This is a genomic window from candidate division KSB1 bacterium, from assembly GCA_034506395.1.
Taxonomy (GTDB): Bacteria; Zhuqueibacterota; Zhuqueibacteria; order Thermofontimicrobiales; family Thermofontimicrobiaceae; genus Thermofontimicrobium.
In genome coordinates, this window is sequence record JAPDPQ010000001.1 from 115,344 (window position 1) to 173,014 (window position 57,671).

Sequence of the window (57,671 nt, forward strand, 5' to 3'; positions counted from 1 at the left end):
TCTTCTTTCTCCCAGCTTGTTCGATTTGGTTTCTGAAAGCAAGCCAGATGGAATTTAAGATGAAAATGATGACCAGAATTTTGTGAATGACCCGTTTTGAAAAATGACAGGTCGCATCGACGAGGTATTTTTTCAAGGCGCTGGTCGCTGTTAATAATGGTGATTTTATTTGAGCCCATCATCATTCTTTGCGATCCATTTCAAAAAGCAACTTTTGTGATTGACCCCCGTATAACGATCCGAATTAATCAACCATAAGGAGAATTCATCCATGAAACCATCGACTTATATCTTAATCATTGCCATCGGGATCCTTACGACAGTCATCTGGATCACCTCTAGGAAATGCATGGCCAAAGATATTGAGGAAACAGTAACCAAGGACTTTACTGTCAAGCGGGGCCAATTATTTTCTCTTAGAGCAGATCTAGGATCAGTAGAAATCACAAGTTGGTCACAGAACGAATTGAAAGTGACAGTGACAAAGCGCGCTGATACAAACAGCAAGAACCGGGCAAAGGATATTTTCGAGAATTTAGAGCTGAGTTTTGATCAGGACGATGTGGGGGTCCGCGTTGTAGTGCGTTATCATGGCCCTAAGGTTTGGTGGGGTGACAGCCGCCGGCTCAGGTTACACTTTGAGGTCACCGTGCCTCGGGAGTTCAATCTGGACGTTCAAACTGGCGGCGGAAGCATTCAGGTCACTGATCTGAATGGAAAAATCGAGCTTCTCACCTCTGGGGGACCCATTATGGCAGGCAAAATCAACGGTTCGGTCCGAGCGAAAACCTCTGGCGGAAGTATAAAAATCGAACAGGCTCAGGGCCCGGTTCTCGCGAACACTTCCGGGGGCAGCATTGCTATCGGCAAGGTGACTGGATCGGTAGAAGCAAGAACTTCAGGAGGGAGTATTAGCTTGGAAGAAGTGACTGGGAGCGCCGAGGCACATACCTCAGGCGGAAGCTTAAATCTGAAAAGATTGAGCGGCAGTGCGACGGCCAGCACTTCAGGCGGCGGTATCCATGCGGAGTTCGTAGGAACAATCGATCGAGATTGCTCTCTCAGAACCTCTGGTGGAAGCATTCGTGTGTTCCTGCCGGCAAATATCTCTATCGACTTGGATGCCCATACTTCAGGCGGCCGGGTTGAATCTGATTTGCCAATCACGGTTCAGGGAGTGATCAAAAATAATTCGATTAAAGGCAAAATCAACAACGGTGGACCATTAATGACGCTGCGCACCTCGGGAGGAAACATCTCTGTCAAAGCTTTGGAACCCAAATAGCTCTCATTTAACTCCTCCTTCCGTCAACCTGGCCAACACCATTTTGGCCAGGTTGTTTTCTTTTACAGCCCTGCAAACCCTGTTATTTTGAACCAAAGGCATTAGAATGGTCAATCCTAATTTCAAAAAGGGTGCATCGTTTCCCACCGATCAGATAGCTTTCATCGGCTTTATTCTTTATGAAGAGGTGCTTATGTTATTTCAAAATAAAAAATCGATGCGTTACCAGCCGCTCATTCCCGCTGTTATCCTCTGCTCGAACTGAAATGGTATGTTCACCAAATCGTAAAGGCTCATCCGGCTCATACTTCACTGTATGTTCGTCAGGATCATACTCCGAAATCACCAGTTCGCCATCCAATCGCATCACAATAGACCGCTCATTAGCGATCCCAGACAGTGTATCATAAACTCGGGCAAGAAATTTTGGAATCCGATCCCGCAATTGCGCTTGATTTAGCGGTTGCATGATTTCAACGTAAGGTGGGACGGCATCACGAATAACAGTCACATTGCCCAAATTGGAAAGTGTGCCGCTGACGGTGGTTTGACTTCTATCGAGCTTATTGCCGCGAAACTTGGGCTTGTTTTGCTCGATTTGATAGACACCGAGTTTCTCTGGAGATGGATCATCAACCGGGTATTTCATGATCACAATACCGCCTTTTTGGAGTGGAACATCTTGTGGGAATAATTGATAGCTGGGAGTAACGATCTCGTAAGCCGAATCCAAAGGCGTTCGCCACTCTTCGATACGAAGAAACAGGTTATCATACACTGAGCCAGATCCGAAAACCAGCCGACAAAGCCCATCGTTGGATCGAATAGCGCCACCTCGTTCTGGCGTAACCGTTCGAATATCGATCTGTTCAGAATAGCTCAATTCTCGCTGCCCTAGATCCATCGCGCTCGCCTCGACCGATATTATGCCATCTTTCCTGGGAAGCAACTGGTAAACGCCGAACCATTCATTGAATCGAACTGGCCAAAGCGGAACCGACGTCCCCGACATACCCACCTGCTGAACGATCAGTTCAGGGACTGAATCGAGCCATCCATTGGTCGTTAGACGAAAACGAATGTAATCATCATAAAAATCCTTTTCAAGCTTTAACTCGGTGGCAGAAGATATGGTCTGACTGGAATCCCGAACGATGTAGTAGAGCGGAAGCGACTCGATCCCTTCGGAATTGATCGAGTTGATTTTTATCACGGCTTCCGGCCGAATAGAAGACAGCAGATATTGATTGTTTTGACCAGTTGCTAAAGCTGGTTCTGTTTGAACTTTTGACGGGTTAACTTTTTGCCAAGAGATGCCGCGATCTCGAGAGACATAGAACGAGGCTGTTTGAACTGGATTGCCATCTTGATCCTTCAGATCTGTTACCAAAAGCTGGTCAGGGGGCTGCCAGGAAAAATCCGCCGCAAGCGCCTGCTGAACGGATACAACAAAATTTCCAGATAGGACCGAGACATTGCCAAAGAAATCAGCGATTTCGATCGTGAACTGATGGAGCCCTGCGGCCAAACAATTCGGATCAGATGGATTGAGCGACATTGTTGGTTCGCACTGGAGCACGCCGGCTTCGTTGCCCGATGGCTCATAAAATGGAAGTCGATTATGGGGATCGCGATACAATTTCTGGAACTGTCCCTTCCCCCGCCGGAGCAAACGGTAATCTCGATCGAGATCGATCATATTGCTGACGCTATAAGAAAATTTGTCGTAACTTGCAGAAAAGCGGAGTAGGCCGTCCAAATAGAAACTCAGTTTATAAACCGCGAATTTATGATCAACGCCATCGGCTTGATCGAAACATTCCACGGCCAGCCCAATTTTGCCCGAGACAAATGGGGCACTAGGGAGCTTATAGTGCCGGGGATCAATCATCACTGGCTTTTCAATCCAAGGTACGGCGTCGCCATTGACCCGAGAACGAGAGTCTAACGGCGTGAAACTGATGGCCGTTATGGTCGGCGCAATATTGTCTGAAATGCGATAGCCACGTAAGAACGGATTGATCGGATTGTTGTTCCCATCGCGAAGTTCGAAATGCAGATGCGGACTGCCAATACCAGTGGCTCCGGTATAACCAATCACTTCCCCGCGTCGCACCCGAAACTGCTGATTATCCAGTTGTATATCGAAGCGATAGGCCATCCGACTGCGCTGTTGCTGCTTCATAAACTGATGCAGCACAGGGTTGAACCCATCCAGATGCGCATAAACCACGATATCGCCAGCGTCCAGTTTTTGATACAGCACCTTGCCATAACCATAGGGCGAAACAGCCATGCGCATAATGTAGCCATCATCAATAGCAAAAACTTTATAACCAATTTTGCCCCACGTTTTGATATCAATTCCAGCATGAAGATGGCCAGGACGGTATTCGGCGAACGATGAGGTCAAAAAATGGCTGGCATCGGTGGGCCAAAGATATTGTTGGGCTGGGCTCACTCCTGTCCAGCTTATAAAGAGCAAAAACAAAATAAACTTTTCTCTCATTGGAACGTTATTCACTTTCATCAAAAATATGTAGCAGATTTTTTCGGTTATTCAGCGGTACAAATCAGAGAAGATTTGCGCCAGCCGATCAGTGAGGTTGCGGCGATCAAATTGTGGCAATGAAACCGCTGGCGCAATTTCCAAGCTGTTTCTCCGCCAGCGATCCACATATTCCAGGATCGCTTGCTGGATCGCAGAGATATCATCTGGGTGAACAACCGTGCCTCGATGCAGTGATCGGATCATGTTGGCAACTTCCCCCTCCGAAGAAATTAGCAAGATCGGCTTCCCAGACGCAAGGTATTCAAATAGCTTGCCGGTAATTATTTCTTCTTTTGTCCGTTTGATGATAGTTAACAACAAAAGATGGGATTGCATTATTGCTGTCAGTGCCTCCCGATGGGGTAGATACCGAGCCGACGTAACAATATGATCCAGTCCAAGCGTACGCGTTAGCTGTGTGAGTCGACCGAACAGATCGGTTCCAAAAAACTGGATTTTGATCTGATCATGAAGCTCAGGAGATTGAGAAAGAGCGAACTTCACAGCGCGCAGAAACGGTTCTGGATCGCTGACACGGCTAATAGACCCGGAATGACAGATGGTAAAGCGCTCGTTGAGCCGCATCTGTTCCAGCCCGACAAAATCTTCTCGATCATAGCCGTTCATGATGGTTACAAACCTGGCCTTCGATGAATAGCCTGCTTTGAGTCGCAAGCTGTTTGTCAGATGATCGCACATGCCAATGATCCGATCGGCCGATCTCAACACCCACTTTTCCATCAAGCGGTTAATAAATCGATGCAGCCAAGTTGGGCATGGTTGGCTTTCTCCGCCAGTCCAATCATCCCGAAAATCGGCTAGCCACGGTAAGCCAGTGATCATCTTTAGGATCAAGCCCCCAAGATGGGCGGAATGAGGCGGCGAGGTGGTAAAAATAACCGCTATTTTTTTCGTTCGAATGAGATGGAAGGCTGTTTTGACCGCAAACGGCAACCAAAGAATTTTACTATCGGGGATAAATATCCAACTCCCGATGGTTCGATTCAGCCAGTTCAAAAAGCGCGATTTTTTCGGAGCCGAACTGGATGAAGTCACCTCTGGCTTCGATCCCTTCCTCCCAATTCGCGCCATCACTCTCAGCGGATCCCAAGATTCAGTGCGGAAAATTTGTCGGTCATGCACTTCCTGAAGCAAGCTCGGATCATGGGCATAATAATGGACGTCTTTCACGGTCACCACCCATGGCTCCCAGCCGAACTCGGGAAGATACTTCACAAATTTGGCGGCGCGCTGCGTCCCCCCCATCCCCATTGGCGGGAAATAATAGCTGAGAAAAAGAACCTTGTTCACTCGAGCGAATCGGTTAATGGATTTAATATATAGCTGCTTCGTTCAATCTTAACCCGCTAAATGTGGAAATAATATCCTTGATTTTCTCAATCGAGGTTTGCGTTCGATTGAGATAAGCCCTGCGTATATCACGAGCAAGATCAATTAGACCAGTTCCACTCGGCTTTGATCGCCGATGATGAACCGATGAGCTGCTGGCTTTGGGGATGACTTGGTGAGCTGCACATCACTCCCCAACAGGCTGCTTTCAATGCGAACACCGATATCAAGGATCTGACAGTCGTTCAAAATAATGCTGAATTCGATTTCACTATTTCGAATATAGCAATTGTTATAAATTGAAGTGAAAGGTCCAATGTAACTGTTTTCAATGACACTGTTTTGTCCGATGATTACTGGGCCGCGGATGTGGCTATTTTTAACTCGAGCATTCTTTTCAATAATCACATTCCCCGTGGTGTAAGAAGCTTTATCGACCTCGCCCTCAACGCGCGGTTGCAAATGTTCCAGCACCAACCGATTGGCTTCGAGCAGGTCAATCGGCTTTCCAGTGTCTTTCCACCAGCCAGTAATCTCTGAGAAACCGATCCGGTAGCCATGATCGATCAAATATTGATGGGCATCAGAAATTTCCAGTTCCCCTCGCTGACTGGGCTTAATGCTGTTCACGGCTTCAAAAATATGATGATCGTAAATATAGATGCCGGCAACAGCGAATTCGCTTTTTGGAACCTTAGGCTTTTCCTCGATAGACACAATCCGATTACCCCTGATCTCTGGCACGCCAAAGCGCTCTGGATCTTTCACGCGCGACAAGGTTAAGAAACAATTGACGTGATCCCTTTCGAACTCTTGGACGAAACGACGGACACCGCCGACCACCATGTTATCGCCTAAGTAGAAAATAAATGGTTCTTTTCCGATGAAGTCCTCGGAAATTTTTACAACATGCGCCAGGCCCAGTGGTGCCTCCTGTGGGATATAAGTAATATGAACCCCCCATCGTTGGCCATCTCCGATGGCATCCTGGACTTCAGTCGAATCTGCATTGGTGACAATACCAATTTCAGTAATCCCTGCTTCGGCGACAGTTTCGATCGCATAATGGAGAATCGGTTTGTTGGCTATTGGGATGAGATGCTTGTTCTGGGTGTGTGTTAAGGGCCGTAGCCGCGTCCCTTTTCCGCCACTGGTGATCAGCGCTTTCATTCGTATTTGCCTTCCCTTGTTGGTCTCTCAATGCTGTTGACAAATTTATTATGCTAGGCAGAGCGGAAGAATTTCGCCCCGCGATTCGCGGCGCTTTTCCGCCTTCAGATCAAATTCCTCTCTTTGGTGGATCAATTGTAGCATTTATTATAAAAAATTTCCCGCAAAAATGCAATGACTATTTTCTTCCTGTCTAATTAAACTTCTGCAAACTTGAAATTCTATTCTCGCCCAAGCGATCAATAGCAGATTGATGAATTTTTGCTTCTCACGGAATCATTCCTTAGTGACCAGAATCCTCAGTTCGCTCTTGAATAAGGGGGCTCCCATTTAGCAAGATTCTATTCTCGAATTAATCTGGAGATATTCCCATACCCCATTAGCCTCAATTTATCGGCTTCCTTATTGAGAAAATTGACGATGATATCCCCTCGTACTCCAAATGTGACGCCGTAATTGATGAGCTTAAGTTCCTTCAAATACACTTCATCTGTATACGGTGCGAACCTAAAATTCTCCAAATTTTGCAGCGAATCGGATGGGCCCAGCGTCATTTCAGAATCGTAAGCAGTGGCAGTGGCCATTCCCGCATAATAATATTCCCCTGTTTGGTCATCAAATGCAAAGATGATGCCCCCAGAGAAACCGCGATTAAATGCAGCGTCGATCAAAAATTTTTCTTTATACTTTGTTGGACTCACAAGTCCCCTTGTGACCATCAGATAGCCTTTGGGGAATCCCATAAGATATACTTCCTGTCCCAGCTTCAGATTGAGCTTGCGACGAAAACCGCCTTGAAACGGCAGTTCGGACAACGTATTGGGAATCCCCTCGGTTTCAATCAATGCGATGTCATTGCTTTCATCTTTCAAAATAATCCTCGCCTGGCTAATCGCCCCATTTTTATGGGTGACATAAATTGTTTGACCGAATTTCTTAGCTAATGACTGTAAGTAGCGTGTTGTCTTTTTCTCCTGATCCAAATAAAAGGTCTTAAGCGTATCCGCAAAATCAAATAAATGAAAACAAGTCAGCACGAGGACTCGATTGGAAGATTGACACAGGAGCAGCCCAGTTCCAGCCACGGAATTAGTGGTATATCGTTTTAAAACCAATAGCGACTGTTGTGGAACAGCAGGACCTTTGAAATCGGCTGGCGGATTGTAATAATAGTTTTCATAAAAAGCTGAACAAGTGATCTTCACAATCGATCGCTCCAGTTCTTCAAATGTTTTGAGCTTGGATCTTTCAAACTGGACGTTAGGAGCGTTGCTATGATGATTGACCCCTGCACAGGAAGTAAAATATCCGATGATTAGAGTTATCAATACGAGATGGTTTTTCATATTTGTTCCTCAGGAGGCATAAATGATAAACCTGCCTCGCCAAAATTCGAGCACAGCAGGTGCGAAGGCATTAGAGCTTTCCAATTTATATTTATTCGAATCATTTCCTTGTCGATTGCATGGACAATAGTTAGACTCCAGTGATCAAAAGTTGTTTCAGACCTTGGTGATCGCGATCCTTTATTGACAACGCGTGGTTGATCATAATTTTCGACAAGAAACTAGAGCAGTTCATTGAGCAGATTTAGATTACGCCGTTTTAAGAACGGATTCTCCAAACCATCCTCTCCTGGCGGACATTGCTGAGATCAGATCAAATGGTCGACGAAAATGATGTAGACTCTTTTAATTTTTAGTCTTGAAAAATCGCTTGCTAGCCTTCTATCTTATCTCCTACCAATGGATCGACGTTGCCGTGTCGAATCTGAGAGGCTATCAATGAGAAATTGATATCGTTTCAATAGCATCGAATCGAGGAGGAAAAGAGAACTCGATAATGAATCGAGCGCTTGTAACGATTCCAACGACTTCAGTGCTTTTAGTTGTTCCAGAGACTGCAATGCTTCAATGAATCGAGGGTCGCTCAACGATTTTAGCGCTTCAAGCTCCTTTAATTGTTTCAGGTTCTCCAATTCTTTCAACTGTTGGAGTGACTCCAATTCTTTTCGCATCTGCTCAAAGTCTTGTATGATTTTCTGGTGCACGTCCCTCTGCCAAATTATGATGCGCTGTTTCTCCAGCTCTCGAATTCGTTTGTGCAATTCGCGAAATTCCCGTTGCTCTAACTGATGCTTTCCAGTGCTATCGATGGCGATCCGCAAGCCATCATGAGCATGAAACTGAAATTGAAATTGCGGCATCTCACCAGGATGGCGATGTTTTCTTATTGCTCTTCGATATTCTTCATTGAACTGGTTGGCCGATCGAATCCGCTCTCCGATGATACGCCATTGATCGGAAGGAATGGCGGATTTTAGCTGAGATTGAGGCTTTCTAATTGTATCAGAGGTTAGTGACTGCTGGGATTTTAACGGTTCAATGTGCTCTGGCAAAACTTGATCAAGATCAAGTGGACCTGCCAAGGAGAGCTGAATGATCGCTTCCATTTCTTTAGGCGAAATAACGGTATCGAGGTTACTGAGATTTAGTATGGTAGCAGCAACCGATTCAACTTTTTCAGGTGCGACCTCTTTATTTTTCGCGCGTCTCACAAAATCACCATACAGCGAAGCGACCGATCGAGTATCTGATGTATCAGGCATCATAGCCAATAACTTTTTTCCGAGCAAGTTCAAAGAGTACTCGAGCACATCTTGTTTAGAACGGCTATCGGCAAAAAACACCCAGTAAAGTACGGCCGTCAACGCAACGGTGATCAACACAAAAGCAATTTTTCTAAATGCCTTGCTCATGATATTAGCCTCCAATTAGCTATTGGGGTTTAATAATTAGACGCTTCCTTTTCCCAAAAATTTCTGTCATCTTTAAATTTTCTGCCTTGGTTGCGAGCACATCGAAGGAACTACTCATTTTCATAAACCATTATGGCAGCGCCACGTTCCCCAAATATTGCAAAAGTCATCGAACAAGATCAATTTGACACCACCTCGCCGTAACGCTTGTTGGACAACTTAGACTGAAATCATGCGATTATCATGGCGCGATGCGACGAAAGATGAGAGGCTGAGATGATTTGGATTGCACCTCGTCTAAGAATTTTTGAAATTCCAAATAATGGTCTGCGGAAATTGTTTCTCCATTGAGTTGATGAACAATCTTGATTTGCAGCACGGAATCCTGTTGCGAAACCTGCCAGAGGCTGTAGCCGAATGGGCTTATTATAGAATCCGAGATCGCAGCTGAGTTGGCTGTCCATTGGCTTGGAATTTCAAGATCCAGGCTCAACATCTCTGTGGAGCCGTAATTGAACAGAATCGGATGTTGTCGCTTCGGAGAACGGAAATAATCGGCCAGGTCAAATCCGAGAATTTTGCCAGGGGAAAAATATATCATTTTGTCCTGGCGTTGGGCAAAATTTCTCGCACGGACGTGGTAATAAATGACAAGCGGATCTTGAATCGGATGTAGCCCCACAATTCTGAATGAATCCAATTTCGCACCAGGACAACGGGCAGCAAGATAGGTCTCTAACCATTGGCGGACCTCGTGCTGGGTCAATCGAGATAGCATTTCGCGGATATCCGTAGCTAGAACTCCGCGATATTCAGTGCTCCCCTGGACAAGTCCTTGACCATTTGGGCGCAATTTCATACGCCAATCGAGCACAGTGCGATTGCTATCGGCAGGATTTTTCGTTGTAGTAGCGATTTTTCCGGCCCCATCCTTTCCAATGACCAGCACTGGTAGCCCTTGATCATACCACGGTAGCGAAGCGAACGGGCAGCCTTTTTGCGTGGCATCTAACCAGATACCTTTTTCTCCTACTTTTGGGCAATAAACAATGGCATGATTAAACTGATAGGGCGACGGCAAACTTGTATCTGGTTCGCCATTTTGCCAAGTGCTGATCAGCACTGGATGGGCTTCAATGCCAGCCGCCCGCGACAGGGCGCAGATGAGGATCGACATATCTTTGCAATCCCCATAACGATTTGCCAGCACTTCACCCGCCGGATGGGGCTGATAACTCCCAATTCCGATGGCCACGGCAATGTAGCGGACGTGATCGCGCACCCACTCATAAATCATTTTCAGACGGGCAAGGTCATTGTCGCAATGTTGGGTCAAGCTATCGGCCAGTTGTTTCACCCCTTTTGCTGATTTGATCTGTGGCTCTGCCAAATCATAATACCAGCGAGCCACATCGTTCCAACTTTTCATCCCCACCGGAGCGATTTCAATCCGAGCCAAGCATTCATTTACGGCGGGCATACCAAATTCCGTCTGGATCGCTGGGATATTTTCAACTTGCCAGACGTAGCTGGATTTAAAACCCGCTGGCGCCTTTGCGATGGTCGGCTCGATATTAATAAAATATTTTTTGTAATTCAACTCCCACTCCGAAGGAGTTTCCAGCGTGAATCGCGATTTCAGCACTGGAATATCATCCTGAAAATACCATGATGGCCATACCCGATGACCACTGATTCGAAGTTGATAGCGATATTCGATAATTGCCCCGGACTCAACCGAGGGCAGCGTGAAAATTTTGGCGCGCTGATCTGAATAGAACACAAAGCGGGGATAAAGATTCACATCAAAAATCTGCTTCTTATCTAAATTTCGCACAGTCCCGGTGGGGAGGATCGTCCTGGCCTGGATGTTTTCAACCCAGCTTTGCGGTGTATAGGGGATGGTCACGTTTGCATGATGCCAGCCCCGTTGATTATAGATTTTCACGATCCGATGGCGCTCAAATTGCGTCTGAGGCAGTTCGTTACTGCCAATAATCTGCATTTTTCCCTCATCCAAAATCACCACAGCACCCGCATCCCAATATTGCTCTTCATTCGGAACGCGAAACACCGCCATCTCATCCTCACCGAGTCGTTTGGCCCGATCAATCTCATGGGCACAACGAAATAGAATGAGCATGATCAATATAAGCGTCGATTTCGACAATTTTCGAAAGCGAGAAATCTCACTTACATGCATATCTAAATTATCTCCACGAAAATGTCTTCTGGCAAAAACCATGTGGTGTCCCGATTCACGCTGTCCATCAGCCATTTCCAATTTGAGGGTGACCAACGTTCTTAGAAGCGGTCTTTCTATGATTTGATGGAAATATCCAATTCGTACTGTTAATATATCAAAGTATTGGATGAGAGTCAAATGCTTTTTCTGACCAATCGAACTAATCCAATTCACCATGGATTTGAGACAAGATTTATTGAATGGCATTCTATCGACATCAGACGGCTTCCCTTGTGCTGGTTATTGAACATAGTTTTATTTTACACTTCATGCCAAATGACAAACGGTACAATGATGATCATAGATAATCCAGAGATTGGAGCGATTTTTATTATAATGATATCCTCTTCATCGCTCCGATGCAAAAAAGATGAACTTTATGATGGTCGGCCAGTTAAAGAGCATTGTTCGACGTGAATTACTGAGTTATTTCTTCGATCGGATGAGATATACCGCCGAATAATAGTCGGCGAACTGAATAATGCTTAACGCTATGAATTATTCTTAGTGGTATGATTGTTTTGAGTAAACTCATAACGCCAATCTATCGACGTTGGGATGCCTCAAACGGCTATCGCGATGTTCTGAAACTGGCATTTCCACTGATTTTGAGCACAGCGTCGAGCACAATTCAACAATTCATTGATCGGATGTTTTTGACGTGGCATTCGCCCGCGGCTATTGCAGCAGCAGCAACAGCGGGCATCGTGTCATTCACATTGCAAACTGTGTTCATTGGTACCGCTGCTTACGTCAATACCTTCGTGGCTCAGTATTTTGGCGCGAAACAATATGATCGGATCGCTAGCGCTGTGTGGCAAGGCATTTACTTCTCGCTTATAGCTGGACTTGTAATATTGGGGCTGATCCCCCTCGCTCGACCTATCTTCAACTTGGCTGGTCATGCCCCAGAAATGAAAGCATTGGAGATCGAATATTTCACTATTTTATGCTTTGGCGGGCTACCGGTTTTTATTTTGGCCGCTGTCTCTGGATTCTTTGGTGGTCGCGGTGAGACTCGGGTCATTATGTGGGCCAACGTTATTGCAACCGCCATCAACATCGTTTTCGATTATCTTTTGATTTTTGGTCATTGCGGTTTCCCCCAACTTGGGATCAAAGGTGCAGCGATCGCTACTGTTATGGCGGGATACAGTGCTGCGATCATCATTACCTTTTATATGTTCAAAGCAAGATATCGCCACCAATTTTTGACGCTCAAGAATCATCGGTTCGATTGGCCTCTTTTCAAACGGCTCATGCAGTTTGGATTGCCTAATGGCTTCCATTTTATGCTCGACCTGCTGGGATTTACCCTGTTTGTGCTATTGGTGGGCCGATTGGGAACGCTGGAACTTGCAGCCACCAGCATTACTTTCAACATCAACCATATCGCATTCATGCCGATGATTGGCATCGGCATGGCGGTAGAGATCATCGTTGGGCAGCGCCTCGGCGAAAATCAACCCCAACAAGCTCGTTTTGGCACTTACTCAGCTCTGCACCTTACTTTTCTTTACATGATCACCATTGCGCTCACCTATGTGCTATTCCCAAAAATTTATCTTTGGCCTTTTGCCGCGCAATCCGATCCCGCGCAATTCACCATTATCCAGAACATGGCGATTGTATTGCTCCATTTCGTGGCGTTCTATTGCATCTTCGACACGCTGAATATTGTCTTTGCCAGCGCTCTCAAAGGTGCCGGAGACACACAGTGGGTGATGATCACTTCAGTTCTGCTTTCTTGGACCACGCTGGTTGTCCCAACATTCTTCGCTTGTGTGGTTTACCGCTGGGGACTCTATATCGCCTGGGGTTTTGTGACCCTCTACATCACGCTGCTTGGTATCGCTTTCACCGTGAGATTTCTTGGAGGAAAATGGGAATCTATGAGGGTCATTGAGCAAGCCGAATTGCACAGATTAGAGCAGGATCAGCAGGTCGCGCTTTGAGCTCAAACTTCTGGCCGCTTTCATGGAAACGATCATCAAAGATGCTTCTGGAGAATCTATTTTTTTCAACGCCCACGAAACACATAGAAACTTAACCAGCAAATCACATGAAAACCGATGTGATAATACTGTGTCTCGTGGGCTGATGAGGATGGAAAAATGGCCAGTGATAAAGTGTCACTGGCCACTAGTTTCGGAGCTCAATAACAGATGAAGTTTTTCTTTTGTAATGTAGAAGCCAGGATGATCACATATCTCATCCGATGGCTTTTTGGAAAATAGTATAAGCCTTTGATGGAGTTGCTTGCATCATTTCGACCATTTTGATGACGGGCAAATTATCCTCTAACACCCACCCGATATCGCAATATTCGTAACCTTTTTTCTGTGCGTAGATTTTCTGTTGCCACAACATCACTACTGCCAGCCCCATCCGTTGGAATTTTCGTTTCACGCCGAGGTAGCCCAATCGAAAGCCCTTCACCCCACCTTTGGTGAGCAGCATTTTTGCCGCGCGCAGCAGCTCGCAAGTTCTGCACCACGAAATCGGCTTCATTTTTTCGATGATATTGGGTACACCTCCAAAAAAACCGGCTGGTTCTCCCTGCACATACACGATGACGAACAAGCTTTTATCCATGATGAGCTGCATGTCATCCACGATCACGCTAAACTCTTCTTCAGTAAACGGCACAAAGCCGAAATTATCGTTCCAGGCGTCGTTGTAGATCTCCAACATCTCTTTTTTTCGAACCGCCAGGGGCCGCTGATCCCAAGTCTCAATAGTTAATCCGTATTTCTGGATGGCCTCTTTTGCCATTTGACCGAGGATCTCATAGCGCGGATCCATGACGGGTACTTCCCAAGAAAGCACTCGTTTCACTGCTTGGAATCCAGCTTTTTTGAACAGGTCCGCATAATAGGGCTTATTATACATATAATAAATCACTGGCCGAGAATTGAATCCTTCAGTCATCACGCCTGGCGTGGCCTCATTCACTGGCAAATTTTGCGGGCCACGGATGGTATCCATCCCTTTCGATTTCAGCCAATCTGCCGCTGCGGATAGCAATTGATCAGCCACTTCCTGATCTTCGATGGCCTCAAATTGTCCGAAGAACCCAACTTTGTCGTTCCAATGTCGATTATGATTGTAATTGACAAACGCATTGCATCGTCCCACGACTTCACCATCTTTCATTGCCAAAAAAAATCTCATCTCGGCATGTTTGAAAAATAGATTATCTGGTTCGAAAAAGCCATGAATCCCGATGAGCTTGAAGCCGAGGTATTCGTAGTTTAGCAGCGGAATGAATTGGGGCTCGTTTCGATAGTGCTGCCAGTGAAAGTCGATGAATCTTTTCAGAAGCTTTTTATCTTGGGAAGTCTGATTTGAGAACGAGACAATTTTGAGATCACTTCCAGTAACATTTGGTGTAGGCATTTCCTTCCTCCGAAATGTAATGAAATAATCGCTGGAATTAGGCATTTGCCTTTCATTTTTCGATGCAATAGTCTGTTTTCCTATCTCATCGATTTAAATTAATTCTTTTTGAATTAAATATATTTCCACTTCTTCTAAAAATTCATATAAAGAGACATGGCGGGAGCCTTCAACGGAGAAGTCGTGCGTCGAAGGATTGTCAAACGGATGACGATGCCATTTTCCGTCACAGCAATCTCGCCCATAAATTCTTTGAGAATTGTGAATAAATACGAAATTGATGGTTGCGGTAGAGATGTTATGATAGATTTGAATAAAGGTTGCAGCGTCTATTTCAAGACGATATTTTAGGGCAGAGTCGGTCTCGTCGATCAAATAGATCGTTTTTATGACGGGAAATTTATGAGCAGCTTCGAATATCTCTTGCTTCACATCATTAATTTTCATTATTTGATTCCTGAAGCTTATTCAATTTCCGCCTGATCGTTTTTAATCCATCCAGCGCCATTTCCCAATCGCAAAAATCATTTTCGACTTCAAAAGAATACCCTTTTTTTGCTACCATTTTTTCAGCTTTAAAAGTTTCAAAATCCATGCGATATTTTGCTTCGAGGTTTCGGATCGTTAGTTGATAGCGAGCCAATCTTCGTCTCAGTTCATTTTCGATGAGTCGTTTTATTTTGTTTTCAGCCTTCTCTTCAGGAAACAGCTCGGTGACATAGCTGGCTAATTCATCAGAAATTTTTAGCATATATGTTCTCCTAAAACTCGTATGGTTAAAAAGTGACCGTCATTTCGCAGGTGACGGTCAGGTTTCATAAGAAAGGAATTTAAAAATTCATTTTATTTTGGGGGGCCTAATTTAAATATTTCTTTTGTAAAAATCAATCAAATATTCAATGGTAATTACGTGACCGTCACCTGCGAGGTGACGGTCACGTATCCATCTTCCAAAAAAATCGCGCGCGCCCCCCCACCCCGAAATAATCAAATAACCAAATCATTCTATGGATGATTGTCCGGAACGAACCGCACGCACATAGTTGACGTCGTGGAAGCCGTCCCAACCGCAACCACCATCGCTGAAGCTGACTACCCACGCCGCCCGCGACTCGCCCAGTAACAAATCAGACGTCCAAATCCACCTTTGTGTTGCATCGAACTTCGGATCGATATAGAGGTCGCCATTCAGTTCTTTCGGCTCCATCAGGCTCATGGCTTCTTCCAGCGTGGGCAAGCGCCAATCGTTATAACCTGCATAACCTTTTTGATTCAGATCCGCTATCCATTTTTTAGCATTTTCATAAGTCATGTATTCAACAGAACCGCCCTGTTGCCACATCAAACCCGAGGCGTGATCAATAACCACTTTATCGCCTCGAATCGTTTGTAACTCGAATTGATTGGCAAAGCCACGACCGTTGGGATTACTAGATGCCTTGCTCCAGTCAAATTCTTTAGAATAAAATCATATTTCTGGAGCATGGCTTTTACATCGGCTTCTGAGAGCCGCTTGGGAATTGAGCGAAATATTTGAGTTGTAGAAGTTGGCTTTGCTGTTTTTAATAAAGGCTGAGCTGGCTCATATATTTTTCAGTGATTTTCAATTTGAGCGCACGACAGAGCTCATTGTAACCGTGATCGAAATTCTGAAAATCGATATACAAAAACCCTCTCAAGATGGCGGGTCGTTTGGTATCGTCCAATATGCAGGGAATAATGCGCTTTTTGAGATCGAGAGCACTCTGCCATTCCAATTTCACATAATAGGAATTAGCAGCGGATTGTGACCATACCAATACCAATACGTCGCACCATTCCAGAGCTTCGCTGATGCGATCGGGCAGACTTTCCCCGCCCGAAATTCTGGCATAATCGATCCAGATTTCGGCGCCATCGCGTTTGATATATTCGGCTATTTTGCGAGCAATATCGTTGTCATGCCAGGAATGGCTGATAAAAACTCTGGGCACTGATTGCTCCTTTTAATTCTTTTTAGACTATTGCTTCCAGCGATTATTGAATTAAAAGTTTTGTAGGACAGGAGGACAGGATGCCATCCTGTCTTGTAGTTTTACAGCAACATAAACATCGATATAATCACCTGGGCTAAAATAATTTTGGCCACCATCGCGGCTGGATAGACGGTGGCGTACCAGACGTTGGGCAATTCATTCTTTACCTGTTGGTTAGCATAAGCCAGGCAAGCTGGCTGAGTTTGCACGCCGGACATGATTCCCATTACCGCGGACATGGGCAGCTTAAAATATTTGTAGCCAATGAATAAAGTGACAAGCGTCACTGCCGAGGTGATGATCGCCCCAGCGAGGATGAATCCCCAGCCCCCGGTTTGAAAGGTGACCGCAAAGCCATGACCAGCCTTTGTACCGATCGCAGCCATAAAGAAAATCAGTCCGATCTGGCGGAGCAACAAGTTCGCACTATACGGTAAACTCCAAGTAATGGGTCCAGTGCGTTCCAATCGGCCCAGGATCAGTGCCACAATCAGTGGCCCCCCGGCGAACCCGAACTTGAAAGTCATACCATTGGGCAAGGGGAATGGGATAGTGCCCACGAATACACCTAGAACGATGCCCAAGGACAATGAAAGGAAGTCAGTTTCAGATACAGCGCGAATGGAATCGCCAAAAAATCTGGTCACTTGATCGAGATTCTCTCGGAGCGTAACAACACGGATCCGATCGCCCAATTCTAACACCGTATCAGCCGAGGGGACAAAATCGACGTCGCCACGCCGAAGTCGGGTGATAGTTGCATTATATTTCTTTTGCAGTTCAAGTTCGCCGATCCGTTTGCCAACTACCTCGCGGTTCGAGACAAAAATGCGTCGATAGCTATATTGGCCCGGATCTTCTGCAATATCCAAATGCTTCTTAGCCACCTCGCCAAAAAGCACCCGCGCCCGCTCTAAAGCGGAAGCGTTTCCAACCGCTACGATCAGGTCGTTGTGGCCCAAAATCGTCTCTGGAGCTACGATCAAAATCTTATCGCCCTTTTGAATGCGACTGAGCACGAAACCAGGCCGTTCATAAAAACTCAATGCCTCATTCACGGTCTTGCCAATGACACCAGGATTCGTCACGCGAAAGGTGCGCGTGAAGATTGCCTCGGATTGTGAAACTTGTGCTTCCTGATTAAAATCCACTTTCATGTATCGTGCGAATAAAAAGAACCAAAGGATGACCCCTAGCACACCGAACGGATAGGCCAGACCATATGTAACAACGGGGCTATTCATATAAAATCGAAGGGTCTCCAGGGGGAGGTCCTTTGCCATGTTTTTGATGGTCTCGACTGTGGTAGCGAGCGCCGGCGTATTGGTCAAGGCACCGCAATAAAGCCCGACCATACTGGGAACCGAAACACCAAGAATTTTCCATAATACCATTGTTAATATCGCACCAAAGGTGAGAACCAGTACCACCATCACATTGATGCGCAGCCCTCGTTTCTGAAACGAAGCAAAAAATCCTGGTCCTGCATGCAGGCCAATCGCATAGACAAATAACACCAAGCCAATTATGTAAATGTATTCTGGCAGGTCCAGTCGATTATCGAACGCACCAAAAGCAATGCCGACGAATAGCACGGCTGCAACGCCCAGGCTTAGCCCACCAATTTTAATGCTGCCCAATAAATATCCCAATCCGATGATGGTGAAAAGCAACACAATTTGATTTTCGATCAGAAAATTTAGCATAGAATTTTACTAACCTCGCCACTTGTCAATTGAACGACGAGTGCAAATGGCTCTTAGCACATAGATTTCGGTTTAAAATAGAAAAAAATTCGCTTTAAATCAAGATAAAAATATCTGAGTTCCCTCCATCTCTCCATTTTCCCCGGCCAAAATTTGAGCAAAAAATATCGTCAAAGGATCCGGATGGTCAAATTAGATCAATTCGCACTGCATTTCTTTTGTTGAAGTCAGCGGTGTTTTGATGGCTATTTCTGTAAAACCGTCCAAATCATGCTAAATGCTCATGCCTCGAACATAATTTTGAACACATACGCATATTGGCTCCCTCCTAAAAAATACTCAGCCTTTCTGAGCGCTAAAATTTGTCTGGATTGATAACAAAATGCGACACTGCTTTCTTTCCGAAAAGCCGGCTCCAGGAATCAATATCGAAATCGAGGATCACGGCCCCGGCTGGGGGAATCGTTTCGATTGAGCAAGGAGATAGATGATTCGCTAAAAATGTGATCTGGGGATTGTGACCAATCAGCATCAACGAAGAGATTGAATCATCAGTATAGCAAATCAGATTGAACAATTCCTCCATGCCGCTACAATAAATTTGATCTCGGAATTGAATGTTTTGTTCATCAAAGCCAATCGCTTGGGCGAGTATTTGGGCGGTTCGCACAGCTCGACATGCTGGACTGGTAAGGATCAAATCGAGCCGGTCAGGATATTGATCGCGAAGGAGCTCGCTTAAAAATCGTGCATCGCGTTCGCCCTTGTCGCTCAAGGGGCGTTCCAGATCTGAGATGTCATGATTGGCCAGCTCGGCGTGGGCATGCCGAATGATCAGTAATCGTTTCATTCTTGTTCGCTTTCGCTATTGTTATTATGAACCGACTAACCTGAACCAACCCAAATCTCGATGGCCGAAAAGAAATCCTTCTCTCATCGGGTCTCAAAATGAATGCTGGTCATCATCGAATGTTTGTGCGCTGGTTCGAATGATTCTTCGAAAAATTTTACTTGCTTCTTGACCAAGTTTGATAGTAAGCTACCTTTTCTCTCCTATCAGCATTCGGTTTCAAAAATCGCCCAATTTGGATTGGGTCGGGGAGAATATTGGATCAAAACCTCGAATTTTGGGTGATCTAACTAATGGGCTATAATAAGCATTATTTTTTTATTTGTCAATGAAAACAATTACGAGCTTGTATCTGGTGGTTCAGATGATATTCATTGACTTGGAACAGCGCGCAAAAACCACTTGACTATAATAAAAAAAAACTCTATATTAGCGCTTTCAATTTTGTACTTAGTGCATTAAAAGTTGTTTAAATATGAGTGAAAAAAGTATCGGAATTTAACTTTGTTTGATACACGTCAATTGAGATGACGTAATATTTTCATATGTTCGGATCGGTAAAAATTTGGTAATGAGCTTTGGAGGAAGGATTAAAATAGGAGAGTTGCAATGGCAAAATACCGTATCGCGTGGTTACCAGGTGATGGCATTGGCAAAGATGTGATGGATTGCGCTCGAATTGTGCTAGATGCATTGAAATTCGATGCGGAATATATTCATGGTGATATTGGTTGGGAGTTCTGGTGTAATGAAGGGGATCCATTGCCGAAGCGGACGATCGACATGTTGAAGACCACGCATTGCGCCCTTTTCGGCGCGATTACTTCAAAGCCCAAAGAGGAAGCAGCGAAGGAATTGCGGCCAGAACTTCAGGGCAAGGGATATGTGTATTCCAGTCCGATAGTACGTTTGAGACAGGAATTCAATTTGCGCACCAATTTGCGGCCATGTAAAGCGTATCCTGGTAACCCGCTCAATTACCGCGAGGGGATCGATCTGGTGGTATTCCGAGAAAACACCGAAGATCTCTATGCCGGAGTTGAGTTCCATCCAGTGCCACAGGAAGTCATGGATGTGTTGTGTCGGAATCATTCCAAGATGAAGAGCTTTGCCTCGGTGCCTCTGGAAGACATTGCGATCTCGTTACGGATTATCACTCGCAAGGCTGCTCAGAACATCATTCGAGATGCGTTTGAATACGCTAAAAAATATCACTATAAGAGCGTTACCATTGTTGAAAAACCCAATGTGATTCGCGAGACCAGCGGGCTCATGATCCGCGAAGCGCGAAAAATCGCAAAAGAGTATCCAGAAATCCCGCTCTGGGAAGCGAACATCGATGCCATGTGCATGTGGCTCATTAAGAACCCACTTGATTATGGAGTATTGGTAACTTCGAATATGTTCGGCGATATCATCTCCGACTTATGCGCTCAATTGGTTGGAGGTCTTGGGTTCGCCTCAAGTGGCAACATTGGTGATAACTACGCAGTATTCGAACCCACCCATGGCTCAGCGCCCAAATATGCTGGCCAGTATAAAGTCAATCCGATCGCCATGCTGCTAACTGTGAAATTGATGTTCGATTGGTTGGGCGAGACGGAAAATGCCCACCGTTTGGAAAATGCGATTGCGACGGTTATCAAAGAAGGTAAAGTCCGAACCTATGATATGGGCGGAAGTTCCAGCTCGTTAGAAGTCGCTGAGGAAGTTGCCCGGAAACTGTGAGATTGGGCCCATTCGATCCCATACATTCTAAAACATGACCATACTTGTTCATTAAATTTGTCCAAAAAAATGTTATAAAATCATTTCCTCTCCGAGCCATAATTTCAAGACGGAGAGGCATTTTTTCATTTGAGAAATTGCAAACTTCGTTTCTTGCTGCGCAATGTTTTTGTTTTGTGGGTAATATGGTTCTTAGATTTTAAATGATGGAAGGTAATGTGAAAAAGATCAAATTTGCTATTGGGATTCATAATCATCAGCCGATTGGAAATTTCGATTTCGTTTTTGAAGAGGCATATCAAAAGGCATATTTGCCGTTTCTTGAGGTGTTGGCCCGGCATCCGAAAATAAAAATCGCCATGCACTATTCGGGCTACCTATTCGATTGGTTGCTGAAGCGCGATCAGAACTTGGGACAGCAACTTCGACAATTGGTCGCCACAGGTCAATTGGAAATGATGACAGGCGGCTATTATGAACCGATACTGGTCAATATCCCTGATGCGGACAAGATCGGACAGATCCAAAAGCTAAATCAATTTATCGAGCAACACACTGGCTATCATCCAATTGGGCTATGGTTAGCAGAGCGAATTTGGGAGCCTCAGTTGCCTAAGCCGTTGGTCGAAGCTGGGATTCGATATGTCGTAATTGATGACTCCCATTTTAAATCTGCTGGATTAGAGGAACGAGATTTATATGGGTACTATGTGACCGAAGAGACTGGTCACGTGGTCAACATCTTTCCAATCAGCGAACGGCTGCGCTACACGATGCCATTCCAGCCTCCTGAAGTGACGATTGATTATTTACGGTCGATTGCTGATGAAAACGGGAATCGTCTCATCGTGTTTGCTGATGATGGTGAAAAATTTGGCATCTGGCCTGGGACCCATGAACACTGTTACCAGAAGCAATGGCTTGAACGGTTCTTTTCGTTATTAGAGGCCAATCTCGATTGGATCGAGATCGTTCATTTTTCGGAAGCGTTGGACAAATTGCTGCCGCTGGGAAAGGTCTATTTGCCAACCGCCTCCTATCGAGAAATGATGGAATGGGCGCTCCCAGCGTCCACTATTGAACGTTACGAAAAGTTCGAGCAGGAACTAAAAGCACACGGTTTGTTTGATGAATATAAAGTATTCGTGCGCGGCGGATTCTGGAGAAATTTCTTGGCTAAATACCCGGAATCGAACAATCTCCATAAGAAGTCGTTATGGGTTAGCAACAAGATTCAGCGATTGAAGAACCATCCAAATTGTGATCAACGTCTCCTTGATGATGCCCAGGATCACCTTTGGGCCGGCCAGACCAATTGTCCTTATTGGCACGGCGTGTTCGGCGGTCTATATCTGAATAACCTGCGATTTGCGGTCTATCATCACATGATCCAGGCTGAAAGCATCATCGACCGCGCTACCCGTTCCCAACAAGAGCTCGATGCAGGCTGGATTGACGTTAATGCAGTGGATTTCGACGCCGACGGCCGCGAGGAGCTGTTGATCGAAACCCCGACCTTAAATCTCTATCTGGCGCCTCAATTGGGTGGAACGCTATTTGAGATGGATTACAAACCGAAAGCGATCAATTTGCTGGATACTATGACTCGGCGCAAAGAAGCTTATCATAATAAGCTTTTAACACTTCAAAATCAGCAGCCAGAGCAGAACCAACATGGCGTGGCGAGCATACATGACCTGGTTATCGCCAAAGAACCTGATCTGGCCAAGAGACTGAAATATGATTCCTATCGTCGCAACGCACTGATCGAGCATTTCTTAGCATCAACCACCTCATGGAACCAATTCGCGGATTGCGATTACCTCGAGCTGGGAGATTTTATTGGAGCGCCTTACCGATATGAAACCGAATGGGTCAACAATTGTTTAAGTATTAGGATGCATCGAACTGGAAGGCTGAAAGGTGACGGTCAAAATTCTCCTTTGGAGCTGTTAAAGACCCTGATCGTTGACCCAAAGCGTTCCGTCGTGATAATTAAATATCTTCTCCGCAATGTGGCAAACGTGCCCATAGCTTTTTGGTTCGCGACCGAGCTTAATTACGCACTGCTGGCTGGCAATGCCAATGATCGCTATTATTATTTTGATCGTGAACTTAATGAGAGTCGGCATTTAGCAAGCAGTGGTGAGGTGGATAAAATTAAGCAGATGGGTTTGAAGGACGAGTGGCTTAAGATTGACATTCAATTACGCTTTGATCAAGCAGCTACCATCTGGCGCTTTCCCATTGAGACGATATCGCAGTCTGAGGCTGGCTTCGAGCGGGTCTATCAGAGTTCGGTTGTGGTGCCTAATTGGAAAATTCAGCTTGCGCCGCAAGCGGAGTGGTCGGTGGAAATCAATCAACGAATTGTCGATTTATAAATTGTGGGTTGGGCTCATGAAAAAAAACAACAAAAAAATAGTTCGATGGCTGGTTTTATCCCTGGTCATCTCCCTGATTCTGATTGGGTTTTCTCAGCGATTGCTGCTCTCTGGGGATAATCCGTTTGAACAATTTCGGCGCTTCTGGGATGTCTTTGAGATCGTTCGAACCTATTACGTGGATGAAGTGGATGGACAGAAGCTGATCACTGGTGCCATCGAAGGGATGCTGGAGCAATTAGATCCGCATTCGGTTTACATTGAGCCAGCGAAACTCAAAGAAGTCAACGAGCAATTCCAGGGCACCTATGAAGGGATCGGTATTGAATTCATCATTCAGAACAAAATACTTACCGTGGTTGCCCCCATAGCAGGCTCGCCATCAGAAGCCATGGGATTGCGACCGGGGGATCAGATTATAAAGATCGCTGGGAAAAGCGCTTATGGGATCTCGGAGCAAGAGGTGCAGCAGAAGCTAAAGGGGCCGAAGGGGACGCGCGTTACCATCACGGTGCGCCGGCCCGGGATTGAAGAGCCATTTGATATTACCATTACGCGCGACAAAATTCCGATCTACAGTGTAATGGCCAGCTTTCTGATAAAAGACAAAATTGGTTACATTCATATCGGTCGCTTTGCTCAGACCACGGCCGATGAATTCGAGCGCGCTTTGCGGGAATTAGAAAGCCAGGGGATGAACGCGTTGCTGATCGATCTGCGCGGCAATACCGGCGGCTATTTGGACCAAGCCGTAAAGCTGGTCGACAAATTTATCGAGGGAAATAAAGTTATCGTTTATACCAAGGGTCGCATTCCCGAAGCGAATGACGAGTTTCGCTCCACAGATAGCGCCACGCACGCTAAATATCCGATTGTGGTGTTGATCAATAAAGGTTCGGCCAGCGCTTCGGAAATCTTTGCTGGTGCTATTCAGGACTGGGATCGCGGCTTGATTGTTGGGGAAACGAGCTTCGGCAAAGGGCTGGTCCAAACTCAGCTCAATTTAAAAGACGGCTCTGCCATTCGAATTACCACAGCTCGCTATTATACGCCCAGCGGTCGACTGATTCAGCGCTCGTACGAAAATGGGCTGTACGAATATTACGTTTCCGGATATGAAGAAGCGATAGATGAGCAACCTGAGGAGGTCAAAGAAAAACCGGTATTCTACACTAACTCAGGTCGCAAAGTTTATGGTGGCGGCGGGATCACGCCTGATGTAGAAATCCGCGCCAAGCGCATTACCAAGCTGGTCAGCGAGCTGAATTTCAAACGCATGTTCTTTGAGTTCGCCTCGGTTTATGGTTCAACCCATCCAGAACTAAAAGCTGATTTCAACTATTTTAAAGATAACTTTCAAATCGATGAGAAAATATTGAGCGAATTCCGCCAGTTTGTTCAGTCCAAAAATATCCCAATTAACGAGACTGAATTTCAGAACGATCTCGAATTTATCCAATTGCTGATCAAAAGCGAACTCGCACAGTTTTTCTGGGATCGAGAGCATTATTACCAAATTCGCTTGTCTGGCGATAATCAAGTTCAGGAGGCGTTGAAGTTGTTTGACCGTGCCGCGAAATTGGCTGGTTTAGCGCCATTTAAGCCGTTTTGATTCCATTTCCCTAAGGGAACAAACTGAAAAAAAATGTTGACTTTTATAAAAAAAATAATTATAATGATCGCACAGTTTGATCAGAAAGAGAATAATAAGTCTTAATTCATCATTAACTAACTTATGGAGGGATCCTAGAAATGATAGATTATTTTATTAAGGGTGGGTTCTTCATGTGGCCGATTCTGATTTTCTTCATTTTTGGTCTGGCAGTAAGCATCGAACGAATTTGGTCGTTAACCCGAGCCTCAATTAACACCAAAAAATTTTTAGCTAAGATTCAAACAGCGCTACGTGAAGGCGGTGTGGATGCTGCAAAAGAGATCTGCGAGAATACGCGAGGCCCCATCGCTTCGATTTTCCATGCTGGTCTATCTCGATTTGACAAAGGCATCGATCAGGTAGAAAAAGCCATCGTGAGTGCGGGGTCTATTGAAATGGCATTCTTAGAACGAGGTCTAGTGTGGTTGTCATTGGTAATTAGCGTCGCTCCCATGTTAGGATTCTTGGGAACAGTGCAAGGAATGGTCATGGCTTTCGAAGATATTGCTGCTGCCAATGACATTTCTCCTTCGATCGTTGCTAACGGTATTTCGGTCGCACTATTAACAACCCTGTTCGGTTTGGTGGTGGCCATCATTATTCAATTCTTCCATAACTTTTTTGTATCACGAATCGATAAATTGATCATCGATATGGAAGAGAGCTCGGTCGAATTGGTGGACAATTTGATCGATTTAGAAAAACGTTAACCAATTGGTTGGCTTATACAGGGGAGCAAAAACATGTTGAGTTTGAAAAAAAAGGCTCGGAAACCCGAGATTCCCCAAGCGTCCTTAGCAGATATTGCATTCTTGCTGCTTATCTTTTTTATTTGTACGACCACGATCGACGTGGACAAGGGCATTGGTTTGGTATTACCACCGAAAGGTGAGACAAAAGAAGTGCCGAAGAAAAATATCACTAACCTGCTGATCAATGCAGAAGGGACAGTGATGCTGGATGAGAACATTGTGGATGTGCGAGATATCCGAATGATCATTCAGCGGAAATTAATGGAGAACCCGAATTTGATCGTGTCAGTGAAAACTGATCCAAACACTCTATACTCAGATTATATTCGGGTGTTGGACCAATTGAAGCAAGCAAATGCGACCAGAATTTCGCTGGCTGAAGCAGAGAAATAACATTAGCCGAACGAAATCTTAACAGTGAACGAGGAGAATTAAAGCAGTGAAATTCACGAGAAAAACGAAAGTCGATGCCGGGATTCCAACGGCATCTTTGCCGGACGTGGTGTTTTTGCTGCTCTTATTCTTCATGGTATCATCGGTTTTTCAGCAATATCGAGGGATTCCGGTGCGTCTTCCCGCCGCAAAAAAAATTGAGAAATTGCCAGGAAAACGGAATGTTGCGAATATTTGGGCGGATGACAAGGGCCGGATCTCGATCGATGATAAATTTGTCGATGTTAAAGAGGTGTCCGACATCATTTATTTAAAAGTAACGGATCCTTTAAATCCTTTGCGCGTTATATCATTGAAGATCGATGAACGCGCTAAAATGGGTTTCATTACTTCAATCCATGAAGAACTCAGAGAAACTGGGGGAGCAGCGCTAAATGTAAACTACTCAACCAAAACGGCAACTTACTGAGGTATTGAGCCATGGCAATCAAAAAGAACCCCAAAGTTGATTTGCGGCTAAAGTACCGAAAGGTGATCGAGGCAAGCCTGGCCATTGCATTAGCGATTTGCATAGTGCTGTTTCAGGCTTTTAAGCGATTTGAAAGGCCACAAACGGTGAAGAAATTTGAAGCAGCAAAAATCGAGACCATTGAGGTGCCGCAAACGCAACAGGAAAAGATCGCGCCGCCACCAAGTCGGCCAGCGATCCCCATCGAAAGCGAGAGCGAGGATATTCCGGACGATGTAACGATCGATGCAACTGAAATCAATTTCGAAGAGATTCCTCCTCCTCCGCCACCACCTCCTGTGGAGGATGAGACTGCAACTTTCTTTGTCGCCTATGACGAACCTCCCATGCCGATCGGTGGATTTGAAGCAATTCAGAAGAAGCTGGTCTATCCGGAAATTGCCAGAAAGGCTGGGATCGAGGGACAAGTGACCGTTTATGCTCATATCAACGAGAAAGGCGAAGTGATTGATACCAAGATCCTGGTACCATTGGGCAATAGCGGGTGCAATGAAGCGGCAGTCGCGGCCATTAAAGCGGTGCGCTGGAAACCCGCCAAACAACGCGACAAACCAGTGGCGGTCTGGGTGAGTATTCCAGTGAGATTCAAATTAAAGTAGATGACAACTGGAAGCAAATAGCCCACAAATAATTATCCGACTCATTTTTTTTAATTCAAATTAGTGGATGGCGGTCATTCATAGCTGCATCAAATCAATGAACTGATAAAAGAGAAAAGCGGTACATACCTTTTGTACCGCTTTTTGTTTGATATTATGAGAGAAACACTTTTTCGATGGACAATTCTAATAATTGGTGTGGTGCTGCTTGGCTGTTTCAACCCATTCGCTCCGAAATTAGAGGATGCTGGGCGGCCAGATCTGATCATCACCGAGCAACTCACCCCAGCTCAGGCTTTGCAGAATTTTCAATACAGCTATGTTTTTAAGGATTCGATTCTCTATGCGCAATTATTGGATAGCTCGTTTGTGTTCATCTATTTTGATCCGGATCAAGAGCCATCAGGTCGCTTTGTGAGCTGGGGCCGGGATGTGGATTTGCGCACTACGGGTCGGCTTTTCCGAAATTTCAACATCATCGATCTGGTTTGGAACAGCACCATTTTGGACACCATTTACGAAAGCAATGGCGTGATGCAAGCTGAGAGCATCAGAAGTTTCAACCTTTCCCTCATCCGAGCAAATGAGACCATTAATATTAAGGGGATGGCCATTTTTAATTTGAAGAAAGCGAGCCTCGACAATAAATGGCGCATCACACTTTGGAAAGATGAATCTGACCTCTAAAAAAATGGCAGGACATTTATCGACCTGCCATCAATTCAAATAATCCAATCTTGCTAATTTTCCTATTCGCCCAGTGACATAATAAAATTGGCTCACCTCTTAGAAATTTTCTCAACCTGAAAATTTAATCTTCTAAGTGTAAAGAAAATTCTCTGTCTGTTGCTACTGTCAATTGATCTTCGAAAATACAAACGGAAACACAGTCGTCACATTTCCGGTTGGAATGGGCTCGAACTTCAGTCGTCTGATTATTGACAATAGCTCTTGTTCGAATTCGGGATTGTCGATGGTGGATTCAATGATCTTGGCCTCTGTCACAAATCCATTGGCAGCGATGGTGAACTCTATTGTAATTTTGCCTCTCAGATTCGGATTCCGTTTCAGATATTTTTCGTAAATATATCGTATCGTTCCTTGGCGTGCATTGACAACGTTCCAGATCGACTCCTCGGTCCGATGTCCCATCGCTTCTTTGCTGCCGGTAATTTTGCTGGGTTTCACCAGGTCGACTTTAGCTTGCTTTTTTAATTCCACCTGAGGCACATCCTCTTCGAGCGCCGACAAAAAATTGTCAATGCCACCAGAACCGCCAGTGCCAATCAGTTGATCTAAAGGATCGATAGCATCCTTGGTGTTTCCGCCACTGCTCACTTTTAGATTCGTACCGCCACCAACAATTTTATTGAGATCTGCCACCAAACCTCTATCCACAAGTGCATCGACAATTGAGCTGGATTTGCCCGAAGGCCCAGTCCCAGCGATCAATCCCAATAAGCCAGCGGAAGCTGCTGGATTGCCCCGTCCTTTGCCACCGCCTTGACCTTTATTTCCACCACGTTGATTCGACTGCCGATTTTGGCCGTCCGATTTTTGACCCTGTTCCCCAGCGCTCGTTCCTGTGGTGCTGAGAATTTTTGAACTGAGGTCAGCTTTCAGCTCTGGCGGCTTTACAATAAATTTAGCTAATCGTTCGGGCATTTTTTCAATGTCGAATTTATCTTGCGTTGTAACGACGTAATCTTTAAACGCATAGACAATGAGCGAATTGATTAATAATAAAACCAGGAAAATAGCCTTAAACATCAAATCGGAAAAAAGGCCTCTCATTACCGCTTTTTTCCAGGAAAACGCCGAGGTATCAAAAACCACTGGGGCTTTTACGTCAACGGTGCGGAATTCGAACTCGATTCGTGCGTCGCCCACAGTAAAAAAGCCACGATTCATCGGGTTCAATTTCAACACCACATCCTGGCCGTTTCGGGGAATAATATCGTGCTGCAGCAGATCCTTAATATGCAACGTGGACTCGTTGGTCGAGATCCGGCCGTCGATGAATGGCCGAATGTTTACTAAATATGCACCATTTTTTTGATAAATTAAAATATGTCTTTTGGGATAATTTTGCCCAAAAAGAATAAGATCGTTATCCCCATGTTGCCCAATGGTAAAAGCGCGATTAGGGCGAACGATGAATTGTTGTGCTTTTCCAGGCTGCACAACATTGAGCACAAGTTGTTTATAACTGTTTGCCATGCCTTCTATCGATTAGTAAATGAATTTTTCATCGCAGCTTTGGCTCTTGCAGCAAATTGCGTCAAGCGTGAGAATTATCATGACCAGCTTTTCTCCGGACATCGGCCTTATAGCTTGTTGCTGTTTGAGATCAGCCAACTTAGCGCACACACCGAGATGTGTTGCAAAATTAGAATCGCTATTATGGTGATTGAGTTTTACTGTCTCGGAATTCATTATCAGCTTGGCTGCCAAAGCCTAATTGCTAATCTGGTTTTGAAACTGCCAGCATCATTTCATTAAAGCCAACCTGACCACACGTGAACATAATTTTCTTAATCACCAAATAGGGCAATTCTCGATCTCCTTGGATCGATATTTTCCCTGTGAAACCCATTTGCGAATGGATTTCACCAACTTTTTCGCTTAATCTACGTTTTTTCTCTAGCTCTGTCATTAACTCGGGGATCAATAGTTTGTCTGAGTTCACCACCTCATTGATCCTGGCAATCCGTTTACCATCCAATAAAACGAAATCATTTGTCACTGCAATGATCGAAGCTGTTTCTGGTGGTTTTTGAGCTGTGGATTCTGGAAGTCGGAGATCTGGCGCTACCGACATAATTTGCCCTTCGGCTGAAAAATTCTTTAGTAAGAACACCAGTAAGATGGTGAACATATCGATCATTGATGTCAACTTGAGGGCGAAATGGGTCGTTTTTTTTCGGCCCTTTATTGACAATGGCTGAAAACTAAAAGTGCTATTCGGTTGCATTTCCATATAGATAATTTTCCCTATTCTAACTCTAATAGCGCTAACCAGAGAGCGAAACATTTGGGAAACCGGTTTCGCGGCACCGGTCCATCACTTTGATGATAATATCATATTTCACACTATTCTCGGCTGAGATAAAGATGTCTTCCGCGTAGGGATGCTGTTGCTTAATTCGCTTCAATTGTTCCACCAAGTTTGTGTAATCATACTGATTGCCGTTTTTGTACAACGGATCAAACACAAATCCCTGCGCCTTCAGCTGAAACCCAGTTTCCTTAACAGCCAAGATCACTAAAACGAGTTCCTGCGGATTCTCAATTTCTTGGCGCGCTTGCCCGTGATTTAATGATGGGAGCGATAGCTCAATAATAGCCAAATGAACAAATTCAGCGGTAAGCAAAAGGAACGGGATCAGCAACAAAAAAATGTTCATTACTGGAATGATGTTGACATCGACATCTTGACTTCTTCGATCCTTGCCGATGACCTGCTTTAAATTCATATTACCGTCCTTTAGCCGCAATTAATCGTTTGTAAACCTTAGCGACATTCTGATTAATTTCATCGATTAATTCATTGGTCTTCTCTTGAATGATCGAGTAGCCAATCATACAAGGGATCGCAACGATTAAGCCGAAAGCAGTCGTGTTCATCGCCTGAGAAATTCCGCCAGAAAGCAACGATGCTTTCATTGAAGCATCAGCATTTGCCACCGCTTCGAAAGAAGAAATCAAACCAAAGATAGTTCCTAATAGTCCTAATAACGTAGCGATATTTGCAATAGTGGCTAAATATTGGGTTCGTTTCTCCAATTTGGGGATTTCGCGCATTGCCGCCAGCTCGAAAGCATTTTGAATCTCAGCCGGCGATTTTCCAGCCTCCTCTAACCCTGCCCGCGTGATTCGAGGCAAGATCGCTTGAGACATGCTGCAAAATTCAATGGCGCTTCTGATATTATCTCGTTGAACTAATTCTAATACGCGATTGATGAAAGCCGTGGTATCAATTCGATTTGTTATTAAGATGTAAATAGCTCGCTCGATCAATATTGCAAGACCAGTGATCATTACGAGCAGAATAGGCCACATCACAAAACCCCCATTCCTGAAAAAACTCACAATTGAATCCAAAGCAGTAACCTCCTCATTAGATAAAACGATCAATTATTGATTTAACAACGATTTTCAAATCAGCCAAAGTTCTTCTCATAGCCTCAGGTTTGATTGCTTCGCATACAATTATTATTCGTGTGACGAATGCGGCAATCTAACCCAATTATTTCCCTTTAGATATTTTCAGGTATGCTTAAGATAGGACACAGAGAAAGAACCATCATTTCCACTTGATTTCGGTTCGCTACCAAAGGATATGATCTTTATCCTTTCCCTGCTTAACTTGAATCCGTTTCAGCGTGCTTTTCTCAACCGGCCGGAAAATATGAGAGAAGAAGTGTCTATCGATCCTAAGTCCATCCACTCTTGGATCAGTCCCAGGGATGATAAACACGGTCTGCGGCTTGGCGATCTGTCCATATATTTCAATTTGTTTGATCCATAATTTCTCATCTTCTTTCGAAATCGCCCTCTCATTCTGAGGGTTATTCTTTTCATCTTGTGGTTGCGCAGCAAGTTTCGGCGTTTTGGGCTGTTCAGCCAATGAATTGATCGGCTGGATCAAAACAACCAACATTGCTGTCACAATCAAAATTTTTAAAATAAACTGTTCACCAGACATTTTCATAACCTTTCGCATCTTTAATTTCCCTTTACCTGACTCGTTGGAATAATCTGTTGATTAGAAGTTTGTTGGGACTGATTGGTCGTCGTTCCGAGCCCCAATTCTATGATTAATTTTTCCATGCGTTGCTTGCTTTGCTCGACCCACTCATTTTGGATATTGCTGCGTTGCGCATTGGTGACATTGGCTTTATAAACTTCCAAAGCTTTCTGTCGAAATGGCAAGGCCTGCTGCTGAAGACCATTAATATATTCCTGCTTCTCCTCAGGAGAGAGCTCGGGCGGCACTGGCGAGTTCACAAATGCATCAGCCCAATCCTCGAAAGTCAGACCAGTCTTATAAAGCGATGCCGTGGTCCATTCAGCTACTTGAAATTTGCCAGCCGTAACGTACTCCTGAAGCACGATCTGCAATAGATCCTTTTTCTTCTTGAGTGTGACATTCAGCGGTGGAACCAGTTTCACCTGCTGATATTTCTCGAAATTAATCTCACCAATCATAAACTGAGCCTTGGCTGGGAGATATTCCTCGACCGAGATATTTTTCCGTTTCAAGTCGTTATAAACCTGCACTGTTCTGGCAAATTCCTTCAAGGCAGAATCTTCGTCTTTCATGTTTAAGGACATTTCGCCAATCTTATAACAACTTTCGATATAATCATCCGCGTTTACATTTGCGTAGCTATTTGCATATTGTTGATAAATCTGTTTCGCCTTGCTCCAAAGCTTAAGCTGTTCGAAGCAATTCCCAGCGTTCAACAAGGCCCTGGGAGCAAATTTTGATTCGGGTCGAACCGATACCAACTTCAGGTAATTATCGGAGGCGCGAAGCCAGTTCTCCCGTTTCTCATAAAGCAAACCAAGCTTCACATATACTTCGTCGATGAACGAAATATTGGGTTGTTCGTTAATCATTCGTTCATAGGCTTTAATTGCCCGATCCAGATCACCCGCTTTCTCAAATTGGGTGGCTGCCTCCACCAATGCCGCTCGGGCAATTTCGACGTCTTTAGTGCTGAACGCCAAAGTTAAGAACTTCAGGGCGGATTGGTTAAGATCACCGCTGTCTTTCAACTTCTCTGCAACTTTGAAATTGGCCGAAGAAATCATTTTTCGAGCCTTTTCCACATACTGGGTCGAATCGGGAAAAGCCTCGGCCAGTTTTTGAAACCAAGCTTCCGCCTTTTGATATTCCCCGAGCTTGAAATAGCTCTGAGCAATCATATTGATTGCTTGACCATAATAGGGCGAATTTTTATACGGATCAGCCACTGCCCGCTGATACGTGCGAGCCGCTAACTCCCAATAGCCTAATTCATATAACGTCTCCCCATACTTCATTACCACCTCTAGCAAATTGGAGCTATTGGGCAACAGCTTAATATAGTCATTACAAGCTTTCAAGAGATCTACTTGGTGGGGATGCGCGGTTTTAACTGGGATGAGATTCCCCCCTTCGCCAAGAAAATCTTCCAAATAGAAAGTCGTCGAATCAACCTTGGTGTTGCGCTTCAAAAGCTGATAATAGGATAATATTCGGTTGTACGCCGCCGCATCTTTAAATTCATTATCCCCATATTGCGACATCACCTTGAAATATTCATCGGCTGCTTTATCAAATTGATTAATGGCATAATAACATTCGGCTAAATAATAATTCACCTTAGCGGTTTTGTCGCTATCTCGAAATTTTTGAATATAGTCCTCATATTTCTCAATTGCCATCCGATATTCCCTAGCGCGGTTTTTCTCCTGCGCCTGCGCTTGATAATAAGTCCCTAACGAAAACAACATCTCTTGAGAGAGGGCAATCGCATCATTGCGGACTTTTCCCTCAGGATATTGACTGAGCCATTGGCTGTTAGGGCCGTATTTTTTCACAAACGTGTCTTTCGCTTGAATCGCTTTTTCCTCTTCCATGTCCTGTTCGTAGCATTCGATGATCTCCTTTTGAACCAATGGAGCATTTGGATACAGGGGGAATATCTGCAAGAGCGCTTCATAGGTGGCGATTGCATCGGCATAAAAATTTCGTTTCTTATAGATCTCGCCCATTCTGAGAAATACATCAATGGCAAAGCTCTCTGTTTCTTTTGTGCTGAGCAATTGTTTGGCCATGGTTGCGCCGCCATATTCGGTCAGCGAATGCGCAATATAATCGATCGCTTCATTTTTGACATCCGCTTTGGTCTTGCCAAGCGATTCTGTATTCATCGTTTCTAGTAAGTGTATATCGCTGATCAGATAAATGTAGGTGCTGATCGCATTGGGATAATCGTTGATATTAAAATAGGACCAACCTAATTTATATAGCGCCATGTTGAAATATGGATCATCCCAGCTCTCCAACAAATATTTATATTGTTCGATCGCTTTTTGAAACTCGCGACGATCAAAATAATACTCTCCTAATCGAAAATGCGATTCGGATACTTTTTGGCTTTGCGGCGTCTCGAATATGAGGCGCTGAAAATATTCCTTAGCACGATCAAAATTGCCTTCATCGAGATGGCAGATCGCCAGCCGATAAAGCACCTTATCTTTAAAGGGAATATCAGGAAATTTTTCAAAGAGTTTATAGCAAAGTTCGATCGTGTTCTTATAATTGATCCGCGGCAATACCGGCTCAATAGTGATCTCTCCCCTCTCGTATTTTTTCAGCTCCTCGTCATATTGCTTCATCCTTTGTTTGAATTCCCATTGCGAATAGCTGGCATAGGACTCTGCTAATTCAAACATCATGTTTGGGATGAATGGCTCGTTGGGATATTTGGCAATGATCATCTCATGATGTTTAATGGTCTTGTCTAAAATCTCAGGATTAATGCTATCCGTCGTGTCAGCCAATTCGTATCGGTGAGGAACTCGTTTAGCTTTTATTCTCTTTGCTTCCTGGGCATTGCTTACGGAGCAAAGGATCCCAATCCCATAAATAATCACAAAGACCAGTACTGCGCTGGTGCGGGACTTTTTTATATCAAATAGTTCTATGTCTCTCATATCCTGTCTCACAAAAATCTTAATTCCTCAGTTTCCCCGAACTGTTTGCATGTTTTTGAGGAACAGTGCCCGCGAAATCCCATATTCAGCATATCCCTTCCAATCCTTGCGACGCTCTCTTCGCTCGGCAAGCTGTTTCAAATTGTAAATAGTCTCTTGGAGGTAAAGCAGATTATCCCGTTCAGTAATCAAAGAACTGATCAGTCTCTCGCGATATTCCTTCAATTTCTTCTTTTCGGCCAGCACATGCTTAGGTAATTCTTTCCCATAACCATCCAGCGAAATCGCATCGAGCAACTTTGTTTCTTCCACCAGAACTTTAACCTTTAATTTCTCAACGCGATCTTGTTCCTGTTCCAAGCTGGTATTGACCTTGCTAATCAGATTCGGTAGCTGAACCTTATCCTGATAGATATCGACAATGGTTTGATAAGACTGAATGGCGTTGTCATAATCGTTTAGTGCGATATATGACTGACCTAATAAGAAATAGGCTTCCTCAGCGTTTTCGCTGTCAGGGAATTGCTTAATTAATTTCTTAAGATATTTGATGACATTTTGATGGTCTTCTAATTTCAAATAACACCAACCCAAGGCCAATAACGCATCCTGATAGTATTGATGCTTTTCTGATATATCATTCAACAGCTTAATCGCTGCGTTATAGGATTTTAATTCATAATAGATATAGCCCAAGGTCAATCGAGCGTTGTCCACCACATCCCTGCGTTCCCCATTGGTAATAGGTAGCGAAACGATCTTTCGAAAGAAATCAACCGCAGTCGCCACATTCGATTTTTTCAAATAGGATAATGCAGTAGTGTAAAGCGCATTGTCATAAAAATTGCTGCGATCATCAATTTTTTTCAATACATCAATGGCTAAATCGTAATTTTGCATGTTAAAATGACTCAACCCGGCATAATAGCGCGCCTCATTGAGCAGTTCACGCTCAGGCGTTGTCTGCTTTAAAATAGCAAAATAGATCGACAGCGCCATCTTATAATTTTTTTGATTGTAATAAGTCTTCTCCAATCCCAAAAGGGCTGCGGGAACCAAAGGGCTCTTCGGAAATTTCTTGACCAAATGCTTAAACATTCGGATTGCTGAAGTCGATAAGTCCTCTTCGAATAAGCATTGCGCTAAATAATAGATCACCTCATCAAGTCGTTCAAATTCAGGGTAATAATCCATTAATATGATCAATTCTCGGGCGCTTTTCCAATATGCCTTCTCATTATAAAGCTCAATGCTTCCTCGCAAAATTTGATTCGCCGCCCTGATCACTTCATGATCTGTCTCAGTAGCTTTGTTGTCAATCGCTCGGTTCTGTGGTGCTTTATTTCCTTGTAACGCCATTACATCATTCCACTTCATCATCCCTTCCCAGAAGAAAATCATACATACTAGCATGATGCAATGACGAATAACTCTGTTTCGTTGTCTATAACTGATCATGACGGTTAAACCGGTTTTACTTTTCATTCGACTTTTTCTTATCAAGGATCTTTTTCATCCGTTCCATGTCTTGATTTGCTTTTTCGCGCTTCTTTCTGATTTCCTCAAGCTTCCTCATCTCTTCCAATTGTTTCTGACGTTCTAACTTAGCAGTTTTATCAAAATATTTATAAACGGAAAAGCGATGTGTTATGCCCACCGTGAATTTCCAACCAAAATATTCTTTGTGAAAGCTTTTATCGCTATTCTTTAAAGAATCGTATTTGGTAAGCGAAAAGTCAAATGCAACATCCATAGTATTCCGCCAGGGGCCCATAAACCGAACACCTGGTGAGATTCTCATTGAATTTTGGCTGAATGGGATTTCGGGGTTGTTGATAAAAAGCTCTCCCGTATATTCTAAAAACAATTGCATCGAGCGAACCGAAAATTTCATACCCGAGCCAATCAGAAGCTGGTCATATTTTGCTTTGAAATAACGGTCGTAGATATTATGATCAATATAGCCAATATTGAAATCGATTTTAATTGGATTCGTTGGCATTATGTCGATAAAATCAAAAGTAAATAGGGCACTGGCACTCCAAGCCGGTTTATCAGTTGAAAATATTTCATAAGGGACGTTCGGCCATACTGCGGTTGGAAATTTATAAAATCCCACTAAACCAAATTTAAAAAATGAAGTGCTTAACGGAGTTCGGTACTTCAAACCAATTCTGGTATCACCAAATCTCCCGAAAATGTGGTACAAATCATCTTGATATGGGACGATATTGATAATAGCCTCGAGATAGCTGGCCAGACCCACCGTGCCATTCAAGTTAATGTTATAATATTTCGCGAGATTCTCTGGGCCAGTTTTTTCCATGAAGGCCGAGAGCGTGCCATTGACAAAGATATCCGTGGCATTGACTGGCTCGGCAGATTGCACTCGATACATCCCCTTACCACCCTGCATCGTCACTTGCGCATTCCCCCATCCTGCATAGAAGGCCGATTTCGCTAAAATAGCTAACAGAATTGTTCTGAATAACGTTTTTCTTGTCATAGTTTGAGATATTTGGATTGTTTGTCTTAGATAATGGCTGATATGATTGGTGAATTAATCTGCAAGCCCCCCACGGAACGTAATGAGAAATTTAGCGCATTATTGATATGATTGCAAGCATAATCTCTGTTGTTATGATTTATTAATAACCAATTTCAAGATTAGGTCCTTTGACTAAATAAATTAATAGCTTTATAATTCGTCCTATCCTCTCATTGGGGTCAGCAACCCCTGACTTTCCTATCATCTTGCAAATTGCCATAATAACATCAACTATTATGCCATAATTAAACATTGGATGCAGTTTTTCATGGCTACATAGTCTTTTGATATTTTGGAAGATAAAATTTCAATTAATATAACGGACAAAATTTTCTGAGTATTATACCCAAAAATGCTGGTTCAAAATGATACAAATGGATAGCACTGAGAGCCTTTTGATCGAAAAATTGCCACCCCAATTTAACTAATACCATTAAAATCTCGACCGCTTTTTGCGCGCGATTAAAAATGAAATGGTGTCCGCTCTGATACTATGATTAGATACAAATTCGTAATTGGCCATCAAATGCATCTTAAATGATTAATTTAAAGCCCATAAACGAATGCCATTCACCATGTTTATCAAGTTAAAGTTTTATGGCAATAATTTTTGATTAGTTCTCGTTATCTAGATCGTTTTTAAACCAAGAATTTTTCCTTCTATTGCCAATACTATAAATTTTTTATGCAAAAAGTATTTAATCAATAGAACCGAAAGGGCAGCGCGATAAAAGATCGAAGGCATTTGACAATTCGGTTTAAAATCTATGCCCGAATTGGTTCGCATGTTGAACAACGATATTGATTTGTAAGGAGCAAGGATCAGTTCATGAAAAATCATTTCGATTATATTCTGAACAAATATCGAAGAACTTTTCAGCCAGTTAACAAGTTAACATATCTAATTCATTCAATTTTCCCAGCTAAGGATTTTTAGGAGAGACGTGAAAAAAAAACAACAAAATTACTTTTCCAAAAAAAGCTTTTTCAGTTGCAGTTGATCATGGCTGGGATGAGAAGCGATCAGTTAATGATTTATCGACAGTGCTTCGAATTTGTCGGTGATCTTTTGGGAAAGATCTACGTACCAAGAATATCCGAGGCCGCTTCGATAACCATGTTAATCATCTTGTCCAGTTTTTGGTTTTCTAGAGGATGAAATTTTTTCAAATGGAGGGAGTATGGCAGATAAAATCATTGTTGCTGGGGGCACTGGCTATATAGGCCAGGCACTGTGTCAGCAACTCCTTGAGGCTGGTTATATGACGATTGTTTTAACCAGAGATGCAGAACGATCTCGCGGGCTTATTTCGCAAAAAATAACCTTGGCGCAATGGGACGGGAGGAACGTTGCAGAGTGGTACCATCATCTCGATGGGGCAAGAGCGATCATTAATCTGACTGGCGAAGGCATCGGTGCTGGAAGATGGACCAGGGAACGTAAACAGCGTATCCTGGAAAGCCGAATTCAATCTGGCGCTGTCCTGATCTCTGCCATGCGAAATATCAAACATAAGCCCAAAGTCTTCATTCAAGCATCAGGGATTGGTATTTATGGAGATCGCGGCGATGATGTGTTGGATGAAAATTCTCCAGCCGGAAAAGGGTTCTTGGCTGAATTGGCAACACAATGGGAGCAATCCGTTCTGCCAGTTAGAGAACTAGGCGTTCGATTGGTATATATCAGAACTGGGGTGGTGATTGGTCCTGACGCAGCTTTCTTGAAACGTGTTACGCTGCCATTCCAGTGGTTCCTGGGTGGTCATCTCGGGAGCGGCAAGCAATGGATTTCTTGGATTCATCTCCATGATGAGGTAGCGGCAATTTTATTTTTATTAGCTCGAAATGATTTAGAAGGGCCTTTTAATTTGTCAGCGCCAAATCCAGTACCCGCCAAAACATTCTTTAAAATCCTGGGCAAAGTCATGAAGCGCCCAAGCTGGTTTCATGTCCCCAGTTTCATCTTGAAAATGGCTCTCGGCGAAATGGCCAAAGAATTGGTGCTATCGGGACAACGGGCCACTCCCGCTAGGCTCTTAAAAGCTGGATTTGGTTTCCGTTTTCCTGAATTGGAGATGGCGCTCACCAATATTTTTTCGAAGCAGTGAATGAAACAATATTTTGCTAACAATACAATTAATTAAAGGATGATAGGGTTGAGCCTAAATTTGATTGATCAGCGGCTGGATCGAGAACAAATTCGAGCTTTCGTGAAACAGAGTTGGTCGGTGAGCTGGCCGATGACTCTAATTATGTTTTTCGAGTTCATGATCAGCTTAGCTGACGTTTATATTGCTGGTAAAATCAGCAAGGATGTGCAAGCGGCTTATGGTTTCGTCGTGCAAATTTATTTCATCTTTACGGTCATTGGGAATGCCTTGACGGTTGGCACTGTATCAATCATTTCACGACTCTGTCAGGCCATGAGAGATGAAAGCTACGCCAAAGCCGTTTTTTCGACCGTGGCGATGACCGCTTTAACAGGACTGGTATTGGGGATCGCAGGAATTTTCTTGACACCTGTTATTTTCGATTGGTTGAATGTACCCGATGTGATAAAGCAATATGGCAAGCCATTAGCTTCCATTTATGCGGCTGGCCTTATTTTTCATTATCTTCTCATAAATACCAATGGGATTCTGAGAGCGTGCAAGGGGATTCGGAAATCGTTACGAACCATGGCGCTCGCCTGCGTGCTAAATATCAGCCTTAATTTCTTCCTGGTGTTTTTTACACCAGTGGGGTTCAAAGGGATTGCGCTTTCAACGGCCATTAGCGTCGCGGTGGGCAGCATTTGGAATTTGTGGTCGATTAAAGACTTCATGAATCGCATGAAACCGATCGCTTTCGATGTTGTGAAGCAAGTGACCCGAATCGGCTGGCCCTCGGGTCTATTGCAGATCATCTGGCAGTTAGCTTCAATGGTGCTATTTATCATTTTGAGTGCCTTGCCTCATCATAACATTGAAATTATTGCGGCCTTTACTAATGGCCTAAGAATCGAAGCGGCTATTTTTCTGCCAGCATTTGCCTTCAATATGTCCAATGCGGTCGTCGTTGGCAATCTTTTGGGCGAAAAAAAAGACAACCAGGCATATCAGGCGGGATTAGTGACTGCGGTGCTTGGCGGTTTGGTGATTGTGTTGCTGACTTTCACGGTGCTCTTTAATGCCAAAGCTATCGCTGCATTGCTCTCGAACAATGAAATCGTTATTCGTGAGACGGTAAAATATCTTTACATCTGCCTGTTGAGCGAGCCATTCATGGCTTGGGGGGTGATTCTGAGTGGCGCATTGAACGGTGCAGGCGATACAAAATCCGTCATGCTACGGGTCGCGGTTAGCGTCTGGTTGTTTAGAATTCCGCTCAGTTATTTGTTCGGGGTGCTCTTAGGTTTTGGCGCCATCGGCGTATGGTGGTCGATGAACACCTCTTTGTTGGTGCAAGCAATCCTCATTTCTAAACGGTATCTCAGCAAGCATTGGCTGCATCAAGCAGCGCCCTTGTAAAGCTCATAAGTGTGACCAGTTAAAACCGAATTCAGCGTTTGTCCTGATAAAATCTGAAATATGTCCAAATATGTTCATCGCGGATTTAGATTAGAAGTTAAACCTTTTAGCTGAGTTTTTCGAAAGCAATTGGTCAATTACATTTAAATTCAAACCGATTTTTGGAAACAGAGCGTGGCAGTAGCCATAATGCTCGAGAAAAATTCAATTCTTTCATCTGCTCTGCGAGTTCGGAAATGAGTTATTGTACCTTATGATTATGAAAAATTTTCAATAAATCATGAGACTAATGAGAGCGATATAAGAAGCACTCCACTACCTGAACTGCTGCATCAATGCTGAGAAAAGGATTCTTTTTTAAGAAAATTTATTCTGTTTTGATTTAATCTTGAGAACGTTTCTTGCTATTATAAAGAGCAATTGTTGAATAATTCAGAGCAATCAAAAAACATCTCTTTCGCTTGAAAAGCTAAATCGAAAATTTCAGTCCAATTTTCTGGTCAAGTCGTGAATTTCTGGCACACAACCGAATTTCAAAAAGAGATCGATCTTTTAACTATGAAGGAAGCCCATCTTAAACAGGTCAACATTTGTCTGATTGACATTGATGATCGGAGCTATATATTTACTTTTGAAGCACCTCTTTCCCAATTGATCTTTTCGATAAAAAAGGTTGGGGTTCTTCATCCTCCAATTCTTGAACAGCTTTCGGAGCAACGCTATCGGATTGTGTCTGGGCTAAAGAGGGTCTTAGCAGCTCAGCATCTGAAGATCCAAGAGTCACCTGCTTATGTCTACGAAGGTCATGGAACCGAACCCAGCCTCGAACTATTTTTGCTTAATCTTTACGAAAATCTAGGTACCAGAACGCTCAATGAGATCGAGAAGGCATTGGTGCTTTGGAAACTGATCCATGTGTTTGGTGTTTCAGAGAACGAGGTCATTTCGAATTTCATGCCCTTGATGGGCTTGGGGCCAAACGAGATCGTTCTCCAGCGCTATTTGAAATTGGTAAAATTAGAGGATTATCTCCGAAGTGCCATTGTCGAAGATTTCATCTCCCCTGAAACAGCGATCGCCCTACTTGATTTATCCGCTCAAGATCGTTTGACAATATTCAATCTCTTTCAGGATACAAAAGCTGGGAAAAATAATCAGAAAGAGTTGCTTCAGTTGATCCAACAGATATCCATCATTCAAAATCAATCCATCGAACAGCTTTTCGAATCCCTAGCGCTCGAGCCGATATTACTCGATACTCGGCTAACTCCATCGCAAAAACTGGAAAAGATCAAACAAACACTCAAGCAATCACGCTATCCGAAATATGCTGAGATCGCTGAGCAATTTCAAAAATTAAAAAAGAATCTCAAATTGCCCTCGAATATAATTTTGCGTCCGTCACCATTTTTTGAGGATTCAGATTATAGCATCGAATTAAAGTTCAAGAATCAAGAAGAATTATCCAAGGCGATAAATGTACTGGCTGGGCTTCTGGAAGAGAATAAATTCATCGAATTGGAAACAATCATTTAAACCTATGGCTTTTCAACCGTATCTACCCACAAAAGTCGCCATTGAGCGACGAATAGTTCATCATGAGACCACTCAACGGATCTTGTCGCGACTGAACAAGGTCCCTCAAGAACTCTTTGATGATCTCTCAGAATTCATCGGCTCTCAGGGCTCTGCTATTGATTCGATGGCAAATCATAATACGCTTATCTTGGCATATCAAAAGAGCCGATTTCTAAAACCTTGTCCTGGAACGAGAAATTACATCTGCTGTGGCTATCAAATCCTTAACTTAGTCAACAATTGTGAGCTTAATTGCAGCTATTGCATTCTGCAAGGATATCTTCAACATCCTTACATCATCGTTTATGTTAATATCGAGGACTTATTAACGGAATTGACAAAAAAATTAGGAGAGCACCCCGATCGATTATACCGCATTGGCACTGGGGAATTAGCAGACAGTCTCAGCACCGACCATCTGACCAGTTATAGTTCGATTTTAGTGCCTTTTTTTGCTGCCTGGCCTAATGCAATCATTGAGTTAAAGACAAAGACCACTTTGATAGATAATTTTGTTGAGTTGCAACACAACGGTCGAACCATAGTCGCTTGGTCTTTGAATACCCCGAAGGTCATATTCGAACAAGAGCCCCACGCGCCAACGTTGGAACAGAGGCTACAAGCTGCGGAACGATGTATGAACCATGGGTTCAAACTAGCGTTTCACTTTGACCCGATGATCTATTATGATGGCTGGGATGCGGATTATCACGGTGTGATCCAACAATTGTTTTCGTGCATCGATCCGAAACAGATTATCTGGATCAGCCTCGGGGCGCTTCGCTATCCAGCGTCATTGCAAAATATTATTCAACATCATCATCCTTCCAGCAAAATTATCTACGGCGAGCTTTTCCCTGGCAAAGATGGCAAGCTCCGCTATTTCAAGCCATTGAGGATCGAAATGTTCCGTCGCATGCGCCAGTGGATCACCGATTTTGCGCCATCGGTTTTTACCTATCTTTGCATGGAAAGTTCTGAGGTCTGGGAGAAATCGTTGGGATGGACGCCGAAAACAAGCGCTGGTCTGAAAAAACGGATGGATCAATTGATCCTCTACTAATGAATTTGATTTAAACTATCAATAAGAGGTTCGGTCACATTTTATTTCAATGGGTGGAATGCCAAACCCGTGGTACTTAGGCAGAACTGTGAGAAGGGTAGTTTCAAATATAAGCTGAGACCACTGAATATCTCTCTAATCCAAAGAAGCTCAATCCATCATGATTTTCTAGGACCTACTGAGTTAGACCAATTTGAAAGAAGACATCTAAAAAATCATAGAAAATAAATAGGGAAATCGGAGCTCAAAGATGCCAGCCCTGGTTGCAGTGCCCCGATTTCCCTAATTGTGCCAATATGGCAGTGATGAACTATTTTTTTATTTTCCTCTAAGCATGTCAGCTCTATTTGATAATGAATACCATTAACTCATTTGACTGACCTTCTAGAGCTGTATTAATTTTTGTCCTTTTCCTTTTCTTTTGATTCTTTTATTTCTAATGCCTTGCGGAGGCGATTCAAAATCTCATCCATCTTTTTCCGTTCATCGCGGATTCTCTTCAGCTCTTCTTCTGCATTCTCGATTTCTTTTCGTTCTTCTGAGATCTGCTTAAATACATCTTTCTTTGTAGACAAATTTTTCGTCGGCCCAGCATTTTCACTGGATTCAAACCGACCTTTTAATTTTGATATTGGATTGATGCGGAAGCTAAGATTGACCCGCCAGGTCGGATAGGTTGGTAAAAGCATGGCAGAAAAATTTTGCAGCCAGTAGCTTTTACTCGATTGATGCGGCGAAAGCCGAAAGTCGAAGCTACAAGTGACCGAAAGCCAGTAGGTTGAATTATAGCTAACCCCTGGACTAATGTAAAAATAGTTATGCCTGCTGAACGCAGCCTGAGGCGGTTTGGTGATGTGATAATTGCCATAAAGTTCGACCGAAAAGTCGAAACTGCTAATCGGATAAATAGCTGCCACGCCGCCATAAAGTTCTCGAGAGTGCGTTGGATTCACATATACAACCCTTGTATCTGTGAATTTCTTACCTCGGTCATTATGATCTATAAAACCCAAGTTTAGGTGAGCATTGAACCCATCATCTGGATAGAGCAGATTTTTAGAATAAGATGCTAACGCTTGAATACCATATTCGACGCGTCCTGCGGAATAGGGCTCTAAATGAACATTGTGATATTTTGCCAGGGGAAGTCTGGTGGTCAAGGCTGCGCCAAATTTGTACGGTGTCGCTGATTTCGGAAAAGATGCCGCTTTGAATTTCAAAAATAGATCATCAGGAAAATTATATCCCTTTCCTGGCTTGTGATTATCTTGATATAAAATTTGAGCAATGCTAAGCTGATAATTTTGACTAATCCCATAAGAAAAGTTTAGTCCACCTTGAATATCCCAAAAAGTAACCGCGTTGGTCAGATTATTTGCTGAGCCAAAAGTCTTATTGTTAAAATAAAAACGGGTATTCGCTTGAACCGTCAAATCACCTTTAGTCAAATTCCAAGCAGTAGAAAGATACAAAGGACCTCGATTTCCTTGTTCCGATGCTGCATTAGCCAAGCCAAGCTGAGCGCTAATTAGCAGAATGCTTAAAATCATCTCGGTTATTCTTTTCATCATCGATCCCGCCATTTTTTTAATGAATCGAATCCTTTGTTTCAAAGGTGTTTCCTTCCTTGACTGTCCCCCTGAACATGTTTCTTTACTACAATTATTATGCCAATGGGAATTTTTATTGCGAAGCAATTAAACTGATTTCGCACTTGAAACATTAGTACAACGACGGCATGGAGGTCAAGTGCTTATTATTTTGAGATAGAAATTCGGTTCGATCAGCCAGCAGATTGCGGTTTTGTGTCATAAATCAGATTTGATGTTTTTGATCGAAAAGCTTGCTATGTTCGAAATTGAAACATTACCAAAAAACCTGTTGTCTCAGACTGATTCCAAAGCCCAAGAAGCTCTCGATGATATCGTTTTGCTCGATGATAATGAAAATCTTCCATTGGCAATTTTAGGTCTAAATTTTGAGGGTGCGCTTAAAGATTCGAAATCTCAAAAATAGTCATAATGGGTCGAGCTGTCATTTCGATATCACAATGCCATGGGTCGGGAGATTCAGTTAAATTTTTATTAATATCTCAAAAATGGCTTGACAAATTATCAATTATTGTTTAGCTTTCTCGAAAGCTCAGCATTCATATTTTGGTGAGAAGGGAACAAAGAGGCGGTAGGCTATGAGATCAAGACTGCTTTTGTGGTTAATTGCGGCGATAATACTGCTTTGGGTCAACAACGATTATGGACAAAATTTTCGTCCTCGCTATGGCGTGGAACTGACCGGGGCGGCGATCAAAATGGTTGGCGGAGCAATTGATCGGTCAACTATTGATCAATGGGCTGGAATACGATTCAATTATGTCTTTGATCCTCAATTTGCACTGTGTCTGATTGGAGCATATGGGTGGGTATACCCGCGTGATCCGAACGGATCACAGTTCAAAGCTGTAGGCAATTATAAAACTGAGTTGCTTCCGCTGAACCTTCATTTTCGTTACACCGCCCAGCTATCAGGACCCCTTTTACCATTCGTTGAATTAGGGGGAGGAATGGTGCTTTGGGATATCAGGCAATTGACAGGAAATGTTTCAACATTCACACGGGGGAAAAGCATAAACGGGTCGAAACGCCATGCCAGCTTGATTGTAGGCATTGGCCTCGAGGGTATTCTTGGGCATGACTTCAGCATTAGATTCAGTTGTAATTATCATCGCTTGCTAAAGGGCCAAGAAGATACCATAGGTTACGGAGATGATGCCAATAATGGCATTCTTGCTGGTCAACTCGGTTTGGTTTATTATTTCGGTGGTTTCAAAGATCGCGATCATGACGGGATAGAGGATAAAAACGATCTTGATCCAGACCATCCTGAAGATTTCGATGGCTTTCAAGATAGGGATGGAGCACCTGAATCAGATAATGACAACGATGGGATTCCTGATATTCGGGATAAAGCTCCAAGTAAGCCAGAAGATTTTGACGGGTTCCAGGATGAAGACGGTGCGCCTGACCCGGATAACGATGGCGATGGGGTTTTGGATGTTTCGGACAAATGTCCCAATCAACCAGAGGACCTCGACGGTTTTGAAGATTTTGATGGCTGTCCTGAGCTTGACAATGATGGCGATTTGATTCAGGATAGCTTGGATCAGTGTCCCAATTGGCCTGAGGATTATAATGGATATTTGGATGAAGATGGTTGTCCTGACGAAAAGCCTGAGCCAATTCAGGAACCGAAATCAACTATTTCCACTGCGCCGATAATCTTAAAAGGTGTGAACTTTGAGTCTGGAAGCGCGCAATTGACACCCGAGTCCTACAAAACGCTCGAAGATGTACTAAAGACACTGATTGAAAATCCTGCGATGGTCATTGAAATCAGGGGGCACACGGATAATTCGGGTAGTTTTGCATCGAACATGCGGTTATCGGAACAGCGGGCACTGGCAGTGAAAAATTACCTGGTGGCGCGTGGCATTGCAACCAGTCGCATTCGGGCAGTCGGTTACGGGCCAAAACAACCGATCGCCAGCAATGCCACAGCCCAGGGTCGAGCTGCGAACCGAAGGATCGAGTTCATCCGAATCGACCAACCGTATCCTTAAGGGATTAGAACTCTAAAGAAAGTGCGATCCCCTCTCTTCATCCCGGCAAAATGCGGGAATGAATTTGATTAATTATCGCTTGAACGAAAACTGACTTTTCTGTCATTTCGAACGAAGGGAAAAATCTGCAGGTCTAATGATCAAAAAGCAACCAGATTTCTCCGTACGTTCGGAATGACAATTTTAATTCAAATTCAGCGGTTTTCATTCTGGCGCGAATTAAATGATCTGGTCATGAGGAATAATTTCATCTTCCTTCGTCCGCCAACTGGGAGACGGATCCGTTCGGATCAACACAAAAATTTCGATCTTGCAGAAGTCTATAAATCGGCCTTTGCAGCATACGATCCGATAAACTGGAAAATGACCGCGATCTATTCGTAAAGCCGTGCTACCAAACGGCAAATTCAGCCTCATAATTTTTAAAAAAGTGAATTTTTCTATTGATTAAAAGCCTCAAGTTGCTTATTTTTGTCCCCAATTTGTAGTTTTCAATCCATTTTGAAATTTTTTGACCGATGCTGATGCCATAATTGAATGAATCAGATGAAAGGAAGGAAGTATGAACAATTTTGTAGATCAATTAGTGGTTGAGAATACGACAAAAATCATTTTGCTGGTGCTCGATGGCGTCGGAGGTTTGCCGATGTCTGACAAAGGCGGCACGGAATTACAGGTCGCAAATAAGCCGAACCTGGATCGACTCGCCGCAGAATCCGAATGCGGATTATTGGACCCGATTCTGCCAGGAATTACGCCGGGGAGCGGTCCAGCTCACTTCGGCCTGTTTGGGTATGACCCAATTGAAGCCAACATTGGCCGTGGTGTGCTGGAAGCGGCTGGGGTGAATCTGCCGCTCACCGATCGCGATGTAGCGATCCGCATCAACTTCGCTACATCTGATGCCAATGGCAATATCATCGATCGACGGGCAGGCAGGCTGGACACCGAAAGCAACCAGCGCGTTTGTCAGAAGATCCGCGACCAAGTATCGCTGGCGCCAGATGCAGAATTTATTATCGCCACCGTTAAGGAACATCGGGCGGCGCTCATTTTCCGCGGCGATGGTCTTGGCGGCGACCTCATTGACACGGATCCCCAAAAAATTGGCGTCCCGCCACTGGAACCCCGAGCCTTGAATCCCGAAAGTGAAAAAACGGCTTTGCTGACAAAGCGATTTCTGGAGCAAGCCCATCGCGCGATTGCAGATGAACCAAAAGCAAACACGATTTTGCTGCGTGGCTTTGCTAAACATCGTCCCTATAAATCGATGCTGGAACGGTTTAAGCTTCGATGCTTAGCAATCGCCAATTATCCCATGTATCGTGGTGTAGCATTTCTATTGAATATGGATCTGCACCCAGTGGTCGCAGATGTGAAAGCACAATTTGAAGCAGTGGTTGCCAATTATGATAAATACGATTTCTTTTTTGTCCATGTCAAAGCCACCGATGCCCGTGGCGAGGATGGCAACTTCGATGAAAAAGTCAAAGTGATCGAACAGGTCGATGCGCTCTTGCCCATTTTAACCGCCTTAAAACCAGACGTTATGGTAGTCACTGCTGACCACTCTACCCCGGCGTTGATGAAAGCTCATAGCTGGCATCCCGTGCCGGTACTGTTGCATTCGGCCTATTGTCGGCGCGATTCCGTCACTAAATTTGACGAGTTCTCTTGTATTCATGGCGCTTTGGGGAGACAACCGAGCATGAATTTAATGCCGCTGATGCTCGCCAATGCGATGCGTTTAACCAAATTTGGTGCATAATCGATCGACAATACCAATCTGTATTCAATTGATCAACGAGCGAATGATTCGGTGAAATTATGGACCCATAGAATCTCTGGCCCCATGATAATTTGCCCCTTGGAGATTCACCCATACAGGGGATTGATTGTTTCAGGTGGATCGGATGATAAACGCTTTTCAGTCCGAACCGCCGCTCCTGTTTTTCAATACCGGAAATTGCACAAAAATATTTAAAAAGAAGCTTATCATCTCTATTTATTGCGCTTTGGGAGATTAAGATTACAAAACGATAGCTTCATATGCTCGGAAAGGACCTGGAGCTGTTCCAAGCGTGAACACCTAACTAGCGTCCCATTGAGAGCTAAAATAGGAATTGACACATTTGCTCTTCGATGCGGAAGCCGTTCTGATCTAATTCGGCAGAACGGTGGATCGGTTCAGCCAAAAAATGGTGAAAACATGAAAAAATTTTGGATCGCTTTGTTCATCCTCGCGATCATTGGAAATGGTCATGGGGAGAATTACTTGTTAAATGGGGGGCAGGAATCGAAAATTCAATATCGGATGGTTCAAACGGTCACACCGAAACCAGGCATTCAGACGCTCTATTTGAGCTTTGTTGTGCCAGTGTCGTATCAATCTCCCACCTATCAGCAACGGATCGAACAGGTGAGTTTCGATTACAACCCGCGTCCCGATAGCAAAGAGGAATTTCTCGATAAGCGAGGAAATAGGGTGCTCAAGCTGAGCTGGCGGACTCCGAATCAAGTGATCACAACGACGATTGATCTGATAGCCTTGAATAAGACAATATTGGCGACACTGAAAACTGCAGCAGGTTTTCCACCGGAGCAATTGCCCAGCGAGGCACAGCCTTATTTGAGCGCCACGGATCAGGTGCCAAGCACGCACCCAGAGATCATCGCCAAAGCGAGGGAACTTACAGCCGGTGCAAAAACCGAATTCGATGCCGTGCAGCGGATTTTAGCCTGGGTGATCGATCATATGACTTATGTGTTGACCCCTCCGGAGTACGGGGCACTTTATTCATTTCAAACTGGCAGGGGCAATTGCCAGAACTATTCCCACCTGGCTGCGGCTTTGATGCGCGCCGTTGGAATTCCAGTTCGTATCGTCAACGGGGTCACGCTCAAGCAGCCATACACCATCAATCTTGGCAATCGCAGCATGACGCTGAAAATGGCTGAGGGGCGGCATTCATGGATCGAGGTCTTTTTCCCGGACTTAGGCTGGACGCCTTTTGATCCGCAGCAGACCCAGTTGTTCGTCAGCAACCGCTTCATTCGGGTCGAAGTTGGGATGGACAATGACGAGACTTCCCAAGATGGGTTGATCCGTTGGACGCAGCTCAAAGGGGAATTGGTCTCGCCCCAATTTGAAGAGACGATCCAGGCCTCTTTGGCCTCGGACCAGGTTCAATTATCTGGCAGACCAGACAAGCATGGCCCGAAAAAACTTTTATTGACCCCTGCGGTAGAGGCAAGCTTTCAACCAGTGATCGTCGCTCTGAAAGAACCAGAGCCAGCACCTAAAATCCCGCTCGAACAATTGGATCGTTTGACTTATTCGAAACCCTATATGTTTGGTAATCTTGAATTCCCCAAAGGCGTGGACTTTTTAGCAGTTCGCGGACCAGCCCAAAAGACCACGGGCAACGACTTTGAAATGAGAAAGAATTTTCTGGTGGAAACCGCCGAATACGTAACCGAACAAGCTCAATACGCCCAGATCTTTGTGCTAACCAAGCCCATGGAAGTGCGAAAAATAGGACTGGTGATGCACAAATTTGGGGGGAATGGCTATTTATGGATCGAATTATTGAAAGATAAGGGCGGTTTCCCAGACGAGCTGATCGCTACCAGCGATATGGTTTCTGTTGATGCGATGAAGTTTACCCCTGGCTACGATTGGGTTGATTTCGATTTTGGCAACGAAGCGCCCAAGCTTCTGCCTGGCCGCTATTGGATTGCGCTAGGGTTTAGTGGCAGGCCTATTGTAAATTGGTTTTATTCCTACGGCAAACCCATAGGCCCGATCGAAGGCACGCGATTTAAAACGATTCTGGACACCCAATGGAGCAACAGCCTCAATTTTGAGTTCAATTATCGAGTGATCGGATTTACTACTCCGTAAATTGAATTGCCGATTTCATTCAAATGGCTGAATTGTAACACTTATTTTGAAAACAAGTTCGATGGCAGTTTCCCCTCAAACTTGAATTTTGATGAAGATTGCGTATTCGTCGTTTCAAATTGAATCATCACAGATCCGCCAGTTTTTGGCTGTTTGAGGGTTAAATTTTCGTGATCATCCACTCAGCCAATTTTAACAGTTGTCAAAAGTCTCCATTATGGAAACGATAAGTTCAGAGCAATTGGGGAAGCAAAGCTTTTAGAGTGCATTTCGAGTTACCGGTTGAGCATGGATATCAGCCAGGTAGTTGGATCATTCAATTATTTAGATAGATGGAGCGGAGCGATACAGATTTGATGCTGCTGCTAAAAAGCGGAGATGAGCAGGCTTTCCGAGAGCTTGTGGAACGGCATAAGCTTTCGGTTCTGAATTTGTGTCTCCGCTTTGTGGGAAACAGGCAAGATGCGGAGGACCTGGCACAGGAGGCTTTCATACGAGTGTTTCAGGCAGCGCCAAATTATGAGGTAAAAGCGGCATTCACCACTTGGCTGTATCGCATCACCGTCAATTTATGCCTGAACCACCAGCGTCATAAAAAAATTTTGCGGTTTTTCTCTTTGGAACAGCCCAAAGCTGCGCATCATTCCTCCCAACCTCGCTTGCCAGACTTTCCAGATAAACAACGACCCGACACAGAATTTGAAAAGAAGGAATTGCAATCCATCATCCAGCGAGCGATTCAATCACTGCCAGAGAATCAACGCAGCGTTCTGATATTGCATCGCTATCAGAATTTATCTTATAAAGAGATCGCTGAGGTATTGGGGACCTCAGTATCCGCTGTGGAATCCAGGCTTCACCGCGCCAAGGGAAGCTTGAGAAAAAAATTAGAGTCGATACTTGAAGTCCAACGATGATCAACCATTAAGCCCTGGCTAGATATCGGCATCATTTTGAGTTTTGAAAGAATCATGTACAAGAATAAAATTAATTTAAATGCAACGGAGCAACACCAATCATTCTCGCTCGAATAACTCGGGAAAAAGCTTATCATGAGCTGCATCATCTGGCCGCAAGTTTGTTGCGCTAACTGTGTTAAATAGAGTGACAGAGGTTGAAAGCTATGGATTGTCGGAAAATTAGAAAAAAATTATCTGCCTATCAGGATGGGGAGTTAGCTGATTCTCTACGCGATCAGATCGAACAGCATTTGAAACAATGCAGCGCGTGCTCATTAGCACTTCAACAGCTAAATCAGCTTTGGAATTTAATGGATAGCGTGGATACAATAAAATCTGCTCCTTATTTCTGGACCAAATTGTCGCAGCGATTGCAGGAACGATCCGAGCCAAAAGCTGTTTGGAGACCTTTTTTTCTCCCGATCCAAAAGCTTTCATTTTCGCTATTGGTTATTTGTTTGCTGGTGCTCGGATTTGCCATCGGGATGTTTTTAGGACATAATATTTATCATCATTCCCAATTAACTTCTGCTCCACCAGCGGATCAGGAATTGGATCAGGTTTTTCCCATGAATTCTTTTGAAGATTTTCCTGAACAATCTATGGCGCAAGCTTACGTGACAATGATCTCAGAAAACAACCACTGATAGGATATAAAACAATGAGCAAAAAAACACTCACTTGGCTTTTCATTTTTTCCGTAATCATCAATATATCCGCTTTAGCAACTATTGGTTATCATTGGTTTGAATCGAAGCGGACTCGATTTGACCGAAGCCGAGTCGGACATCAGGAATTTTTGGTCCGGGAACTTGGCTTGACCGAGCAGCAGTCAGCCCAAATTCAAAAACTGCGAGCTGATTTATGGCAGAAGCTCAAGCCATTGAAAACCCAATTAGACGAAGAGCGTCGCATTTTCTTTCATATACAGAATCAAGATAGCGTTGATACCGAGCTGCTGTACCAGAGCATTGACCGCATTTCGGAGTTGCAACGGCAGATGCAACGCATCACTGCTGAAAATATGTTGGCAAGCAAATCTATTCTGACTCCGGAGCAGCGAAAAAAATTCTTTTCCCTTATGGAAAGTCGGATGAAAATGGGAGAGACCCGAAGGAGACATTCACCAAAACCAAAAGACCAGAGCAATCAGGAATCATGCAAGGAGGAGCAACCATGAAACATAATAGATCATTTGTTTTGTTTGCTGTAGCTTTTATTTTAGTAGCGTTCGTAGCCATCTTACCTGCGCAACCCCGGTGCGGACGCGCGGGGAAGCCTGGTTTCCATCATCAGCCATGGATGTCAAGCCTGAATCTGACCGACGAACAAAAAAATAAAGTGGCTGAACTTCGATTGGCGTTTCAGAAAGAACTGCTGCCGCTCCGAACCGAGTTGCAGAGCAAGGCTGCAGAGTTGCAATTGCTCGAGACTGAAGCAACTCCGAACTTAAACCAGATCGACAGATTAATCGACCAAATCGAGCAAATACGGACCAAAATTCATAAAGCGCGCGTTCGACATCAAATGGCCATCAGAAATATTTTATCGCCAGAGCAGCAAAAGGTCTGGGATAGCCAGATGTTGAGGCTGTCGGGCCGTGGGAAGGTGGGCGAACGGTTGAACTGTCCATTAGAATCGTTCTGAATTAAAAGAACCCTTTCAAAGGAGTCATTTTTGAAAGGGTTCTTTTTTTTTTAAGGATAAGCAAGAGATATTAAGCGGTGGCTTTCGACTCGTGCTTCTCCTCTGACTTCTTCACTTCAGCCATCTTAGCCTCAAGTGCCTCAATTTCAGCCTCTAATTTTTTGACCTTCTCGATATTGGCTAAAATCTCGGCATTGGTTGTGATATTCGGATCATTGTTTTTCATCAGCTCATAGACTTTTCCGCCGATCTCCCCAAATACATTCGATAAATCCCGGTTCAAATTATAGTGCTTGACCTTTAGTTGTCCCAGTGCGGCCAACTCCTGGGCTTTGTCGCCAATTGTTTCTGCAAAGCCTTTCCCCTTTTCAACTAAGGTTGAAGCAATTCCTGGAGCTTTCTCCGCGACGGTTTTTGCAACACTCTCGGCACCTTCTGCAATCGTTTTGGCTCCTTCTTCAACTGCTTGTTTCACTTTGTCCCATAAGCTCATTTTTTAGTCCTCCCTGGTAAGATGTAAGAAATTAACATGGTATTTTAAGATGCATAACTGAATCGATTTAAATGAGCGGCCGATCTTTCGAAGCTGCGTCGATGAGCATTTTTTAAGCGGCGCTGAAAGATAAAATAACAATTATGCAGGTTATTTCCCAATTTCTTCAAAGCATTTAAGAGCAAAGCTCAACTCGCTGCGTTTCATCACGCTGTTTGGCAACTGAGAATAACCACCGGGAAACTAATGCGATTCTTAATAGCATTGATCATAACTTTGGATGCAAAATCACCTCAATGCGCCGATTTTTCTCCCTGCCCTCTTTGGTCTCATTGTTTGCGATGGGACGGCTTTCACCGTAACCGATCGCTGTGATCCGTGATGCGTCCAAGCCCATGTTCGCTTGGAGATAGATACTTACCGCCTCAGCCCGCTCTTGGGAAAGTTGCATGTTCTTCTCATCGCTGCCGTGGGAGTCGGTATGGCCTTCAATCGTGATTTCACACCCAGGAAAAAGATTGATGGCCTGTTGAACCTTGGTCAACAGCGGGAAATTTTGGGCTTCAATAACCGATTTGCCGACGGGAAAGGTCAACGATAAGAGACGGATGATAATATCGTTACCTTTTCTGAAGACGGTGGCTTCTTCGGGATCAAAAATCTGCTCAACCGCGGAAAATTGGGCGCGAATCTTAGCTTGAGCTTCCATTTGTCGAGCCAGTTCGGTCTTCTCTTGTTGAACACCGCCTAACTTTTGCTCTAACTCATCGATGCGCGCATTCAGCATTTCCACTTGCTGATCGCGTTCCGACAGGGACTGTTCCAGCTTTCTAGCGCGCTCTTGAAGCGCCCGAATATATTTGATCACCTCATTGGTGGTTTTATCATATCCATTTTCAAATGAAGCAACTAGATCGATTGCTGAGGCGATCCGCTCTATTGGTCGTTCGTTCCCAAGCAAAAATTCCTCAGCATAATCCCGGTTTTCTCTCAATTCCTTGATGATCTTCGCAAGATAAATCGCATGGTTTGCCTCGTATTTCGCCTGTCTGGCTAACGAACGAGCCACATCCGTATCATATCGGTTTTCATTGAGCTCTTTTTCAGCCTGAATAGCTAAGGATTGTGCGCGTTTCAAAGTGGCTGGAGCATATTTTTCTACTTCCATTTTCTCTGCTTGCTTGAGCAATTCCCAGGTATCACTGAGATAGTTGGCTTTTATCGCTTCTAATTCGGCCTGCCGATACAGCGCCTCCGCCTCGCCCGCTCGCTTTTTGGCATCCCTCACATCCCCAGATTCTAATTTTCGGGCAGCTTCGCTAAGTTTCAGCTCTGCTTCGCTCCACGCTTTCGCGGAAAACTGGCTAGCACCCGCTTGATTAGCGGCCGACTGAGCTTTCAGTGCATTGGCCAACATGTTCTGCGCCGATTGAGCGGTCTCTATTGCCTTCTTAAAATAAGCGACACTCGCACGAAGCCGTTGCCGGACATCTTCGAGGTTCTTCCCTTTCTGAAAATCGCTATCTGCATCATGATAATACTTTAAGGCTTCTGCAAAAGCTTTTGGCGATAACAGGTCCGCCTTTGCGGCCTTGGCCTCTGTCAGCGCTTTGTTCGCCTCGCTAAACAGTGAAGCTTTTACATCTTGTTGTGGCAGTGCAACCCTTGCTATTAAATTTGAGTGAACAGAACTTGCAAGAACCAGAACCAGTCCAATGACGATACACTTCATTGTGCTATAAAGCTGACACGGGCTCAATATCATGGGATACCTCCTTCGATTTAAACTGGGATCGGGGGTGATTTATGCGATAGGTTAATAGTTCGCTCACTTTTGTCGCTGTGATTTTTGAACCCCAAAAAATCAATGACCGCGTTCGAATTCAGCCCAAAAATCCCTTTAATCATTCCGCTTATTCTTCGGCAGAATGCTCAAATTGGCATCTTAAGAACAGTTCTCTTTCAATTTGCAACACCTGCATTCCCAGGCGAAAAAGTGATATTTAAAACTAATGATGATCTGCGAAAGCATCTCTTGCAGCATAATAATCCCACTCTTTCCCCAGACTGGAATCACTCAGATTTGTTAATTGATTTCGATTACAAAATCATAGAACCAAGCTAAGTTGTCACGCCGTCCGCCGACTGGCTATTAGCGTCACCTAAAGCTCAAAAAATGCCAAAATCATTAGACCGGTTATTGATAATAATACGAGATTGTCTCGCAGGCCAGAATTCATTCGTTTCTTTAGGACAAATTAATCATAGTTGCTAACTGGTTCAGCAGTCTTTGAAAACAAAATCTCCTTTGTGGAGGCTAATACCCAGTTGGCGGATTGCTCAGGATGACATTTCAGTCTTGGGCTGACACCCATAGCTGAGTGACAGCATGACAAAATTTAGTTGAATTCCGCATTTTTCAAAAAGACTCATTATCGATGCTTTCTTTATCAATGAGTCGCTTGATTTTTTTTACTTCAGTTAAAGCCAAAACGCACTCAGCCAGCCCGATGGCATCGGACAGACGAATGCTTCGGATGACCCGTTTCACCTGTGGGATGAAAAATGAGCTCATGCTCAATTGGTCAAATCCCAACCCGATCAACAACTTGGTATATCGGACATCTCCGGCCATCTCGCCACAAATGCTCACATCCTTACCAGCCTGTTTTGCAGCATCGGCGATCATTTTTAATAGATGGAGGACAGCTGGATGCAGCGGCTCGTAGAGATCACTCACCTGAGCATTGCTGCGATCCACAGCTAAGGTATATTGGATCAAATCATTGGTGCCAATGCTGATGAAATCGACCTCCTTTAAAATCGCATGGATCGCTAGGGCAGCGGAAGGGATTTCAATCATTGCACCGATTTCTAATTGAGGATCATAGGCGAGTTCCCGTTGGTCTAATTCTCGCATCGCCTGATTGATCAGTCGCCTGACTTGATGAATTTCTTCCACACTGGCGATCATGGGCAAAAGGATCTTAACCTTGCCAAAGACGCTGGCTCGCAGGACAGCGCGCAATTGTTGCTTGAATATTTCAGGTTGCCGTAATGACAGTCGGATCGCCCGAAGCCCCAAATAGGGGTTGCGTTCCCGATAGCGATGATTGCCGTTGAAAAATGGGCTGAACTTATCGCCGCCGAGGTCCATGGTTCGGATGGTCACTGGGAACGGCGCCATTCTCGCCACGATTGCATGATAATGCTCGAATTGTTCCTCCTCCGATGGATAATCTGTCCGATCGATAAAATGAATTTCAGTTCGATAAA

General features: G+C 44.1%; 48 protein-coding genes (1 of these 48 only partly in view). 23 read left to right on the forward strand and 25 right to left on the reverse strand.

The features are described from left to right. Positions 1–271 precede the first annotated feature (271 nt). Positions 272–1,285: a DUF4097 domain-containing protein gene (locus tag ONB37_00480; protein MDZ7398614.1), complete on the forward strand. Its 1,014-nt coding sequence runs from the start codon at positions 272–274 to the stop codon at positions 1,283–1,285. A gap of 196 nt (positions 1,286–1,481) precedes the next feature. Here the strand turns inward: ONB37_00480 and ONB37_00485 are convergent, their stop codons facing one another. The 6 genes from ONB37_00485 to ONB37_00510 form a co-directional block, all read right to left on the reverse strand. Continuing rightward, positions 1,482–3,794, reverse strand: coding sequence for a M23 family metallopeptidase (locus ONB37_00485; GenBank protein ID MDZ7398615.1), 2,313 nt, complete (start codon positions 3,792–3,794; stop codon positions 1,482–1,484). 51 nt (positions 3,795–3,845) lie between these two features. Further along, positions 3,846–5,147, reverse strand: coding sequence for a glycosyltransferase (locus ONB37_00490; GenBank protein MDZ7398616.1), 1,302 nt, complete (start codon positions 5,145–5,147; stop codon positions 3,846–3,848). Positions 5,148–5,291: 144 nt separating this feature from the next. Further along, complete coding sequence (locus ONB37_00495; GenBank protein ID MDZ7398617.1) at positions 5,292–6,356, reverse strand: glucose-1-phosphate thymidylyltransferase; 1,065 nt, start codon at positions 6,354–6,356, stop codon at positions 5,292–5,294. A 341-nt stretch (positions 6,357–6,697) separates the two neighbouring features. Continuing rightward, complete coding sequence (locus tag ONB37_00500) at positions 6,698–7,702, reverse strand: S1C family serine protease (GenBank protein MDZ7398618.1); 1,005 nt, start codon at positions 7,700–7,702, stop codon at positions 6,698–6,700. A gap of 386 nt (positions 7,703–8,088) precedes the next feature. Beyond that, positions 8,089–9,114 (reverse strand): hypothetical protein, encoded by a 1,026-nt coding sequence (locus tag ONB37_00505; protein MDZ7398619.1) that lies wholly within the window; start codon positions 9,112–9,114, stop codon positions 8,089–8,091. Positions 9,115–9,355: 241 nt separating this feature from the next. Continuing rightward, positions 9,356–11,317: a DUF3857 domain-containing protein gene (locus ONB37_00510; protein ID MDZ7398620.1), complete on the reverse strand. Its 1,962-nt coding sequence runs from the start codon at positions 11,315–11,317 to the stop codon at positions 9,356–9,358. Between the two features lie 563 nt (positions 11,318–11,880). Between ONB37_00510 and ONB37_00515 the strand changes: the two genes are divergently transcribed. Continuing rightward, positions 11,881–13,314 (forward strand): MATE family efflux transporter, encoded by a 1,434-nt coding sequence (locus tag ONB37_00515; GenBank protein MDZ7398621.1) that lies wholly within the window; start codon positions 11,881–11,883, stop codon positions 13,312–13,314. 256 nt (positions 13,315–13,570) lie between these two features. On the opposite strand, the gene ONB37_00520 is transcribed toward ONB37_00515, so the two are convergent. The 7 genes from ONB37_00520 to ONB37_00550 all read right to left on the reverse strand — a co-directional run bounded on the left by ONB37_00520 (position 13,571) and on the right by ONB37_00550 (position 19,329). Next, positions 13,571–14,758 (reverse strand): hypothetical protein, encoded by a 1,188-nt coding sequence (locus ONB37_00520; protein ID MDZ7398622.1) that lies wholly within the window; start codon positions 14,756–14,758, stop codon positions 13,571–13,573. A gap of 93 nt (positions 14,759–14,851) precedes the next feature. Further along, positions 14,852–15,205, reverse strand: a complete 354-nt coding sequence (locus tag ONB37_00525) for a hypothetical protein (protein MDZ7398623.1) — start codon at positions 15,203–15,205, stop codon at positions 14,852–14,854. After that, positions 15,195–15,509: a hypothetical protein gene (locus ONB37_00530; GenBank protein ID MDZ7398624.1), complete on the reverse strand. Its 315-nt coding sequence runs from the start codon at positions 15,507–15,509 to the stop codon at positions 15,195–15,197. Before ONB37_00530 ends, ONB37_00525 begins: the two co-directional genes overlap by 11 nt. Before the next feature lie 249 nt (positions 15,510–15,758). Continuing rightward, entirely contained in the window at positions 15,759–16,127 is a 369-nt protein-coding gene (locus tag ONB37_00535) for a DUF1566 domain-containing protein (protein MDZ7398625.1), read from the reverse strand. Between the two features lie 193 nt (positions 16,128–16,320). Further along, positions 16,321–16,731 carry a toll/interleukin-1 receptor domain-containing protein gene (locus ONB37_00540; GenBank protein MDZ7398626.1) on the reverse strand — a complete coding sequence of 137 codons (411 nt, stop codon included), beginning with the start codon at positions 16,729–16,731 and terminating at the stop codon, positions 16,321–16,323. Between the two features lie 101 nt (positions 16,732–16,832). Then, the gene (locus ONB37_00545; GenBank protein MDZ7398627.1) at positions 16,833–18,479 is read right to left on the reverse strand and encodes a transporter; all 1,647 of its coding nucleotides are present in this window, start codon (positions 18,477–18,479) and stop codon (positions 16,833–16,835) included. Between the two features lie 355 nt (positions 18,480–18,834). Then, the gene (locus ONB37_00550) at positions 18,835–19,329 is read right to left on the reverse strand and encodes a histidine phosphatase family protein (protein MDZ7398628.1); all 495 of its coding nucleotides are present in this window, start codon (positions 19,327–19,329) and stop codon (positions 18,835–18,837) included. A 609-nt stretch (positions 19,330–19,938) separates the two neighbouring features. Here ONB37_00550 and ONB37_00555 point away from each other — a divergent pair. The 8 genes from ONB37_00555 to ONB37_00590 all read left to right on the forward strand — a co-directional run bounded on the left by ONB37_00555 (position 19,939) and on the right by ONB37_00590 (position 28,055). After that, complete coding sequence (locus ONB37_00555) at positions 19,939–21,057, forward strand: isocitrate/isopropylmalate dehydrogenase family protein (GenBank protein ID MDZ7398629.1); 1,119 nt, start codon at positions 19,939–19,941, stop codon at positions 21,055–21,057. Between the two features lie 218 nt (positions 21,058–21,275). Further along, positions 21,276–23,441 carry a DUF1926 domain-containing protein gene (locus ONB37_00560; GenBank protein ID MDZ7398630.1) on the forward strand — a complete coding sequence of 722 codons (2,166 nt, stop codon included), beginning with the start codon at positions 21,276–21,278 and terminating at the stop codon, positions 23,439–23,441. Positions 23,442–23,457: 16 nt separating this feature from the next. Next, on the forward strand, positions 23,458–25,053 hold the full coding sequence (locus ONB37_00565) for a S41 family peptidase (protein MDZ7398631.1): 1,596 nt from the start codon (positions 23,458–23,460) through the stop codon (positions 25,051–25,053). A 140-nt stretch (positions 25,054–25,193) separates the two neighbouring features. Further along, positions 25,194–25,805, forward strand: a complete 612-nt coding sequence (locus ONB37_00570) for a MotA/TolQ/ExbB proton channel family protein (protein ID MDZ7398632.1) — start codon at positions 25,194–25,196, stop codon at positions 25,803–25,805. A 33-nt stretch (positions 25,806–25,838) separates the two neighbouring features. Next, a complete protein-coding gene (locus ONB37_00575) occupies positions 25,839–26,240 on the forward strand; it encodes a biopolymer transporter ExbD (protein ID MDZ7398633.1) in 402 nt (133 codons plus the stop codon). 46 nt (positions 26,241–26,286) lie between these two features. Next, positions 26,287–26,709 (forward strand): biopolymer transporter ExbD, encoded by a 423-nt coding sequence (locus ONB37_00580; protein MDZ7398634.1) that lies wholly within the window; start codon positions 26,287–26,289, stop codon positions 26,707–26,709. Between the two features lie 11 nt (positions 26,710–26,720). After that, entirely contained in the window at positions 26,721–27,368 is a 648-nt protein-coding gene (locus ONB37_00585; protein MDZ7398635.1) for an energy transducer TonB, read from the forward strand. Positions 27,369–27,524: 156 nt separating this feature from the next. Further along, positions 27,525–28,055 carry a hypothetical protein gene (locus ONB37_00590; GenBank protein ID MDZ7398636.1) on the forward strand — a complete coding sequence of 177 codons (531 nt, stop codon included), beginning with the start codon at positions 27,525–27,527 and terminating at the stop codon, positions 28,053–28,055. A 168-nt stretch (positions 28,056–28,223) separates the two neighbouring features. On the opposite strand, the gene ONB37_00595 is transcribed toward ONB37_00590, so the two are convergent. The 8 genes from ONB37_00595 to ONB37_00630 all read right to left on the reverse strand — a co-directional run bounded on the left by ONB37_00595 (position 28,224) and on the right by ONB37_00630 (position 37,500). After that, positions 28,224–29,588 (reverse strand): TonB family protein, encoded by a 1,365-nt coding sequence (locus tag ONB37_00595; GenBank protein ID MDZ7398637.1) that lies wholly within the window; start codon positions 29,586–29,588, stop codon positions 28,224–28,226. A 244-nt stretch (positions 29,589–29,832) separates the two neighbouring features. Further along, on the reverse strand, positions 29,833–30,348 hold the full coding sequence (locus ONB37_00600) for a biopolymer transporter ExbD (protein ID MDZ7398638.1): 516 nt from the start codon (positions 30,346–30,348) through the stop codon (positions 29,833–29,835). A 34-nt stretch (positions 30,349–30,382) separates the two neighbouring features. After that, positions 30,383–30,844: a biopolymer transporter ExbD gene (locus ONB37_00605; protein ID MDZ7398639.1), complete on the reverse strand. Its 462-nt coding sequence runs from the start codon at positions 30,842–30,844 to the stop codon at positions 30,383–30,385. A gap of 1 nt (position 30,845) precedes the next feature. Beyond that, a complete protein-coding gene (locus tag ONB37_00610) occupies positions 30,846–31,430 on the reverse strand; it encodes a MotA/TolQ/ExbB proton channel family protein (protein ID MDZ7398640.1) in 585 nt (194 codons plus the stop codon). Positions 31,431–31,698: 268 nt separating this feature from the next. After that, positions 31,699–32,094 carry a hypothetical protein gene (locus ONB37_00615; protein MDZ7398641.1) on the reverse strand — a complete coding sequence of 132 codons (396 nt, stop codon included), beginning with the start codon at positions 32,092–32,094 and terminating at the stop codon, positions 31,699–31,701. 2 nt (positions 32,095–32,096) lie between these two features. Further along, the gene (locus ONB37_00620; protein MDZ7398642.1) at positions 32,097–35,078 is read right to left on the reverse strand and encodes a tetratricopeptide repeat protein; all 2,982 of its coding nucleotides are present in this window, start codon (positions 35,076–35,078) and stop codon (positions 32,097–32,099) included. Between the two features lie 27 nt (positions 35,079–35,105). After that, positions 35,106–36,458, reverse strand: a complete 1,353-nt coding sequence (locus tag ONB37_00625) for a tetratricopeptide repeat protein (GenBank protein MDZ7398643.1) — start codon at positions 36,456–36,458, stop codon at positions 35,106–35,108. Between the two features lie 94 nt (positions 36,459–36,552). Beyond that, positions 36,553–37,500, reverse strand: a complete 948-nt coding sequence (locus ONB37_00630) for a hypothetical protein (GenBank protein MDZ7398644.1) — start codon at positions 37,498–37,500, stop codon at positions 36,553–36,555. A 1,307-nt stretch (positions 37,501–38,807) separates the two neighbouring features. Here ONB37_00630 and ONB37_00635 point away from each other — a divergent pair. From ONB37_00635 to ONB37_00650, 4 genes are all read left to right on the forward strand, one after another. Continuing rightward, positions 38,808–39,734 (forward strand): TIGR01777 family oxidoreductase, encoded by a 927-nt coding sequence (locus tag ONB37_00635; GenBank protein MDZ7398645.1) that lies wholly within the window; start codon positions 38,808–38,810, stop codon positions 39,732–39,734. 48 nt (positions 39,735–39,782) lie between these two features. Next, complete coding sequence (locus ONB37_00640; protein MDZ7398646.1) at positions 39,783–41,135, forward strand: MATE family efflux transporter; 1,353 nt, start codon at positions 39,783–39,785, stop codon at positions 41,133–41,135. Positions 41,136–41,693: 558 nt separating this feature from the next. Then, the gene (locus ONB37_00645; protein MDZ7398647.1) at positions 41,694–42,671 is read left to right on the forward strand and encodes a ParB/RepB/Spo0J family partition protein; all 978 of its coding nucleotides are present in this window, start codon (positions 41,694–41,696) and stop codon (positions 42,669–42,671) included. 4 nt (positions 42,672–42,675) lie between these two features. After that, the gene (locus tag ONB37_00650) at positions 42,676–43,776 is read left to right on the forward strand and encodes a DNA photolyase (protein ID MDZ7398648.1); all 1,101 of its coding nucleotides are present in this window, start codon (positions 42,676–42,678) and stop codon (positions 43,774–43,776) included. A gap of 395 nt (positions 43,777–44,171) precedes the next feature. Here the strand turns inward: ONB37_00650 and ONB37_00655 are convergent, their stop codons facing one another. After that, complete coding sequence (locus ONB37_00655; GenBank protein ID MDZ7398649.1) at positions 44,172–45,347, reverse strand: hypothetical protein; 1,176 nt, start codon at positions 45,345–45,347, stop codon at positions 44,172–44,174. A 253-nt stretch (positions 45,348–45,600) separates the two neighbouring features. On the opposite strand from ONB37_00655, the gene ONB37_00660 reads away from it, so the two are divergent. The 9 genes from ONB37_00660 (at position 45,601) to ONB37_00700 (ending at position 53,902) form a co-directional block, all read left to right on the forward strand. Continuing rightward, entirely contained in the window at positions 45,601–45,792 is a 192-nt protein-coding gene (locus tag ONB37_00660) for a hypothetical protein (protein ID MDZ7398650.1), read from the forward strand. Positions 45,793–45,964: 172 nt separating this feature from the next. Continuing rightward, on the forward strand, positions 45,965–47,392 hold the full coding sequence (locus ONB37_00665) for an OmpA family protein (protein MDZ7398651.1): 1,428 nt from the start codon (positions 45,965–45,967) through the stop codon (positions 47,390–47,392). A 234-nt stretch (positions 47,393–47,626) separates the two neighbouring features. Beyond that, positions 47,627–47,776 carry a hypothetical protein gene (locus ONB37_00670; protein ID MDZ7398652.1) on the forward strand — a complete coding sequence of 50 codons (150 nt, stop codon included), beginning with the start codon at positions 47,627–47,629 and terminating at the stop codon, positions 47,774–47,776. Positions 47,777–47,954: 178 nt separating this feature from the next. Continuing rightward, complete coding sequence (locus ONB37_00675) at positions 47,955–49,160, forward strand: 2,3-bisphosphoglycerate-independent phosphoglycerate mutase (protein ID MDZ7398653.1); 1,206 nt, start codon at positions 47,955–47,957, stop codon at positions 49,158–49,160. Positions 49,161–49,601: 441 nt separating this feature from the next. After that, a complete protein-coding gene (locus tag ONB37_00680) occupies positions 49,602–51,296 on the forward strand; it encodes a transglutaminase-like domain-containing protein (protein MDZ7398654.1) in 1,695 nt (564 codons plus the stop codon). A 356-nt stretch (positions 51,297–51,652) separates the two neighbouring features. Continuing rightward, a complete protein-coding gene (locus ONB37_00685) occupies positions 51,653–52,213 on the forward strand; it encodes an RNA polymerase sigma-70 factor (GenBank protein MDZ7398655.1) in 561 nt (186 codons plus the stop codon). Between the two features lie 206 nt (positions 52,214–52,419). Next, positions 52,420–52,902 carry a zf-HC2 domain-containing protein gene (locus tag ONB37_00690; protein ID MDZ7398656.1) on the forward strand — a complete coding sequence of 161 codons (483 nt, stop codon included), beginning with the start codon at positions 52,420–52,422 and terminating at the stop codon, positions 52,900–52,902. Positions 52,903–52,916: 14 nt separating this feature from the next. After that, positions 52,917–53,435 carry a Spy/CpxP family protein refolding chaperone gene (locus tag ONB37_00695; GenBank protein ID MDZ7398657.1) on the forward strand — a complete coding sequence of 173 codons (519 nt, stop codon included), beginning with the start codon at positions 52,917–52,919 and terminating at the stop codon, positions 53,433–53,435. Further along, complete coding sequence (locus tag ONB37_00700) at positions 53,432–53,902, forward strand: Spy/CpxP family protein refolding chaperone (protein MDZ7398658.1); 471 nt, start codon at positions 53,432–53,434, stop codon at positions 53,900–53,902. The genes ONB37_00695 and ONB37_00700 overlap by 4 nt, the downstream gene beginning before the upstream one ends. Positions 53,903–53,972: 70 nt before the next feature. Here the strand turns inward: ONB37_00700 and ONB37_00705 are convergent, their stop codons facing one another. The 3 genes from ONB37_00705 to ptsP form a co-directional block, all read right to left on the reverse strand. Then, the gene (locus ONB37_00705; protein ID MDZ7398659.1) at positions 53,973–54,395 is read right to left on the reverse strand and encodes a hypothetical protein; all 423 of its coding nucleotides are present in this window, start codon (positions 54,393–54,395) and stop codon (positions 53,973–53,975) included. Positions 54,396–54,663: 268 nt separating this feature from the next. Beyond that, positions 54,664–56,160, reverse strand: coding sequence for an OmpA family protein (locus ONB37_00710; GenBank protein ID MDZ7398660.1), 1,497 nt, complete (start codon positions 56,158–56,160; stop codon positions 54,664–54,666). A gap of 654 nt (positions 56,161–56,814) precedes the next feature. Beyond that, positions 56,815–57,671, reverse strand: the final stretch of a protein-coding gene (gene ptsP, locus ONB37_00715) for a phosphoenolpyruvate--protein phosphotransferase (GenBank protein MDZ7398661.1). The gene runs 895 nt beyond the window's last position; only the last 857 of its 1,752 coding nucleotides appear in the window; its start codon lies beyond the right edge, outside the window; the stop codon is at positions 56,815–56,817.

Bases quoted from the DNA above. Each gene is read 5' to 3' on its own strand.
- ONB37_00665 (MDZ7398651.1), top strand. From the start codon at position 45,965: ATGAGATCAAGACTGCTTTTGTGGTTAATTGCGGCGATAATACTGCTT.
- ONB37_00555 (MDZ7398629.1), top strand. From the start codon at position 19,939: ATGGCAAAATACCGTATCGCGTGGTTACCAGGTGATGGCATTGGCAAA.
- ONB37_00655 (MDZ7398649.1), bottom strand. From the start codon at position 45,347: ATGATGAAAAGAATAACCGAGATGATTTTAAGCATTCTGCTAATTAGC.
- ONB37_00680 (MDZ7398654.1), top strand. From the start codon at position 49,602: ATGAAAAAATTTTGGATCGCTTTGTTCATCCTCGCGATCATTGGAAAT.
- ONB37_00610 (MDZ7398640.1), bottom strand. From the start codon at position 31,430: ATGTGGCCTATTCTGCTCGTAATGATCACTGGTCTTGCAATATTGATC.
- ONB37_00695 (MDZ7398657.1), top strand. From the start codon at position 52,917: ATGAGCAAAAAAACACTCACTTGGCTTTTCATTTTTTCCGTAATCATC.
- ONB37_00620 (MDZ7398642.1), bottom strand. From the start codon at position 35,078: ATGAGAGACATAGAACTATTTGATATAAAAAAGTCCCGCACCAGCGCA.
- ONB37_00570 (MDZ7398632.1), top strand. From the start codon at position 25,194: ATGATAGATTATTTTATTAAGGGTGGGTTCTTCATGTGGCCGATTCTG.
- ONB37_00590 (MDZ7398636.1), top strand. From the start codon at position 27,525: ATGAGAGAAACACTTTTTCGATGGACAATTCTAATAATTGGTGTGGTG.
- ONB37_00675 (MDZ7398653.1), top strand. From the start codon at position 47,955: ATGAACAATTTTGTAGATCAATTAGTGGTTGAGAATACGACAAAAATC.
- ONB37_00645 (MDZ7398647.1), top strand. From the start codon at position 41,694: ATGAAGGAAGCCCATCTTAAACAGGTCAACATTTGTCTGATTGACATT.
- ONB37_00520 (MDZ7398622.1), bottom strand. From the start codon at position 14,758: ATGCCTACACCAAATGTTACTGGAAGTGATCTCAAAATTGTCTCGTTC.
- ONB37_00505 (MDZ7398619.1), bottom strand. From the start codon at position 9,114: ATGAGCAAGGCATTTAGAAAAATTGCTTTTGTGTTGATCACCGTTGCG.
- ONB37_00685 (MDZ7398655.1), top strand. From the start codon at position 51,653: ATGCTGCTGCTAAAAAGCGGAGATGAGCAGGCTTTCCGAGAGCTTGTG.
- ONB37_00485 (MDZ7398615.1), bottom strand. From the start codon at position 3,794: ATGAGAGAAAAGTTTATTTTGTTTTTGCTCTTTATAAGCTGGACAGGA.
- ONB37_00710 (MDZ7398660.1), bottom strand. From the start codon at position 56,160: ATGATATTGAGCCCGTGTCAGCTTTATAGCACAATGAAGTGTATCGTC.
- ONB37_00650 (MDZ7398648.1), top strand. From the start codon at position 42,676: ATGGCTTTTCAACCGTATCTACCCACAAAAGTCGCCATTGAGCGACGA.
- ONB37_00565 (MDZ7398631.1), top strand. From the start codon at position 23,458: ATGAAAAAAAACAACAAAAAAATAGTTCGATGGCTGGTTTTATCCCTG.
- ONB37_00500 (MDZ7398618.1), bottom strand. From the start codon at position 7,702: ATGAAAAACCATCTCGTATTGATAACTCTAATCATCGGATATTTTACT.
- ONB37_00525 (MDZ7398623.1), bottom strand. From the start codon at position 15,205: ATGAAAATTAATGATGTGAAGCAAGAGATATTCGAAGCTGCTCATAAA.
- ONB37_00705 (MDZ7398659.1), bottom strand. From the start codon at position 54,395: ATGAGCTTATGGGACAAAGTGAAACAAGCAGTTGAAGAAGGAGCCAAA.
- ONB37_00635 (MDZ7398645.1), top strand. From the start codon at position 38,808: ATGGCAGATAAAATCATTGTTGCTGGGGGCACTGGCTATATAGGCCAG.
- ONB37_00480 (MDZ7398614.1), top strand. From the start codon at position 272: ATGAAACCATCGACTTATATCTTAATCATTGCCATCGGGATCCTTACG.
- ONB37_00600 (MDZ7398638.1), bottom strand. From the start codon at position 30,348: ATGGAAATGCAACCGAATAGCACTTTTAGTTTTCAGCCATTGTCAATA.
- ONB37_00625 (MDZ7398643.1), bottom strand. From the start codon at position 36,458: ATGATGAAGTGGAATGATGTAATGGCGTTACAAGGAAATAAAGCACCA.
- ONB37_00495 (MDZ7398617.1), bottom strand. From the start codon at position 6,356: ATGAAAGCGCTGATCACCAGTGGCGGAAAAGGGACGCGGCTACGGCCC.
- ONB37_00585 (MDZ7398635.1), top strand. From the start codon at position 26,721: ATGGCAATCAAAAAGAACCCCAAAGTTGATTTGCGGCTAAAGTACCGA.
- ONB37_00510 (MDZ7398620.1), bottom strand. From the start codon at position 11,317: ATGCATGTAAGTGAGATTTCTCGCTTTCGAAAATTGTCGAAATCGACG.
- ONB37_00530 (MDZ7398624.1), bottom strand. From the start codon at position 15,509: ATGCTAAAAATTTCTGATGAATTAGCCAGCTATGTCACCGAGCTGTTT.
- ONB37_00575 (MDZ7398633.1), top strand. From the start codon at position 25,839: ATGTTGAGTTTGAAAAAAAAGGCTCGGAAACCCGAGATTCCCCAAGCG.
- ONB37_00550 (MDZ7398628.1), bottom strand. From the start codon at position 19,329: ATGAAACGATTACTGATCATTCGGCATGCCCACGCCGAGCTGGCCAAT.
- ONB37_00700 (MDZ7398658.1), top strand. From the start codon at position 53,432: ATGAAACATAATAGATCATTTGTTTTGTTTGCTGTAGCTTTTATTTTA.
- ONB37_00605 (MDZ7398639.1), bottom strand. From the start codon at position 30,844: ATGAATTTAAAGCAGGTCATCGGCAAGGATCGAAGAAGTCAAGATGTC.
- ONB37_00615 (MDZ7398641.1), bottom strand. From the start codon at position 32,094: ATGCGAAAGGTTATGAAAATGTCTGGTGAACAGTTTATTTTAAAAATT.
- ONB37_00690 (MDZ7398656.1), top strand. From the start codon at position 52,420: ATGGATTGTCGGAAAATTAGAAAAAAATTATCTGCCTATCAGGATGGG.
- ONB37_00670 (MDZ7398652.1), top strand. From the start codon at position 47,627: ATGAGGAATAATTTCATCTTCCTTCGTCCGCCAACTGGGAGACGGATC.
- ONB37_00545 (MDZ7398627.1), bottom strand. From the start codon at position 18,479: ATGCTAAATTTTCTGATCGAAAATCAAATTGTGTTGCTTTTCACCATC.
- ONB37_00595 (MDZ7398637.1), bottom strand. From the start codon at position 29,588: ATGGCAAACAGTTATAAACAACTTGTGCTCAATGTTGTGCAGCCTGGA.
- ONB37_00660 (MDZ7398650.1), top strand. From the start codon at position 45,601: ATGTTTTTGATCGAAAAGCTTGCTATGTTCGAAATTGAAACATTACCA.